Source organism: Microcoleus sp. PH2017_12_PCY_D_A, assembly GCF_020738565.1.
Classification (GTDB): domain Bacteria; phylum Cyanobacteriota; class Cyanobacteriia; order Cyanobacteriales; family Microcoleaceae; genus Microcoleus.
The window spans coordinates 1-50,785 of the sequence record NZ_JAEQCI010000028.1 but is presented as its reverse complement, the minus strand read 5'-3'; the positions used below and the strand labels follow the sequence as shown (position 1 = coordinate 50,785).

The window sequence follows — 50,785 nt, the reverse complement described above, 5'->3', positions numbered from 1 at the left end:
CACCCGCGCGTCAGTCTCAAAGAAACCGGGTTTTTGCCCAAATCTACGCATCACAACCAAGAATTCTCGAAAAAACCCGGTTTCTGGCCACCCGCGCGTTGATGCTAGAATAGACAACAGTAGCTAAAGGAAAAATGCCATGTCAGAGCAAGACATCGCTAAGATAATTACGATCGAACCGGGTAAGCGAGGTAGTAAACCTTGTATTCGAGGTATGAGAATTACCGTTTATGACGTGTTGGAATATCTCGCTTCTGGGATGACTTCTCAAGAAATCCTAGATGATTTTCCCTATCTCACGCAACAGGATATTTTAGCTTGCTTGAGTTTCGCAGCTAAACGAGAGCAGTTTATGTTAGTTGTTGGGTGATGAAACTACTGTTGTTTGACCAAAATCTCTCTCCCCGTCTCATCAATCTTCTTGCTGATATTTATCCAGATTCTGCTCATGTTGATGCAATTGGATTACCTACCGCACCCGATCGCGAAGTTTGGGATTATGCTCGTCAACATGACTATATTATCGTTACCAAGGATGCAGATTTTAGCGAATTGAGTCTATTGTTGGGGTTTCCTCCCAAGGTAATTTGGATACGGCGCGGAAATTGCTCGACGCGGGATATCGAGCGGCTACTAAGAGATAACTATGATGCGATCGCAGTTTTAAGTGATACTCCTAATAGCGGTATTATCACTCTGTTTTAATAAAAACGTTTAAAGAAACCGGGTTTTTGGCCGAATCTACGCATCACAACCAAGAATTATCGAAAAAACCCGGTTTCTGGGCTCATGCGCGCGTCAAAGAAACCGGGTTTTTTCCCGCATCCACGCATCAAAACGAGAATTATCGAAAAAACCCGGTTTCTGGGCCCATGCGCGCGTCCTCAAAGAAACCGGGTTTTTTCCCAAAATCTGCGAATCACAACGAGTCTTCTCGAAAAAACCCGGTTTCTGGCCACCCGCGCGTAAGTCCTAAATTTGCTCAGAAGGACTCAACCTCCCAGCTTACCTTCCCGGCGACGTACTATCAGATCGCACTTTCCGACGAATCAGGACACTCATCACCTGGCCAGCATTTGCCGCGCGTTGTACGGGACTCCAATCACCAACCTCAGCAAATCCCAATCGGTACAAAGTGAGAATCGTTTCCCGCACACCCTGGGGCGAACCCACAAGCGTTACCAGCAGCACATCCTGTTCCGATACCGCCGTTGAATCCGAATTTGGACAATCGGATAAGTTTTCGTCGGGCACGAATTCCTGTGACATATTATTTTTCTCCTGACTTTGGGTTTTCTAGAAAAACCCAAAAATCCAGCCGCCCCGCAATTCAACGCATAGCAGGGCGGCCACAGAGAATGTTAAGATACTCCGTTAGCCTCCACACTGCTTGTATCAGTTTGGCGGTTATGCTGTCCTTAGCTGTTAGCGCAGCTTTGGGCGGAGCGGAGCGGAGGGAGTGCAACTAGATTTTCGGGCGACGCGGGTTGCCTCCTGTGCAAGCAAAGCAACCTCTCAATTCACAGCGTAGCCGCATAGGGGGCCCGCCGTCAACCGATTTTAGATTTTAGATTTTGGATTTTAGATTTTGGATTTACTCGTTACCAGCGTCAGCCGCTGGAAACCAGTTAGTTGGGTCGAAATGCTAAATTAAAAGACGAGGCGGCGGTTGAAACCGCGCCTACAGAAACGATGTCCGCCTCCGCGGTAAAGAAAATAACGTAATTTCAACGATCGTGTTTTCTCATTACTCACAAGTTAAGCTAAATCAGACCGAGAAGATATTAGTCCTATTGAGATTCGTAGCATCTTAGCTGAGTTCGATGGGGATGAATAAAAACAATCTGTGTTAAAAAGCCTGCCGCTGAGCCTGCAACAATTCCTGAATTCCTGTTTCTGCCAAATCCAAAATTTGATTTAACTGACTGCGGCTAAAACTTCCCTCTTCCGCAGTTCCCTGAATTTCGATGATATCCAAATCTCCATTCATTACCACATTACAATCAATTTCAGCCGCCACATCTTCAAGATAATTCAAATCTAAAAACGGCTCTGCTTCCAAAAGTCCGACAGATACGGCTGCTACTTGACGAATAATGGGCGATCGCCCTAAATCACCTTTTTGCACCAACTTATTCAAAGCATCAGCCACAGCCACAAACGCGCCATTAATAGAAGTTGTGCGAGTTCCCGCGTCTGCTTGCAAAACATCCGCATCCACCAGAATTGTTCGTTCTCCCAACAGTTGCATATCCAAGCACGATCGCAAACTCCGCCCGATCAACCGCTGAATCTCTTGAGTCCGTCCCGATAATTTCATAAATTCCCGCTCTTGTCGCTGCGGCGTAGCTCCCGGTAACATTCGATACTCCGCCGTCAGCCAGCCTTGTCCGGTATTCTCCAGAAACCTCGGCACTCCCGGCTTGATTGTAACGCTGCAAAGTACCTGAGTATCGCCACTTTTGGCTAGCACGGAACCGCTAGCAAATTTGTTGAATTCGCGATCGAAACTAATCGGACGCAGTTGATTTGGTTGTCTGCCGTCGGGACGCTGGAAAGACATAATATTTAAGTAATGGGAATTGGGAATTGGGCATCGGGCATCGGGCATGGAGCATGGGGCAAAGAGGGAATTGGTCAAACAGGGAATTGGTCAAACAGGGAATTAATCTTCTTTCTAATGACTACTGACTAATGACTACTGACTAATGACTACTGACTAATGACTACTGACTACTAACTATTAGCTTCGATAATAGTGAGAATATCCTGCTGGACTTGTTCTGGGGATTGGTCGCCATTGATAGTTAACAGCTTGTTCCGATGTTCGTAATACTCTAAAATCGGAATAGTGCGTTCCTCATACAAATCGAGCCGGCGCTGCAAAATTTCGGGCTCATCGTCCGATCGATCGCGTTCGATCGATCGGCTCAGCAACACCGAAGTCGGCACCTTCAGCCAAACTGCCCAATCTAGCTCCTGCGCCAAATCCTCTAATAAAAAATCCAATTCCTCAGCTTGAAAAGCCGTTCGCGGATATCCCTCCAACACCCAGCCATTAAACACATCCCACAGCAACAGCCGGCGGCCGATAAATCGAATCAAAATTTCATCGGGAACTAACTCGCCTTTTTCCACATAAGACACGGCCAACTTGCCCAAGTCTGTCTCACCTGCAATTTGGGCACGCAGAATGTCCCCTACTGCAAGCAAAGGAATGCTCAAATTGTCGCACAATTGTTGTGCTTGAGTGCCCTTTCCCGCTCCTGGCCCTCCCAGAATCACCAATCTCACAGTGCCTGCTCCTAGTGCCACGACATTCAAATTCTATGCGATCTGTACGTTTTATTGACAATCCTGGAGCCACCAAGACTCTCATCGCACGGGTTTTTGGATCTATAACTTCATAACTGTCGGCTTCCCTGCTATATTTCGCTAAAAAAGCAGGCTTCTGCACAAGTGCTTGCTTGAGTTCAAAATCTAATTGACGGCTCCGAATGCTACTGCCGCTAGCTTTTGACAATTTGTATATCTAGCGTTCGATCGGATCTGCGATCGGCCAAGTACACTATATATTGTTAAGCAGGCTCCAGCCACGTGCAGCTCGGAGCAGCAGTCAAGACTTAGTTACTAATTAAATATTGCCCTATGGTTGCTCAGTTACAAACCCCTAAACTCAATTTGACCCACAGCTTGCCCTACACAGTTAAAGGGCTGGTGCAAGTTTTTACAGGCCCGCACCGCTGCTTTTTTACAAATGTTATGGCTCAGGCCCTGAGAATTGCAGGACAGGGATCTCCGGTGTTGGCAGTGCAGTTCCTCAAAGGGGGAATCAATCAAGGGCATCAACATCCCGTGCGACTCGGGCAAAATTTAGATTGGGTGCGGTGCGATTTGCCCCGCTGCATTGAGAATGCGGATTTAGATGAGATCGAAACGCGATCGATCGCACAATTGTGGCAGTACGTTCAAAATGCGGTACTCTCCGGCAGTTACGCCTTAGTTATTCTCGACGAGTTGAGTTTAGCGGTGAATTTAGGCTTGATTCCCGAAGCAGAAGTGCTGACATTGATTGGCAGCAAGCCGCACGATTTGGATATTATTTTGACTGGGCCTTCGATGCCGCCAGCAATTTTGGATGTTGCCGACCAAGTTACAGAAATTCGCCGCAGTTAAGGACAATGATTTTAGTTGCGATCGCCCGCGCGTGCGATCGCAATTTTTATGTAATATTTTCTGTAAATTCTCATGTAAAAAAAGAGGCGATCGCACAGTTCGGGCGATCGATCGCTTATCAATGTAGGAATGATAATTAAATAACTTACAATTTTTATTGTGATTGTGGGATGGGCGGGGGAGCCCGTCCTTTAGAGACGGGCTCCCCCGCCCATCCCACAAATATGTGTAAATTATTTAATTCACGATCCTTAGCAGCGACATTACGCTGGAACTACGGCATCGAACACAACATTCAACCGATCTGCCGGAACCATTCGCTTAAGAATTTGCAAGTCACCGTCTGCATCAGACCACAGGGCGAAACTGACCCACAACCACCTTTTCTACCTTCGGAAGCGATCGAACTACAGTCCACGGCTTGAGACGTTTTTCTTGCAACATAATAGAGAAATCTCCTTGATAAATTGCAGCCAAAGCCCGCCCTAATACTTTTCTAGGGATAAGGACTGGTCTGTAGCTTGGTAAACTTCCCCTTCACTCAAAACATATCACAAAAAAAATGGTTAGCAATTATATCTGATTTTCTGTTATTTTTCTACCTAATTTCTACAGAACATATCGCCAAACTGTAATCAGTAGCTACCTAGATCGAGCGCCTGTAGCTAAGTCCCGGGAAAAACGAAGGCGGCGAAAGAATTTGATGCTTTTGACCCATTGATTGAAATATGCAATTCCCATGGGGGACAGCTTATTGAAAAATGAACTAAAAATTTGTTAACTCTTTAAATAATTACCACCTTTGCCATTATTTCCCCTTTCTTCCCTTTCGGGCCTTCTTCCCTTCGGGACTTTCTTCCCCCGAACCTCAAAATCCATCCGTTAAATCCGTTAAATCCGTTATAAAATCCGTTGCCGAACTTCCTTCTTCCTACAAATCTCGCCGCGACAGCAGAAACCAGATCCCACCCAAGCCCAAAACACCGCACAAAACCCCACCTTCCCACCCAAAAACAGTCCCTCCCGGCAAATGTCCAGGCTTTGCCTTAGAAGTAAAATTCAGTTCAGAATAGTATACCCACTGACCGTCAACTCGCCAGCCCACTCGATCGCCAAACTTCTCCCAAACATCAGCATCATAAACACCAGCCTTTCCCCCCGACTTCACCCAAAAACCCTTTTGCACAGAAAAACCGAACCTGCGGTGACTGTACCGCACCCAAAGTTGGTCAATCGTCTGCAAATCCTTAGCCGGAAACTTCCTAATATCTTCCTCGCTCAAATAACCCCTGGAAACTTGCTGCATCACTTCCAGCATTTTCACAGAAGTTTCCTCATCAGCACCCCGCCAATTTTTAGCAGCCAGCAGCCTTTCCAACTGAGAATAATCAATCCCTTTTTCCGACTCTAAATTCACCGCAATTAGCGGATTTTCAGTCACAGGTTGAGTCGGCAAAGAAGGACTAAGAACAGTTGCTTGCGGCAACTTAGAATCGGGTGGGACAACAACAGCAGCCGGTTTTAAAATATCAAAAACTTCCAGAGCAGATTTGTAGCGGTCTTTGACATATTCCTGAATCAACTTATCCAAAATCTGACCTAAATCCTGGCTAATCTTTGTTCCTTTCGGCAAAGCCTCCCTCCAAAGCCAGCGACCTTCAAGCGGGTCGTAAAGGTCATCGTGAATGTCCCCGTAGATATCCAAATAAGGCATCACAGAAGTCAGCAAGCGAATGCAAGTCACCCCCAAACTGTAAAGGTCGCTAGCAGGAACAGCCCTACCGTGCCGCTGTTCTAGCGCCGCATAACCCGGAGTTCCCAACTTAGTGCCCGTTTTGGTCGGAGCATCAGTTACTACCTGTTTGGAAACCCCAAAATCTATCAGTACCAACTTGCGATCGCGATTGCGGCGGATCACATTCTCAGGCTTAATATCCCGGTGAATCACATTGCGCTCGTGAACAAAATTCAGCAAAGGCAACAAATCTAACAGCAGTTCCCTAATTTTAAGCTCGCTATAAGCACCGTACTTTTCTAACTCATCCTTTAAATTATTGCCATCAATAAACTCTTGCACCAAATACAATCTTCCATCTTCCTCAAAATAAGAAATTAGCTGAGGAATTTGTGGGTGTTTCAGTTCGTAAAGCCGCCTTGCCTCTTGTTCAAACAGTCGGACATACTTTTTAAAATGAGCTGGCTTACGCTGAAACTCCTGCGGCGGAGACAACTGTTTTATAACGCAAAGTTCCTCAAATTTTCCATGATTGACTGCTCTAAAAGTCCTGCCAAATCCTCCGTCGCGCAGCGGCTCAGTTGCTGCATAAAGGTCTTTTAACAGCAGCTTTGAACCACAATTAAGACAATACTTTGTGCCTGGTGGGTTCTGACGCTTGTCTTTTGGGCAATCGAGATTAAGGCAGTATGTCATATATAAAAAAAATGCGAACAAAATTATATTCAGGGTGTCATTTTATTCAAGAGTCCGATCGCGAGCTGGTTTTTGTTGAGGCGAGACCCCGAACCTTACGGAGGCGACAGCCACCCTCGCGCTCACTGGGTGCTCTCGCCTGACTGCCCCTGAGCAAGTATAACCCTCAAGACGGTTTGACCTCAAACTCGAAGTCAAATCTAACCTTAAACTGCGATCGGTGCAATACATTTGACTTAGCGGTCAGTCAATTTTAGATTTTAGATTGAATAATTTTAGATTTTAGATTCACTTGCAGCTCCGCGAATCACCCGATCCCGAACAAGAGTCTAAAACTTTGGGCTCTTCACAACGATTGTCGTTCACAAGTATCCATTTTTGGGCGGTCAAATAGCGAGCAGATTGAACATAAATAGTAATTTATTACCAGCCCAGTTGGCTCTGCAACGCCGAAAAAAAACTTAGGATTCCGCCTGAGATATAATTTTATTGACAGAGATAATCAGGCTGACGGGATCTGCGGCTGCCCTCAAGTAGGCGCGGCGAAGCTATCGTCCGCTGGCATCGACCTTCATATTTTACCAGTATAAAATTTTACCAAGCCCAGCAAAATCAACAATCCAAAACTCCCCAACTCTCCCCAGGTTAAAATAAATAATAGCTTGCTCGATCGCGATCGCGATCGCGACAATTAGCCAGTTTAAGCTGTTTCCTTTTTTCCAGCTATTACCAGTTACATTTATTTCGCTCCTTCTACTTAATTAGGAACTGCCAGTGACACCAAAACTACAGCCATCTCAAACTCAAAACTTCCGCAAAGAATCACCCAAAGTACCCTGGTTCGAGCGGTTCATTGCACTGGTCGCCCTAGGAAATTTCAGCCTAGTATTATTTGATATAACTTATGTTCCCGCCCGAGATTTCTACAAACGACAACTACCAGTCCTCACTCAAATATACGACCCATTTAAAGGAATTAAACCCCACCGAGACACCCAGAAATATCTAGAGACCTTAGAACAATTAAAAAATCAAGTAGTGCAAACAGGCTTGCCCTCTCCTCAAGTAGCAGCCAAATTGCAGGAAATAAACACTCTGAGCGCGAGAATGATCGACGAAGATCCGTTTCGAGTAGCATCAAAAAGTGGTTCCTTAGAAAAAATTAAAGACCGGATGCGCGATCGCGCCCCGAATCCGCAGCAATCAGCAAAACAATCATTCCAAACATTCTGGAGCCAAGAGTATTTAAACAAACAAGGCTGGCAACAAGAAATCAACTGGTTTGATGCCAAAATCAAGCCGTTAATCGCCACCAACTATTACCGCACGATCGAAGAAAACGGCGAATTTACCGACAACTTCTGGCAAATCGACCTGCCATTTATTGCCATATTCGCGATCGAATTTCTAGCCCGCACCTACTTCATCAGCCGCCGCCACCGCAGCGTCAGTTGGCGATCGGCCATGCTCTGGCGGTGGTACGACATCTTTCTGTTCCTTCCCTTCTGGCCCCTGTTGCGAGTATTGCCCGTCACAATTCGCATCCACCAAGCCAAAATGCCCGACCTCCAACCCATACGCACCCAAATCAGCCGGGGTTTCGTCGCCAACTTCGCCCAAGAATTGACCGAAGTAGTAGTAATTCAACTCATCAACCAGATGCAACAATCGATTACCACAGGCGAACTAGCCCGTCAACTATTTAAATCCCAAAAACAACGCTATCTAGACATCAACAATATCAATGAAATAGAAGCGATCGCCACCCATCTAGTCCAAATCACCGTCTACAAAGTCCTGCCCCAACTCCAGCCAGACTTAGAAGCCCTCCTGCGGTACAACATAGAATTATTTCTCAAACAATCCCCTCTCTATCAAGGATGGAAGCAAGTACCCGGACTGGGAAACCTGCCCGCACAGCTAGCAGAGCAATTAGTTGCAGAACTCTCCAAATTAGTCACCCTCGGCCCCCAGGACGCCTACGAAGCCTTTAAAATCGCCAGCGAAGACCCCGTAGGTACCAAACTCTCAAGCCAGCTAGTCCAGCATTTCGGGCAAGCTTTAGGAGCCGAACTGCAACAGCAGCAAACCTTGCAAGAAATACAACTGCTGCTGTGCGACTTCCTAGAAGAGTTCAAAATCAACTACATCCAGCGGTTGAGCGAAGAAGACTTCGAGAAAATTTTAGAACAAGCTAAAGAATTGCAACGCATAGCCCCGCGTTAGTTAGTTGACAGTTGACCTGTGACAGTTGACAGTTGGCGAACTAATACTCAATGCCTGATGCTCAATGCCTGATGCCCTATGCAGGCCGATGCCCCATGCCCCATGCCCCATGCCCTATGCAGGCTAATTCCCCGCTCCGCCAATGGGCTCGTTCCGAAGGCGATTTGTCACTGGGCGGGCGATCGAGCTAAACTGAGAAACGAGGCCTCCCTTCGATCGGAAGTAGCCCTCAAACTTCTTGGAAGAAACTGTTTCACCTAGGAGTGGGTCGAACCCACTTTTTTTGTTGCATGAGTCGCAGCCAAACGGCTTAGGGCTAGAAACTGTAACTTGATTCTTTAACAAACCCACCCATTGTTGCTCAATTGTGGGTAGGCTTTTCAAAGCAGGTTCTGCTTCTGTACGGTTTTCAGTAATTAATGGATTAAACAATTGCTATGCTACTCGGATTCAAAACCGAATTGAAACTAAATAACTCTCAGCGCGTAATGTTAGCTAAACACTGTGGAGTAGCACGTCATGCCTGGAACTGGGGATTGTGGCTGACCAAGAATATTCTAGATCGCAACAAAGCCAATCCAGACGAAAAACTCAAATTTCCCACTGCTATTGACCTCCATAAACTGTTAGTAGCCTTGGTAAAATCAGAAAATCAGTGGTACTATGAGTGTTCTAAATCTACACCACAGATCGCATTGATGGCATTGCGCGAAGCTTGGAAACGGTGTTTTAAAAAGACTGCTGGCGTACCTAAGTTCAAGAAAAAAGGGCGGCGAGATTCTTTCACCTTGGAAGGCACTGTCAAAATCTTGGGGAGTAACAAAATCCAAGTTCCTGTAATTGGTATTCTCAAAACTTACGAAAGACTCCCACAAGTATCAATCAAGTCTTGTACGATATCCCGTCAAGCCGACAGGTGGTTTATCAGTTTCAGATTTGATGTAGAACAGCAAGAGTTAGGCAATACAACTATTATAGGAGTTGACCTCGGCATTAAATCACTAGCCACTCTCTCAACAGGTTCCGTAGCTTTGGGTGCAAAATCCTACAAGAAATATGCAGCAAAACTGTCGAGACTGCAATGGCTAAATCGCCATAAGATTATGGGTTCAAGCAATGGGAATAAAGCACAAGTCAAGATAGCTAGACTGCATAGAAAAATAGCCAATATCCGTAAAGATACACTGCACAAGTTGACGACATTACTTGCCAAAAACCACGGTGTAATTGTCATAGAGGATTTGAATGTATCCGGGATGATGAAGAATCACAAACTGGCTGCATCTGTTGCTGATATGGGATTCTTTGAATTTCGCCGCCAGTTAACCTACAAATGCGAGTTGTACGGTTCAAAGTTAGTAGTAGTTGACCGTTGGTTCCCGTCCAGCAGGACTTGCTCTAATTGCTCAAGCAAAAAAGAAACACTCTCCTTGGGCGAGAGAGTGTTTGAATGCGGTAATTGCGGATTTGTTATTGACCGCGATTTAAACGCAGCAATTAATTTGTCAAAAACCGTCAGTTAGGCGGGGATAGTCTATGGACTGGTGAGTGCCGACACCGCCAGGTTGAAGTAGAAAGTAAACGAAGCTCAAAGTCCAATATTGTCAAATTTTGGGTGACTTTGGGTGGGATTTATGTAACGGTAAAACACTCATATCTAGCGGTCAAAAACCAGGTCAGTCGATTTGAGATTTGAGACTTCGGCATGAGGTTGAACTGTCGAAGGATTTTAGATTTGAGATTTACTTGCACCTCCGTGAATCTGGGAGCTCGAACTAGAGTCTAAAATTTTGGGCAGATCCCGAGGGCCCTGTCGGGGCTGGTCTCCGTTTTTTTGGCGGATCGAAGCAAAGCAATCTCAACACCTGATTTTTCCTTGCCGTGTCCGAGTTCAGGAGTTTTAGTTTAAGTATTCGATATGACTCATCCCCTAATCCCACAAATCATTGACTTAGCTACCCCCGTTGCAGAAACACTGGGATTGGAAGTAGTGGGAGCAGTGTTTCACACCAACCAAAATCCTCCCGTCTTGCGGGTAGACATCCGTAACCTTCAGCAAGACACCGGTTTAGCCGACTGCGAGCGGATGAGTACAGCCCTGGAAGTCGAGTTAGACGCATCCGACATCATCCCCGACGCTTACGTGCTAGAGATTTCCAGTCCCGGAATATCCCGATCGCTCACCAGCGATCGAGAATTCATTACTTTTAAAGGTTTCCCCGTCACAGTCACAGCCACCGAACCCGACTCGCGAATCAAAGAGTGGAAAGGACTACTTGTGGGCAGGGATGAAACAACCGTTTATCTCAATCAAAAAGGGCGACAGGTTAAAATTCCCCGCCCTCAGATTGTCAAAGTTGAACTAGACGAAGGTAAGGAGTAAAAAAGGGAAATTTTGACTTTTGAGTTGTAGGGGCCGTACCCCCGTGTCTGCCCGATTTGAGTTTTGAGATTGCCTCGCAGGAAGCTAAAAATGCTTCGCTGCGAGTTAATTTTTAAGAATCACATCTTTAGCCACAGGGTTGAAGTAGAACAACCAATAAATTGTTGCAGCACCCAGATGCCCTAATGCTATCTTTGTAACTCATCAATCATCAGTTATCACTTTTTTCAACAATTACCGACTGTCAATTACCAATCATCTATTTCCGATTACCAGTTACGTATTGCCACAGCAAAAAAAGGAGTGTTTTATATGTCAATGGTTCCCCTGCGCGGACTCAAAGAAATGATCGAAGGTATTAGCAAAGAGCGAAATTTACCCAAACACGCCGTCCAAGCAGCATTGCGAGAAGCCCTGCTTAAAGGATACGAACGCTACCGCCGCACCCAAAAACTCGACCACTTCAGCGAAGAATACTTCGACAATTTTGATGTAGAATTAGACGCAGAACAAGAAGGTTTTCGCGTTTTAGCTAACAAAACTATTGTCGAAGAAGTCGTCAATCCCGATCACGAAATAGCACTTTCTGAAGTACAAGAAGTAGCCACAGAAGCTCAGCCTGGGAGCATCGTACTCGTAGATGTAACACCAGATCAAAAAGAATTTGGTCGGATGGCAGCCATCCAGACCAAACAAGTCCTTGCTCAAAAACTGCGCGACCAACAGCGCAAAATGATTCAAGAAGAGTTTAAAGATTTAGAAGAAACTGTTCTTCAAGCAAGAGTGCTGAGGTTTGAGAGGCAGTCGGTAATTTTGGCAGTTACCAGCAGCTTCGGTCAGCCGGAAGTAGATGCCGAACTCCCCAAACGCGAACAGTTGCCCAACGACAATTACCGTGCGAACGCTACATTCAAGGTTTATCTCAAAAAAGTAGGCGAAGGTTCTACTAGAGGGCCGCAGTTACTTGTTTCTAGAGCAGACGCCGGTTTGGTGGTTTACCTGTTTGCTAACGAAGTACCAGAAATAGAAGATGGGGTGGTGAGGATTGTCGCCGTAGCTAGGGAGGCAAATCCGCCCTCCCGGCACGTCGGCCCCCGGACTAAAATAGCAGTAGATACTCTCGATCGCGATGTAGACCCGGTAGGAGCCTGCATCGGAGCGCGGGGATCGCGAATTCAGGTAGTAGTCAACGAATTGCGCGGGGAAAAAATAGACGTGATCCGCTGGTCTCCAGATCCTGCAACCTATATTGCTAACGCTCTGAGTCCAGCTAGAGTAGATGAAGTGCGTTTGGTTGCCCCAGAAGGCAGGCGCGCTCACATTTTGGTCGCGGAAGACCAACTGAGTCTTGCCATTGGTAAAGAAGGTCAGAACGTCCGCCTTGCAGCCCGCCTCACAGGTTGGAAAATCGATATCAAAGATATTGTTAAGTACGATCGCGAGGCCGAAGACATCAAGTTGGCTGCAGAAGCAAGCAGGCTCGAAGAGGAAGCATCCGGCTACGACGGCGACGAAGAGGAAGCATCCGGCTACGACGGCGACGAGGAAACGGCAGAATTTGAGGAAGACGAGCCAGCCACGGACGAAACCGCAGCCACAGTCTAAAAACTGCGACATTCACTTTTATGTTTCTGGTACGGGAGACAAGGAGGAAAATTCCCCTATTCCCCCCTCTCCCACTCTCCCAACTCTCCCCGAATCACTAGAAATGAAACCGAACTACCGGTGTTGTGCAAGTTGTCGAAAAGTAGCTCCTAAGGAAGCTTTTTGGCGAGTAGTCAGGCTCTATCCTTCTCATCAGGTACAATTAGATCGCGGCCTCGGTCGTTCCGCTTACCTTTGTCCGGCGAGCCAATGCCTCAAAGCAGCTCAGAAAAAAAATCGACTTGGGCGATCGCTCAAAGCGTCTGTGTCTGACGAACTGTACCAAACACTTTGGCAGCGTTTAGCCACATCTGACTGTACATCTGACTCGGAATCGATCGGGCACCAAACCGACAAGAGTTCGGCCTCGACTGTATAAACCCTCTTGGCAGCCCTACCAGTAATTACCGGTAGCGCCAGCTCTCAAACCCCAATCCGATCTGCCCACCAGTCTGGAAAGATTTGTGTCAGATTAGATAAGGGTAGGGTACTAGCAGAGGTATCCTCAAGGTGGAAAGACAAACTTTAAAGATTGATTTGTGGCAGTTGCCAAAATTCAGACTTGACAATTCTGGCTTTCCCAAAAATACTTGAGAATTCTCCAACCGCAGACTTCAGCGAATTGCATCTTTTAGATAAAATTGCTGAGCGAGTACCAAAACCCCGATTCTTGACACTGAATCAATCACAGCGAATGATGTCGTCATTAGAACAAAAAATCAAAATGTAAAAACTGGTTGGCACAAAAGAGGGCAGAGTGGATGAACAACGGCAAAGTAAGAATTTACGAATTATCACGGGAACTAAATTTGGATAATAAAGACATCTTGGCAGTTTGCGAGCGGCTCAATATTTCAGTAAAGAGCCACAGCAGCACAATTACAGAATCTGAAGCAGAGCGCATTCGCAAAACGGCGGAAAAATACGTAGCCAGCCACTCTTCCCCCGGCAAGCCAGCTCCCCCCGAAAGAGCAGCAGCGCCATCTAGAGAACCTGGCCCTCATCCTAACGACCAACAAAAAAAGCAGCAAATTTTAGAAATACGCAGTCCAAAAGTACGGCAGGCTGGTGCTTCGTCCCAGCCTGCGGGCAACGAGGAGCAAAAAAAACAGCCTGGGGCCACCGCGGCCACTCCTCCCAAAGCGCCCGCATCTCAACAACTCCAGCCTCCAGCTAAACCAAATATCAATCGACCTGTGCTGTCGAAGCCAAATGTCGCTGGATCGGCGGCTGCTTCAGAAACAAGCTCGGAAACTGTAGGTGCGATCGCCCCGGAAACAAGCTCCCAGGCTCAAGCACCTGCGGCACCTCAACCGCCGTCAGAAAAGGCTCCAGAACGCACACTCCGCCCGCCGGTCGCCCCTCCAGCGCCGCCCGGAGCAAAACTCACGTCGCCACCAGTCAGAGCGGCGTCCGAGTCGGCTAGCCGCAACCCACAAACTCTGGGAAACAAGCCAGTCCTGAAACTTGCCAGAACCGAGCAAGACCAATCAGAACAGGGAGAAACTCTGGAAGCGCCGGCGAAACCGAGCCGCCCCAGCAGACCTGCCCCAGGAGGTAGCGACGTTCAAAGACCTCGCCCAGGTGCTGGTGGGCCAGTGAAAACAGCACTTGCCGATCGACCCCAGCAGGGCGGCCCGCGCCGGAGCCTTGCCCCCGCAACGTCAGCCGCCGGGCTTCGCAGCCGGGGCGGTGACATCTCAGCCACCGGAGATGACGCAGACGATGACGGAGACGATACGTCGTTGTTGCTGGATACTCTTCTCCTTCCCAAGCCGACGCTGCCAAAGCCAGCCAAAAAGACACAGGTCATTTGGGAAGAAGATGATGACGAAAACTCAGATGCAGCCAAAGCAGCCAAAGCAGCCAAGGCCAAAAATCGTCGCCTCAAACCCATAGACGAGGATGACGATGACTTAGAAAATGGCTTGGATCTGCCAGCACCAGTCACCGTCAGCCTGTCTTTAGCCCGCCCAGCTAAGGCAAAGGGACAAGCAGCACCAAAGTCAACACCAGCTCCGGGCGCACCCGGCAGCAGCGGCAAAAATAAGAGACCGGGCCCCTCTCACGATAAAAGCTCTTCTGGTTCTTCCGGGGGACGCGGCAACCGCGGTAAAACAGCCGAAGCTAAGGTAGAACGTCCAGAAAAGCTGCTGCTGAGCAGACCGATGACCGTTCAAGAACTAGCAGTTACTTTGGCTGTTCCCGAAACCGAAATTATTAAGAGGCTGTTCTCTAAAGGCATTGCGGTCAACATTACCGAAACCCTGGACATTCCAGCGGTGAGAATGGTAGCCGAAGAAATGGGTGTAGAGGTAGAAACCCCAGAAAAAGTAGCTCCAGCCCTCAAAGTGATCGAGATGCTGGACGAAGCAGATTTGGAATACCTCGAACGCCGTCCGCCAGTGGTAACAATTATGGGTCACGTGGATCACGGCAAAACTACCTTGCTCGACTCGATCCGCAAAACAAAGGTGGCTCAGGGAGAAGCTGGAGGGATTACCCAGCATATCGGTGCTTACCACGTGGATGTGGTACACGAAGGCAACAGCCAACAGGTGGTATTTTTGGATACTCCAGGTCACGAAGCCTTTACAGCAATGCGGGCTCGTGGAACCCGGGTGACAGACATCGCCATCTTGGTGGTGGCGGCGGACGACGGCGTGCGTCCCCAGACAATTGAAGCTATCAGCCACGCGAAAGCTGCGAAAGTGCCAATTGTCGTGGCTATTAATAAAGTTGACAAGGAGGGCGCTCAGCCGGAACGGGTGAAGCAAGAGCTGACTGAGTACGGCTTGGTCGCAGATGACTGGGGCGGCGATATCACGATGGTTCCAGTCAGCGCTATCCGAGGCGAAAACCTCGATACGCTGTTGGAAATGATCCTGACAGTCGCGGAAATGGAAGACCTCAATGCCAACCCGAACCGACCTGCTAAGGGTACTGTGATTGAAGCTCACCTCGACAAGGCAAGGGGCCCTGTGGCAACTCTGTTGGTGCAAAACGGTACTCTGCGAGTGGGCGATATTGTGGTCGCAGGCTCGGCTCTGGGTAAGGTGCGGGCAATGATCGACGATCGCGGCGATCGCGTAGAACAAGCAACTCCATCCTTCGCGGTGGAAGTGCTGGGCTTGCGGGAAGTTCCTCGCGCTGGAGACGAGTTTGATGTCTTCGCAAACGAAAAAGAAGCAGCGGCGATCGCCAGCGGCAGAGCTACATCCCAACGAGATTCACGCCTGCTGCAAGGCGGCCGGATCAGCCTCAGCGGCTTCTCTCAACAAGCTAAGGAAGGCGTTCTCAAGGAACTCAACTTGATCTTGAAGGCAGATGTCCAAGGCTCCCTCGAAGCAATTGTCGGCGCTCTAACTCAACTTCCTCAAAAAGAAGTTCAACTCCGACTGCTGCTATCTGCTCCTGGGGAAATCACAGAAACTGATATTGACCTCGCCGCAGCCAGTAATGCTGTGATTATCGGGTTCAATACTACTCTCGCCAGCGGCGCTCGCCAAGCGGCAGACCAAGCGGGGGTAGACGTGCGGGAATACAGCATCATCTACAAACTCTTGGATGATATTCAAGGCGCGATGGAAGGCTTGCTGGAACCTGAATTGGTGGAAGAACCTCTGGGAAGCGTGGAAGTCCGTGCTGTGTTCGCGATCGGTCGCGGGGCTGTGGCTGGATGTTACGTCCTCGAAGGCAAGGTCATCCGCAACTGTAAGGTGCGGGTGCGCCGTGGCAACAGTGTCGTTTACGAAGGTGTCCTCGACTCCCTCAAACGGATGAAGGAAGATGCCAAGGAAGTCAATACTGGCTATGAATGCGGTATTTCCTTGAGCGGGTTTAGCGACTGGGCCGAAGGCGATATTATTGAAGCCTACCGGATGGTTACTAAGCGCCGCACGCTCTCTCAATAGTTTTGAGTTGTGAGTGTTGAGTTGGAAGAGAATTTTTGAGTGAAGGCAACTTGCATTGCCGATCGCTCTCAACTATTCTCTTCACTCAATACTCCCAAACTCATCTGACAGTTGACATTTGACCGAAGGAAGAAGGAAGAAGGAAGAAGGAAGAAGGAATTAATAACTTCCTAATCGTTTTTACCCTTGCTTAAAATTCAAAATTAGCTCGCTCAAATAAAAATTACCCAAATAAACCCGATTTCTGCTCGTAAGTCCTCGGTTTGACCCCTAAATATTTACTCATCGCATCGGTTTCAGAGTGAATAGTGCATCCCAAAATCTCAAAATTCCAAATTCAAAACTCATATAGCGGTTCTCAAGCATGGTGAGGTATGCTTGCGTGCCCTGTTTGCCCAATGCCCTATGCCCAATGCCCAATGCCCTATGCCCTATGCCCTATCCCCAGTCGTACCTCATCTATTTGAGACTCGGCTATAATTCATAACTAATAATTAATTAAAGTGCGTTCTTTTTGGTCAGATCCTTTCTTGTGGATTCACCTTTCTGGGGCGGCTGCACTGCCGATTTTCCTCGGACTGTGCTTGCTCGGACTCGCAGTGGGTTCTCCTATGCTCCCTGTCTGGTTAGAAGTGTTTTTAGTGGCTGTAGCAGGTATTGCTCCTGTGTTGTGGATGCAATGGTTCCGCCCTTTTTACATTTTTAGTATTTTAGTCGCGGCCGTGAAACCGCAGAATTTAACTTCTGTGCAGCAGCAGATGCTGACTCGGTTTAAAACTAAATTAAATCAAGGAATCGCTGTTTTTATCGCTGTTTTGCTGGCAGTAATTTTGTGGCAGCTATATCGATTTGCTCCCCTCGCGGCTTCGGTGGCTCCGTTTCCTCCTTCCAGGCGGTGGGCTGGATTGTTGTTGGCAGCTTCGGCTTTTTTAGCTAGCAATTTGTTTTTGCAGGTATCTGCTAGTGCGATCGCTGTTTTGCTGACGCCGGAATCAAAATTGGCAGCGACAAAGCCTTATGTTTTAGAAAAAATTAGGCAGGATTTTACGATCGCACCTTGGCCGTGCGATCGACTTTTGCCGACTTTTGCGGGCGAGACAACTGTCACTCCGGCTGCACCCGCAGAGTCAATGCCACCAGCAGAAGGCATCAAGAATACGTCATCCAGCAGTACAGTCAACTCAGAACCTGCGGACACCAAGGGCCCTACATCCCTACCCCAACAGTCGATCGAAAAGTAAAATAAAAAATTAAGAGCGACATAATTGTAGTTTAAGCTACTTTACTTTCGGCCGATGTATGCTGTAAAAAAAATAGGTAATGCTCCGGCTCAGATAGAGATTATTAATAGTATTAATATTTAATATTTAATCGCAAGTTGTGGATATTTTAGATTGGCTATTTGGAGAGAAGAATCTATAATAGAGAGAGTCAAGGTAAGCTTTCAATCTTTACAAGGGATTCCAACAGAGGTATAGCAATATGGCGAATTATCTACCGCTCGCACAAGAACCTCAAGCCGCAGAGCCGATCGATCTGTGCGAAGATTCTGAAATATGGGGCAGTCTCAAATCTGCGATCGGCGCAAGTTCAGGATTTCAACGCTGGCAGCTAGAACTCAATTTTGAGAATCAGCAGCAAAATGCCACCATCGACCAGCAGGTGCGCTCCTATCTGCGGGAAACTTTAGAAACTTTGGCTTACTGAGCCTAGCAAGACCAGAGATTGTCATGGTTTGTGAAATTCAACGTCAAATTCCGCCCCTATCCCCTCCAATATGCTGTTGGAGTTAACTCTCAACTTCGGAGTTCAAATTGCAGGGGACATTATTTTTGCTACATAAGATTTATCTCAAGCGAACCAGAGTAAAGGGTACGCGCCATGTTGTAGCAAAAGCCAGCGCAACCGGCGTGTCGCCTAATCAATGTAGGTTCACATTGCTTTGACATCACCGCCGGGGCTAGAAAATATTTATTTCATGTTCATTTTTTGCAGAATCTGCTCTTTGCGCCTAGCAGCAACTTTTGGCCAAGTCAACTCCAAAGCTCCCTGGCGGGCGGAGGCTCCCATCTTAGCCCGCAAATCAGGAGAACTAGATAATTTTCGCAATCCCTCCACCCAGGCGTCAGTATCGTAGGGTTCAAGAATTATGCCGTCAATGCCATCGCGCACAATACCGCCTCCTCCCATCGGCGAAGCAAGAATGGGCAAACCATGACCCATTGCCTCATAGATGACGAGTGCGCTACCTTCCTCAAGACTGGGAAAGGCAAAAAAGTCAGCTTCGCGATAGGCAGAACTGTAGTCCACAGCATAATCAAAGTGAACTACATCTGGACGTTTCAGCAAATCACTGCAACTTTGAGCGATCGCAGGCTCCATTGCGCCAAAAATTGTCAGCTTTCCCTTAATCCCGGCTAGCTCCCAGGCTCGCAACAGCAGATGAACTCCTTTGCGGACGCAGGCAAAACCCAAGAAAAGGACGTTAACTTCCTCCTGGGGCGGTTTGCGGGATTGATAATTGGGGAAACGCTCCGGCGACCAACCTTCTGTCGTTAAAAGTAGTTTCTCTTCAGGAACTCCGGCCTCTTGAAACGATTTTGCTACTATCGGACTAGGGCAAAATAGAAAATCAACTCCCTTGAGTTTTTCCTTTTCATCCTGAATACTTTTTGGGGTAATGGTGTGTTGAGGTTCCAGTCCCAAGCGAGAGTAAGCATCGTCAAGGATTCTCTTAGATGCGCCTTGATCGCTATTAACTGCCTCCATAAAAATCGGCTTGCTATGTTTGTGAACGTTCTTGACAATATCAACGGAGAGACCCGGCCACAAGTAGGCCACATCAAAATCCTTGAGATCTTTGAGAAAACGCTTCTCTGTTTTGATTATGGGAAGACTAGGACTGCGGTAATATAGTTTTCTCAAAAATGACGGAATTGCTTCAACTACATTGGGGCCACGACACTCGCGATCGCAACTCGGGACAACCATGCGAGCCTTCAGCTCAGGGCCTTGCCATTCTTTGCACACTGAAAAAAATACGCCGCTGATTCCTCGGTTGTTGGAATGTATGGGGAATAAGGCAGTCAATTTTAACATATAGCGGTTTTTGGGTTTCTGGAGGTATGTAATTAAGTCGTAAAAGCTTGAAAAAACAATGTCTTTGCCTCCCTCATGTTGTTGAGAAGGGCTATAACACAATACGGTTGGGTTAACGCTCTAAGACAAATTTAATCTCACGAATTTACGGGAGATACAGGCATTTTTTAGCAGCTAGATTGTTCCGTTCTGAACCGTATTTGGCTATAACATGAATCTTCTCTATTACTCAACGGCGTCAGGATAATTAAGTAGGTCAACCTAATTAAATGTAAAAAGCGATATCGCTGTTTTGTTCTCCTGATTGGGAGGTCGCAAGTCAGCCTCATTAAGATTCAAATCATTGCTGCATAAGGCTTTCAATTTATTCTTGGTGACAAAAATATCAGTAATACCAATTTTTTATGAGGCTGCTCCCGAATCCGATCCCCCCTAACCCCCCTGGTGGGAGGGGGGGACAAGATTCCGCTCTTTCGTCCCCCTACAACCAGGGGGATGCGAGGGGGATCGAGATAGGTGCAACGACCCATTAAATTGGTATAACCCCCCTTTTTTACCAAAAGTCCAGGAGAGTCCGCTGTCGGCTCTCCGACTTTTGTAAGTGCTGCGGGGTTCGGGGTATTGGGTTGTTTTAGGTAGGTTTAGATACTAATCACCAATTACCAAGAAAGCTAATCATTTCGATGCAACCTGATTTGAGATGAGGAGTGAAGAATCAGGAGTAGGATGATTAACTCTCAAGGATCGAAGCAATCATCCTATTTCTGGAATTTAGGCTGCTGTTGCCACTATACGATCCTGAGTTTTGCCGATCGCCAAACACTTTTTAACACCAGCAATTACATCTTCAACATCTGCATCGGTTAATTTTGCCGAAATTGGCAAGCTAATTGTTTGCATTCCGATGTTGTGAGCATTCGGATAGTCTTGTGGCTGCCATCCAAACATTTCTTGATACACAGGATGTTCGGCCAGACTCATGTAATGTACGCCGACACCGATATTTTCAGCATTAATAGCGTTGAGAAAATCGTCGCGGCTGATTCCTGCTTTGGCTTCATCTACCAGAATGGTGTACAGGTGATAACCGTGAATTGTATCTGGTTCGGGGTTGGCGGGCAAAGTAATCGGCAGATCCGCAAATGCTTCGTTGTAGCGCTGCCAAATTTGCTCCCGGCGCTGCCAATAGGGGGCGACTTGTTTGAGTTGATGAATGCCGATCGCAGCTTGCAGATCCATCATATTGTATTTAAAACCGACTTCCACCACTTGGTAGTGCTTGTAACCCGAGTCGCCAAAGCGCTTCCAAGCATCTTTGCTCATACCGTGCAGCGCTAAAATTTTCAGCCTGTCAGCGTCTTCTTGAGCGCGAGCCAGAATCATGCCTCCTTCGCCCGTAGTGATGTTTTTGGTGACATAAAAGCTGAAGCATCCGAAGTCGCCAAATGTGCCTGCTTTCTTTCCCTTGTACTCTGTTTCGATCGCGTGAGCGCAGTCTTCAATCAACTTCAAATTGTGACGGCTAGCAATCGAGCACAGGGCATCCATATCGCAGGGACGACCGGCAAAGTGAACCGGTAAAATTGCCTTAGTTCTGGGAGTTATTTTAGCTTCGACTTGAGCCGGGTCAATATTCATTGTCACCGGATCGACATCTGCCAGTACCGGTGTGGCTCCGGCGTGGACGATCGCATTAACTGTAGCGCAAAAAGTCATCGGAGTAGTAATAACTTCATCCCCGGGTTTTAACGAAGCAGCGAGGATGCTCAAGTGCAGTGCCGCCGTACAGGAGTTGACTGCGATCGCGTGCTGGGAACCTTTGTAAGCTTTGAAGTCATTTTCAAAAGTCATGACTTTCGGGCCTGTACCCAACCAACCTGTTTTCATGGTTGACACCACTTCTTGAATTTCAGCATCTTCGATCGCCGGAGAGCCGAAAACTAAGAAACGGTCTTTTGAACGAATAGGATTGTTGTTCATGTTTGTAGTGTTACCAACTAACTAAATAGAGTGAATGGATTGAAAATCAACTACGCTGAAACTTTCGATGACCCGGAAGATTTTGATCTTATTTGATTTGAGATGCTGTGAATTAATCCTGTTTCTTAACCTTGTGTTTTTTTAACTTTTTTAGTCAAGAGTTTTAGGGAATTCGTTGGCTAATAACACCTGTCATACCATGAGCTTAAAAGACGAGCTGTTTTTCTGTAAGCGCCTGACTTTGATAGGATTCCTCTATCTTAAGCTACCTAATCTCGAATGTCCACCCATTTATATTTCAGTTTGTGAAGGATGTAAAAGGTCTTGCCTGCATTTTTTTGCAAAAATTTTTATAAATAAGTATTTATACGGATTTTTTATTAATTTTTTTGTAAGCTATCGAACATTGATACTGGGACTTCTTTTAGAACTTAGCTCTACAGTTTTAAATGTGAGAAGTGGGAATGACTGATTCTCGTCTGGTTGGGAGCTGGTCAGCAGTTACATTGTTTTAGAGTCGGGTAAAAATCAGGCAAATTTTGCACAAATCAAATCTGACTGCGCTGTAATTTATGTAGCTTGAGAAACATTGTGCGATCGCACAAATCAACCCTCCTTGACAAAATGCGCTACAGTCTAGGCAGGCGAATTTTGTTCAAAATCTCTTGCAGCCGTTCTGAAGCGCCGCCAAATTGTTCAGACAAAGCTACAAGTTTGCCGTAAGCTTCAACTAAGCGATCGCCCTCAACATTAACCTCTGGAGCCGGATAATTCTTCATCGCTTCCAGCAGCGTAATCTCGCTATCATTACTTGCACACAGCACCAAAGCCTCGCGCAAAGCTTCTCGATTGGCTTTCCCAGAAGGAGTGCGAATTACCTGAGCCACTTCATCAAGAATTATTTCCCCAACTTTACTGTTGAGCGTCCGATCCAACAAGCTTTGACTTACTTTGACCGGTCTCATCAGACTGCGGCGAACCGCTTCCGGGTCTTTTTTTGCATTTCCCAGCAGCATTTCTAACCCGGGCGACATTTTCCCAGTTTCTGCAAAAATTTCTAATTCGCTGACTGGTAAAGTCATTCGGATCGCACTGTATTTGAGCACTACCTTTTCGGCAGCCACCGCAGCGCTGCTGTAAAATACAATTCCCGCACCTGCTGCTAAAAATAACGTCCACCGCCCTGTAATAAACGATCTGCTCATAGTAAAATATTCCAACTTTTTTGTCTAATTAGACTTTGACACATTTGGCAATCACCCGCTCATAGCAAAATACCCAGCGCCAGCTCTTCTATCAGTGAAGGCTGGCGCTGGGCTTAAATTTGTTTTATATATTTAGGGTCTTTATGAAAGCTGACCCCAATTGAACGAGTTAGAAGCGGTTTATGATTAGGGTCTTTAAATTTGCTGACCCCAATTGAACCCACCTTCATATAATGACAGGGATCGATCGCAAACCAGGGTTTCGTAATAATTTCTTTATAATTATAACTTTTCCTTGCCTCAGGTATCTTTTTGTGTAGATTTGTAAACCTTTGTTACTTCGACTTCGGCGATCGGGCTTCGGCGCGCTGCTCCAGGCGAAACAAGAACACCATCAGAGCCACGACTCCGACTTGAAGGGCAAAATTGGGTAAAGCAGAGCCAATTTCTCGCCCCGAGGCAATTTTAGCGAGGAAAACTACGCCGCCGATCAAGCCGGAAGCGCCACAAGCTACGTAGACCAACTGTCGCAGAGGCCGGTAGGGAGCGGCAATTTCTGCGGTTAAACGCTCGTATTGTTGGCGGCTGAGGTTGCGGGGGTTTTTTGGGGCGGTGCGATCGTCAGAATTTGGAAGTGGCATAGATTTAAGAAATAAGTAAATTAGATGGGACGGCGGTTGAAACCGCGTCTACACGAACGAATTCCGGATGGTGCGCGGAATGAAGAAAATAACGCAATAATCGTCCAGTATTCAATCTGCGTCGGCGGGTGAGTGTTTGTATAGATGCGGTTTCAACCGCCCGGTTTTCTTTGCCTATAACAAATATCTCATAACTGCCGCGATAAATCAACGCTGGAGCAAAAGCACAACTGTTTGCAAACAGCCGACTAAAACACCCAAAATGCCTCCTAAATTGACAATTCCCTGCAACTCGCTTTTGACAATTCCCTGAATTGCTAACTCTAAATCTTCGGGAGAAGTGCCTTTTACTCGATCGATAATTACCTGATCGATATTCAAAATCGGGATAGCCTGAGCTACAATATTTTCTAAATCTCGCTCCAGATAGCGATCTAACACCAAAGCGAGTTCTTTGCTAACAATTTCTAGCGAAGCGCTCATCACCGCTGAAGTTTGCAATCGATTGAGAATCAACCGCGAAATATTTTCCCAGTCAATAGATTTGCTCAACCCGTCAAGTACGTCCGTACCCCGCTCTTGAACGTAGCTGCGAACGCTGTCGCGCATTGTTTTTCGCAACTGTCTCACCGTCGAAACCGGTAAGTTTTGCATCGACAAATTTTGCAGCCATTCCTGAAGTCGCCCGCGAATTCCCAAAGAAACAGTTAATTCTGCTAACCGCTGATTTGTGACTTGTCTGTCATCCAGACAAAAAGTCCGCAGCCGAGTTAAAGTGTTACGCAAACCAAACAAATTTGCTACTACCCAATAGGTGCCGCTGGTTTTTTCTCGAAACCCTTCGTCGATGATTGAAATATTGCGATCGGTCAAAAAGTCAATCAAAGCCTGCCGCAGCACTTCCGGCGGTATTACTACCTGCAACAGCCAATCAGCCAACTGGCCCGCCTGAGCTTCATTTAACTGAATTTCCAGCAAAACTTGGTCAAAAATTTGATTTAGCTGAGCTTCTAAAAAATCTTCCCGGCGCGCCAAAACTTTGAGAATTCGCGGCACAGATTCCCCCAGTAAATCTCGCAGAATGTTAGCGAGAATTTTAGCAGTTCTTTGCTCTGTGTCTGCTTTTACCTGATCCAGTGCCAACTGCAACAGCCAGAGAATTATCGACTGCATCCGCTCGGTTTGGAGGAGGCGGCGCGCTAAGTTTTGCAGTTCCTGCGGCGTCAGCAGCGAGCCCATAATTGTGTCGGAAATTCGCTTAGCTAAGCGCTCTTGGTTGCGGGGGATCAAGCCGGGAGTGAAAGGCAACTTCCGCCCTTTGATATAAATAGCTCGATAGGGGCGGAACAGCATTTTGATGGCTATATCGTTGGTGAAATAGCCAATAATTCCTCCCACTACAGGTGGGGCCAACAAAAGCCAAATGTCAGACGGATTCATCAATTATTGGGGAATTGGGAATAGGGCATGGGGAATTGGGCATAGGGCATAGGGCAAATCGGCCAAACAGGCCAAACAGGGCATTGGGTAATGGGTAATGGGTAATAGTTAGTGGTTACTTGTTCAATACTTCGGACAGTTTTTTAACGGCCCTGTAAGCCTTACGTAGTAAGCCATGCCATTTTTTACGCATTTTCTGCAACGAGTGGGCCAAATTCAAACATTGAAAAAATAGTCCAGCATATAGCCAGCAAGGGTTTCGGAGACTCGATCGCATCTAAAACTGTCCGAAGTATTGTTGTTAATGATTTTTTTAATAACCAATGCCCTGTTTGGCCTGTTTGGCCAATTCCCCATGCCCTATTCCCAATTCCCCATGACTAATGACTAATGACTAATGACTAATGACTAATGACTAATGACTAATGACTAATGACTAATGACTAATGACTAATACTCCCATCATAGCTCCGGCAATGGGATAGTGGGTGGCGGTGGCAAATCCGGCTTGGCGGGCGAGATCGACTTGCTGCGGACCGATCGGGAATTTTTCTAAACTAGGATTAATGTAGGCATATTCTTGAGTCATGCCAAATTGCTGAGCAACGGGCACTACAAGAGTGTCTAGATAAAACTCTTGAAAGCTCCGCATCAGGGAATTGCTGGGGCGGTGGAGGTCGAGAATAGCGGCTTTTGCACCGGGTTTGAGGACGCGGTGCAATTCCTGAAGGCTGCGGGGGATGTCCGTCACGTTGCGGAGGCCGTAACCCATGGTGGCACAGTCGAAGTAATTGTCAGCAAAAGGCAAGTTTAGGGCGTCAGCTTCAACCCAGGAAATGGGACTAGAAGGAGTGAGAAAAGGTCGATCGCGCTTAGCAGCAACAGCCAATTGTTCGGCGGAAAAATCTACTCCAAATACGCAACCGGTAGGCCCTGCTTGTTTGGCCAGCAGCAATGCTAGATCCCCGCTGCCGCAGCACAAGTCTAAACAAGTATTTCCCGGGCCCGCACCGCTCCATTTCACCGCCATTTGCTTCCAAATCCGGTGCTGCCCAAAGCTCAACCAGTCGTTCAATTGGTTGTAAACTGGTGCAATTCGATTAAATATAGTTTTAATTTCTTCTGAGTTATTAGTCATTTGTTATTTGTTATTTGTTATTTGTTATTTGTTATTTGTGATTGGCGATTAGTAATTAGTAATTGGTGGTTGGTAATTTGTCATTGGTAATTGAGAGCCGTAAAATCTAATTAATCCGTCCATTCATGTCATGCTGTCGCCAGCCATTAATCCTTTTTTTATTGTTTGCTATCGGCGCTGCTTTGTCTTGAATCATTGGTTGGCGATCATTTTATACTCAAAACATAGAGCAGACTAATGACTAATGACTGATGACTGATGACTAATGACCGATGACTAATGACTGATGACTGATGACTAATCACCCTAAAAACTCGTCAAGACCAAAGCAACTTGTTGAGCTGCGAGGTGAACTGTTGTGAGTTCGTCGGGGCGCAGGGAACAAGGTTGTTTCCACTGGAGGGATATCAGGGCGATCGATCGACCTTTGTGAATCACCGGAACGCTCAGGTGAGCTTGAATGCCCGATTTTTGATAGTGCGGCAGACTCGCTAGGGCTGCGTCGCCGGCAATATTCACAGCACCCTGAATAGCTCCAGAGGCGATCGCCTCTAGAACCAGAGGGTCATCTGCCAGCCAATTTTCCACAGTTTTACCGCTGGTGTGAGTGCCTTGAGCCGGCATTAAAGCAGTTCCTTCGACCAGTTGCAAAATGCAAGCGTCCGCCAAAAAATTATCGCTCACAGCAGTAGCAATTGGGTCTAAAGTTGCTTCCAAACTCGGATAATCCACAGCCGTTTGCATGATCGTTGCTAACAGTTGTATTTGATTTTGGGCGCGATGCAATTCCTCAGTCCGCTGCTTGAGAACTTCATAGGTCTCGGCCGCCTTTTGCACCACCATTTTCAATTCGTTCGGGTCCCAAGGCTTGGTGATATACTTATAAACCTGTCCCGAGTTAATCGCATCCACCAAGTCTTCAATATCCGTAAAACCAGTCAAGATAATTCTGACCGTATTCGGAAACTGGGGCACAGTTTTGCTGAGAAACTCCGTTCCCTTCATTTCTGGCATCCGCTGGTCGGAAATGATGACGGCGACTTCGCCCTCTATGCCGAGGACTTCTAAGGCGCGAATCCCGCTCTCAGCTTTGAGCACGTTAAAATCTCGTCGGAAAGTGCGGTAGAGTAAATCCAGATTGTCTGGTTCATCGTCTACTACCAGCATTTTTGGTTTTTTCGGTCGGTGTAGGGTCATGAGCTGGCGTTTAATTTGATCTAGCTCTGGAATGGCATTATCCATAACAATACGATAAACTCCCCTTTGTAAATTTAGGCGAGCAACTATTCTGTAACAATAGTCTCATAACTCCCTTACTATCAATCTATCGCTCTGCGGCGACAGGAGCATTGCTGGTATCCAATTACACATAACTCAACGCTGGTTTTTGATTCAATTATGACTGATACACCGCAAGATTCTTCCCCTTCTACACCTGCACCCTCGCCTAATGCTGTGGATGTCGAACAGTTAATTCGATCGCTCCGCCGCAAGGAAGGCACCTGGGTAGAGTGGGGACAAGCCTGCACGGCGCTGCTGCAAGCGGGCTGCAATTCTCAGCAGATTTTTGAACAAACTGGTTTTGAGCCAATTCAGCAAAATCAAGTCAGCGTCGCAGCCCAAGTTTACACCAGCATGGTCAACGCTGGCGCTGCGGAAGAAGTTCGATCGCACTTTCTGCGGAAAGGAAGTGATATTTTATACGAATTTCGGATTCTCTCGCAAGCAGAGCGAGCCGGAGCGGCAGCTTTGATGTTGGCCCACAATTTGGATGTTGACGATTCCCGCCAAGTTGCTAAAGCGATTAAGGAGTTTTCGCACTTCGGGAGTCTGCCGCAGGGGTTCACAGACGCTCCCGGGGATGCTGTAGCTTACCAGTGCTGGCAGTTGGCGAGACAGAAAAGCGATTTGCAAGAGCGATCGCGCTTAATTGCTCGCGGTTTAAAATTAGCTAGCAGCCAAACCGCTAGAGCGCAAATCGAGCAGTTGCTGGTCGATTTTACAGTAGTTGCAAGGCGGGAAGCGCCCCGCTTGCCGGTTTACAGGCTCGATACCGAGGAACAATTGCCTCGGATTGTCCCGGTTGTAGGCAAATTGCCGCTTTCTACGTCAGATTTGCTGGCAGTGCCTTTGCCGGAGGAAATCGGGCCGTTCCGCATGGTAAAATTTTCCGGAGCTGGAGCTTGGGTGGCGATTCCCGGATGGCAGGTAATTTTGAACGCGGAAGATCCGGTGGCGGTTTTGGAAATGAGCGATCGACTGCCGGTACCGCTGCAAGGTAAAGTTGAAGAAGTTTTGATTATTGCCGATCGCGCCCAAAGACAGTGGGAAGCTGACAGTTATTTCCTCGCCGATAATGCGGGCAATTTAGAATTGCAGTGGTTTGAAACAGCGCCGCAGTTGTCGATTTTGGGGCGAGTTGTTTTGGTGATGCGTCCGAAGAAGATTGTGGATGAAGATTATACCAAAGATGGATGGCAAATTGATGATTAGTCAGTTGGCAGTTGACTGTTGACAGTTGGCAGTTGACAGTTGGCAGTTGACAGACGCACCTTGTACCATTAGCGATTCTGAATTTGGGCAGGAATTGCGCAACTGTTACATTAAATCAAAAAAGTACGTAGTTGCGCTTCAGCGCTCTTTCTTGATATATAGGAAAAGAGCGCTGAAGCGCAACTACGTACCTAAAGATTAAATCCCATAAAAGTACCTGTTGCGTCCAGAAGTATTGGAAATCATATCAAGTGCGATCGCAATATTTCGGCGTTTGGTGCCTCGCTACCTAATGACTAATGACTACTGACTACTGACTACTGACTACTGACTAATAACTAATTAGGCGGTTTCGGTTCTTGAACTTTCGGAACAGAATGCTGTTTCTTAAATCGAATTATACCATAAGTCGCCGCCCCAATTACTAGGAAATAAGGGCTATAAGCCAAAAGCCAAATGCCCAAAGCAAACAAACCTAAAGTTAATTCGCCCACAGAATGAGTCGCTTGTCCCCAAGTTTCCTGCACCCGCAAGCCGAGAGAAGGTTGGGGCTCTTGCTGGGCAGAGACTGCTGCTTCTAGAGTTAAACTAATAGTCGAATAGGCTACTTGATTTCGCAAACTTTTTAACTGAGCGTCAATTCGCTCGATCGACTCCCGAATCGTACTCAACTGTTGAGAAGCTTTCAGAACATCGCCAACAGAGCCGGATCGCTCCATAATTTTTAACACAACTTCCTCGGATTTGCGGAGATTCCGCAGTCTAGCCTCGCTGTCAACTAATTGATCGCTAACATCCTCCGCCGTAAGCCCTCGGTTTTCGACACTTCCGAGTTTTGCTAAAGCATTTAAAGTAGTTTCTAACTTTTCTTGAGGTACCCGAATCTGCATAGTTGCGGTTTGGCGCACGCTAGAATCCGGTGGCTTTTGGTTTTGGAAAGCCAAGATATCGCCTCGCTGTTTTTTCACAATCTCGGTGACAGATTTAGTGCTGGTGTCAATAGATTTGACAACTACACTGAGTTCGGCTTTTTTAATCAGTTGGGGAGCAGTTGCTGGATTTTCTGTGGCTGGTTTGTTTGCGGTGTCAGCAGCAACTTTTGACGCTGCGCCTCCGGGTGCGCTTCCGGCTGCGGGTGCGGATTGGGGAGCAGATGCGACAATTTGCTTTTCAGGGCTGCGGGATGAAGCAAAGCCGTTTGCTGAGCCGGTGGGGGAGGAAGTTGCACAGCTTGGTAAAGCAATGGCTGAGGATAAAGTTAAGAATGCTACAACTGCAAATCGAGTTGCGCTGTTGTTGGTTGGGTTTAACTGGTGTGGCGCGGAATTGGTTTTGAGGTGGGTTTTCATGGGGGGTTTTTCCTGTAAAAAGGTTTGGGTATTGAATTTTATGCTGGTTTTAATTTAAGCTCGGATAGATTGTGTTAGTTTAGCTGATACTAAAATTGAAACGGTAGAGGTTGAAGATTTTTTTATGTTTAACCGCAGATGAACGCGGATGTAATGCCAGTGCAATCATGCTTAAGGGTTGGGACTTTCGCGCGAAATTCAGTAACTCGGTTTTTGATACCGCTTGAAACGGCCGATCGCGACTAATATTTTTCCGATCTAAAATCTAAAATCTAAAATCTAAAATCGCATGACTGATGAATTTGATACTGATTTTAGCCGATCGACTGCCGAGATCGATCGCCCGAACAGCACTTTCTCCGAGTTAGATCCAGCAGCTCTTTTGGCGGCTGCTTGCGGTAAAATTCGCGACAGCTTGCGTGCGGGCCAGCACGAGATGGCGGATTGGGCGGGCGGCCCCCTTGCGGTTTCGGCGGTTCCAGGGGCCGGGAAGTCTACGGGAATGGCTGCTGCGTCTGCAATTGCGATCGCCCGCAACCGACTTTACAACCGCCGCCAGTTAATTGTCGTGACATTTACGCGATCGGCTGCTGCTAATATTAAAGCTAAAATTCGGGAAAGATTGGCACAATTGTCTTTATACCAAGGTGGTTTTGCCGTACATACTTTGCACGGTTTAGCTTTAAATATTGCGATGCGCCATCCCGATTTGTCGGGTTTAAATCTCGAAAATTCGACGTTAGTCACTCCAACTCAAAGTCACCGCTTAATTCGCACTTGTGTAGAACTTTGGATTGCCGAAAATCCCCGCCGATATCAAGTTTTGTTGGAAGGACAACAATTTGATGGAGAAGAAACGGAGAGATTGCGGCGACAATCGGTTTTGCGGACAGAGATTTTGCCGCAGTTAGCTAAAACTGTGATTCACGAGGCAAAATCTTCGGGTTTATCGCCGGAAGAGTTATTAAAAATGGGCGATATTGATTCTGGCGATGGCTATGAAATTTTAGCCGTAGCCGGCGGTTTATATCAAAAATATCAGGCTTTGTTGAGAAGCCGGGAATTCATCGATTATGACGAGATGATTTTAGCAGCTTTGCGGGTGTTGGAAAATCCGGGCGCCAGGGCGATCGAGCAAAAGCAAGTATTTGCCGTGTTCGAGGACGAAGCCCAGGATTCCACACCTTTGCAGACTGAGCTTTTGAAAACATTGGCGATCGATCCCGACAGTCCTAATTCACCTCCTAATTTTATCAGAGTTGGCGACCCAAATCAAGCAATTAATTCTACCTTTACTCCCGCAGATCCAATTTATTTTAACCAATTCTGTGACGAATGCGAAGTTGAAAATAAGTTAGCGACAATGGACGGTGCAGGCCGCAGCAGCCAGATAATTATCGATGCAGCTAATTTTATGTTGCAATGGGTAAATAGCTCGGAATTAGCGGGAACCGAACAGCCTTTTAGAAGCCAAACTATCAAACCAGTTCCCAGCGATGACCCCCAACAAAATGCTAATCCTGCCCCCATAGGTCGAGGCTTAGAATTGCATACTCCCCGCGATATTTACCAGACAGTTGAGTTAATTGGCAAGCGGGTAATTGAGTTAGTAGAGGAATTTTTACCTGCGGATTTTGCCTGGGAAAGTCACGAGCAAAATATTCAATCTGGCAGTGAATCGAGGGATGAAGAAAATCGCCCCAAATTGCCAGTAGAAAATCTAAAGTCAATGGCTATTTTGGTGCGGGAAAACAAACAAGGCAAGTTTATCAAAGAAGTCCTAGAAAATCCGCAAAAACACGGATTGAGCTGCGATTTACGCAAATACGGGATTAAAATTGAGGATGTCGGGGAACGAGACAGACATTCTCAAGTACCTTGGGAAATATTAACATTGCTGCAATTTCTCGATCGCCCGCACTCACCAGACTACCTGAAAGCAGCCTTAAAGATTTTGAGCGATCGGCAACTCATCCCCAAACAAGACTACAATACCTTTGCCACCAGCCCCGAACAATTCCTCTACCCAGGCCCCCTAGACCCAAAGCAGTCAGACCCAGTTCGCAAATGCCGTTATTTTTGCTGCGGTTTGCTGCAAGCACGCTTAGAGTTACCACCCTACCAAATCATCTCATTTTTAGCCTTAGCGCTGCAATACGACCAAACAGAATTAGCAACCGCCGACAAATTAGCAGAACGAGTAGCAATCCAAACAGCCGGCAACAATTCAACGAGCAATATTTTGGGAGTGCTGAGCGAAATTGTCAGTTCCGAAAGATTTGAACCAGTAGATGCAGATGACAAAATAGAAGAACGCTACACCAGCAAAGGTCAACTCACAATAATTACCATGCACAAAGCTAAAGGATTAGATTGGGATTGTGTATTTTTACCATTTCTGCACGACCAAACAATCCCCGGAAGTTTGCGAGTTTTGCCACAAACCCGATTTTTAGGAGATTTCACTTTAGCCGAGGTAGCCAGAGCGCAAATTCGAGCAAGTTTGCACGAAAAAAATCCTTTACCAAATCTCGGCGAAGCGTGGGAACAAGCAGGTTATTTGAAAACAGCAGAAGAGTTTAGATTGCTGTATGTGGCGATGACGCGAGCCAAAAGTTTGCTGTGGATGGCGGCGGCGAACAAAGGGCCTTTTACTTGGAACAAACCCGAGAATTTGCAAGAGCAAAAACCTTGTCCGGTGATGCCTGTTTTGAAACAGCAATTTCCCGGAAATGTGATGTTGTAAAAAAACATTTACAAATGATATCATGTCCGATCGATAGACCGCAATAAGTAAGGTTCGTAGTGCGGACTTCAGTCCGCAGCTTTTTGCGGACTGAAGTCCGCACTACGAACCGTTTTTGTTATGGTAATCGAGCAGGCATGATATGAAATATAATTGTACTAAAACTCATTATGCCTAACCCAGAAATTCGCACAGCTAACGTCACAGTTCCCAACGGAGATTTGCAAATCGCCACTTACTTGGCCCAACCCGCCGCCGCAGGACAATTTCCCGCAGTTATCGTGATTCAAGAAATTTTTGGCGTTAACTCGCACATCCGCGATGTTACAGAAAGAATAGCAAAGGAAGGATATGTGGCGATCGCCCCAGCCATTTATCAGCGTCAAGCCCCCGGCTTTGAAACCGGCTACGCGCCCGAAGATATCAAAATCGGCAGACAATACAAAGAACAAACTACCGCATCCCAACTGCTGAGCGACATCCAAGCCGCCATCGATTACCTCAAAACCTTACCGTCCGTCAAAAAACAAGGTTTTGGCTGCATCGGTTTCTGCTTTGGCGGACACGTCGCCTACCTCGCCGCTACTTTGCCCGAAATCAAGGCTACAGCGTCGTTCTACGGCGCCGGTATCGCTACTCTAACCCCCGGGGGCGGAACTCCGACGATCGCCCGTACAGCGGACATTCAAGGCACTCTCTACGGCTTTTACGGCACTCAAGACGCCAGCATTCCCAAAGAACAAGTTGACCAAATTGCAGCAGAATTGCAAAAACACAGAATTCCTCACCGAATTTTCCGCTACAATGCCGATCATGGCTTCTTCTGCGACCATCGCGGCAGTTACAACGCTACCGCAGCAGCCGAATCGTGGGTGCAGGTAAAGCAGCTATTTCAACAGGAACTTCAACCAGCTTAGAGAGTTGGAGATGAGAGATAGAGGGGGAGAGGGGGAGAGTGGGAGAGTGGGGGACCATTGGCGTCAACTTAAGCTGCAACCCCCAGTCCGGCAGGGACTGAAGTCCCTGCCTCAAAGCTGAAGTCCTCGCTCAGAGGACTGATGAGTTCTTCAGTCCTCTGAGCGAGGACTTTCGCTATTAGCCAGGGAATTAATTCCCTGGCGGTCTTTCGGGCTAAGTTGACACCAATGTGGGGGAACATCTTCCTTCTTCCTTCAACAGACGACAACTGATAACTAACAACTGACAACTGACATGAATTCCAAATCTACAGGTTCTCAAAGCGCAAAAGCATCTTTTTCAATGGATGATTTTGCTAAAGCCCTCGAACAGCACAATTACGAGTTCCAAAAGGGACAAGTAGTGCGCGGCAAAGTGTTCGAGTATGACTCCAATGGCGCGTATGTTGATATCGGCGGTAAGTCTTCGGCTTTTTTGCCGATCGAAGAGGCTGCTTTGAGAACGGTAACGGATTTGTCGGAAGTGGTTCCCCTCGACGAGGAAAGGGAATTTTTGATTATCCGCGAACAAGATGCAGACGGTCAAGTTACTCTGTCTCTGAAACAGTTACTAATTCAGCAAGCTTGGGAAGATTTGGTTGCTTTGCAGGAAACTGGTAAGGTGCTTCAGGTACGAGTTTCTGGGGCGAATAAGGGCGGCGTGACGGTGGATGTTGAGGGAATGCGCGGTTTTATTCCCCGATCGCACTTGGCACAACGCGATAACATAGAATCGCTAATTGGTCAATCTTTGACCGTGAATTTCTTGGAGGTCGATCGCGAACGCGAAAAACTGGTACTTTCCCAGCGGATGGCGACTCAATCGAATGCCTTAAATCAGTTGCAAATCGGTCAGTTAGTGGAAGGAACAGTCAGCAGCATCAAGCCTTTTGGCGTGTTTGTGGATTTGGAAGGAGTTAGCGGTTTGCTGCACATCAAGCAAGTCAGCCAAAAATATATTGAGAACCTCGGACAAGTTTTTGCCCCCGGCCAACCCCTGAAAGCTGTGGTGGTTGACCTCGATCAAAGTCGCGGGCGAATTTCGCTTTCTACTCGGGTACTCGAAAATTATCCCGGGGAAATGGTGGATAAAATGGCGGATGTTATGGATACCGCAGAAGAGCGATCGGAACGCGCTAGAAAAACTCTTTCTTAAGTCTTGACAAATTTACCCGTTTACTCGTTTTCAGACCCAATCTGGAAACGAGTAAACGATGGGAAAATTAGGGGAATTTGCGGGAATTGGGGGAATGTGCGATCGGGCAAGGTATGTAGTTGCGCTTCAGCGCTCTTTATATATATATTTATCAAGAGCGCTGAAGCGCAACTACGTACCTAATTTGTCTGATGACAATAAAACCACGCTGCATTTGTACGGCTTAACAGCGGATGATTTTAAGCAGATTTTAAACATAGTTTCTGACTAGGCTAAATAGTCAGTATTAGAACAAATTAAAATAGAAAGGACAAGTAATGAAAATTCGTGAGGTACTCAAGCGATTAGAAGCGGATGGATGGTATGAAGCAAGAATGCGAGGAAGTCATCGAGTCCTGAAGCACCCTGAAAAATCCGGTATCGTAGTTGTACCTGGTAGTTTTTCTGATGAAGTCGCCATTGGAACTCTCAAAAGTATTTGGAAGCAAGCACAACTGGAGGACGAATAATGAAAGAATATGTTGTAATCTTTGAATTGGCCGGCGCTAACTATTCAGCTTATGTTCCAGATTTGCCTGGTTGTATTTCTACAGGTAAGACACTTGAAGAAACAGAGAACAATATTAAAGAAGCTATAGAGCTTTATATTGACACGCTCCGGGAGGATGGTCAATCCATCCCAGAACCATCCCTTAAAACTAAGACAATTTCTGTTGCAGCTTAATTAGCATGAATTTCAATCTTCATTTTCCATTAAACAGTTTTAGCCGCAGTCGAACTTGTTTCAGTCTCAGCCTGTGCTTCCACCGTCCAAGCATTTTCCATATCTAGTGATTGTTTATGCTGATAAACTGGTAAGTCAAACCAGAAAGTAGTACCCACATTCACTTCGCTAACTAAATTAATTTTAGTGTGGTGCTTGTCAATAATGTTTCTGACAATCGAAAGACCTAATCCCGTTCCTTCTAGAGTGTGGACTCGGTTTTCTACTCGGAAAAAGCGATCGAAGATTGCCTGCTGATCTTCGGGATCTATGCCAATCCCAGTATCAGAAATTTCGATCCGCACTACCGGAAAATGGCTGGTATTCGGTGATAATGTGTGGGTTCCTGATGCGCCGTCTTTGCGTGCGGGAGCCTCGGAATCTAGCAAATAGGCTCGAATTGCCACCTTGCCCCCGGACTCGGTAAATTTTAAGGCATTTCCTACTAAATTTGCAAATACTTGGAGCAGCAAATCGTAATGGCCTAAAGCTGGCGGCAAACAGGGGTCAACTTCTTGCTCTAATTCGATGCCTTTATCCTTGGCATTTAACTGATAAGTCCGCAGGGTTTGTTCGACTGCTTGCGGGAGGTCAACCGCGTCTAATTGATAAATTCGGCAGGATTCCAGTCGCGACAAGTCTAACACGTCGTTGACTAAACGGGTGAGGCGATCGGTTTCTCGATTGGCAATTTCTAGGAATTCCCGGCGTTCGCTTTCTAGAAGGTCTTCTCCGTACTCGTGGAGAGTCTCGATAAAAGATTTGATATTAAATAAAGGCGTTCTCAGTTCGTGAGAAACATTGCTGATAAAATTGCTTTTAGCCTCATTTAGTTCGACTTCGCGAGTGATGTCCTGCACTGTCATTGCAATGCCTTTGAGACTTTCTCGGTACTGTCCGGAACCTTGATGCTTGGAGGTTTGCTCGTAGAATGTACACTCGATCGCGATCGGGCGCTGCGACTCGGTACAGGTATTTTCCTCCTCGCGCACGCAGCTTTTGCACAGCGGTTCGGTACCCGGGGCTTTGTGCAGAATTACGGTGGTTAGCAGAATCCGAATTGTGCGGTTGACTGGTTCGCTCAGAGTAATCCGAAATTCGCCGCCTTCGCGATCGCCCGCAGCGATTTCGTGCAGGGGTCTTGCCAACTCGCGCTGCACTTCCGCAGGTAAAATATTGACGACGTTAATGCCGATCGCATTTTTACCTTCCCATCCAAAAATCCGTATCCCAGTTGGATTGACTAAAATCACCTGCAAATTTGCATCCAGCAACAGCGCCCCATCAGCAATAGTTGAAACCAAAGTTTCTAACTTCGCTTTTTGGGCTGTCAACTCTTCAATATTTTGTTCTTCATAACTTTCTAATTTCTCGGCCATCTCGTTAAAACTGCCGATCAACTCGCCCAATTCTCCCCCCAAAGGCAGGTCAACGCGCTGCTTAAAATTCCCGCTGGCGATGTTTTTGACTCCGAAAACTAATTGTTTGATCGGGTGAGTAATTGTCAGCGCATTAAATACTGCGCCCAAAATCACCATCACCCAAATCGTGACAAATACTGCTAAAGTGACATCCCTGGTTAGATTTGAAGAGATAACTGCTGCGGGATTGGGGTTAATGCCGATCGCCAAAACGCCTAAATACTTGTCCTCGTGAATTAGCGGCACAAATACGTCAGTCACTTCTCCGTCAGGCGTCAAATGCTGCCGCACCAAAGGTAAAGAAGTTAAATTTCTCGCCTCAATGTCGGCGAGAAAATTATCTGGGAGTTTAATTTGGCGGCGCAGTGTCAGGGAAGTACGCACCTCCGATTCCGAGAAGGGTATCCCCAGGAAAATATCTCCTGCTTCGTCGCCGTACAGCATATAGCGGACGCTGGAGGTGCTGCTGTAAAATTGGCGGGAAAAACGGGCTACTTCGGAGCGATCGTTTTTCGCAATCAACGGCGCCACATTTGCCGCCAACAGCAGCCCGAGATCGCGGCCGTAGCGAGTATCGTTAAGTCTGGCGTCCTGCTGAATAGTATTCACGGCCCAAAAAGTCAGGCCGCTCATAATTAACGAAACTACGAGGGTAGCACCGGCCATCAGGCGAGTCTGGAGGGTAAAATCCGACCACCAGCGGGCAATAATTTCTCCGATTTTGTTTAGTATGGCCAGCATTTGAGCAGTTCACCAGTTCAATATTAAAAGCAAGATTAAGTTATTGGTCATTGGGCATTGGTCATTGGGCATTGGTCATTGGGCATTGGTCATTGGGCATTGGTCATTGGGAAGAAGGCCTTCCCAAGTCAAACAGGTCAAACAGGTCAAACAGGTCAAACAGGTCATTTATCATCAGGAAGAAGGGCCGAATATATACACAGCAATCTTTTTAGCGCTCCGTATTTTAAGTTTAATTAAGTTTTACTTAATTGAGTTTTTGGTCGATCGATTTTTCTGCCACGACTTGTCCGCTACGGCCACCGCAGATGTGCCAAACTTTATTGTGGCACTTCTACCTTGAAATTGCTCTGCTTTTGGGCGGCTAAAACCTTTATGCTCCGGGGTTTAAATTCTATCTTCTGCCTGGGGGAGTTCTAGTATCCCCAGCGTGTCCAGCTTTCAGATAACAGCGGCCAGCGGGCCGCAATTCCTAATTTCGATCGACACTGGACTCGACACTTGGTTCGACACTGGGTTCGACACTTGGTTCGACACTGGGCCCGACACCGGACTCGACAATGGACTCGACACTAGGCTCGACACCAGGCTCAACACTTGGCTCAACACTTGGCTCGACATTTTGAGGGGCCAGCGCCCGAAAGCCGATATCCCGGCGGCAGTAAACCCCTTCAAATTGGATGCAATCAACTGCTGCATAAGCTTTAGAGATAGCTTGTTCCAAAGTTTCTGCCACCGCCGTGACGCCCAAAACGCGGCCGCCCTCGCTCACCAACTGCTGCTGCTTCAACTGAGTGCCGGCGTGAAACACTTCTGCACCTTTGGCTTCGGCTTCCTCGATACCTGTAATAACTTTGCCTTTTTGATAATTTCCGGGATAGCCGCCAGAAGCCAAAACTACGCAAACAGAAGCCCCCGACTTCCAGCGAATGTTGGAATATTCACCGAGACGCTGCTGACAACAAGCAAACACCAAATCTTCCAGGGGAGTTTCCAACAGCGACAAAACCGCTTGAGTTTCGGGATCTCCAAAACGACAGTTGAATTCTAAGACATTAAGTTCTCTTTTCGGTGTAATCATTAAACCTGCGTAGAGGACGCCCCGGTAATCGATGTTGCGTTTTTGGAGTGCAGCGAGGGTAGGTTCAAGAATTTCTGCTTGAATCCTGTCCATAAGTTTGGGCGTGACAATTGGCGCTGGGGCGTAGGCTCCCATACCGCCGGTATTGGCTCCCTTGTCGCCTTCGCCAATGGCTTTGTGGTCTTGAGCAGCCAGCAGCGGTTCTACTGTGATACCGTCGGTGAGGGCGAGAATCGAGACTTCTTGACCCGTTACATATTCTTCGACGACGACTCGGAGGTTTTCGGTACCGAATTCGCCTCTAAAAATGGTGTTGATGGCGCTGTGAGCCATTTTGACGGTGGTGGCAACGGTGACTCCTTTGCCTGATGCGAGTCCGTCTGCTTTGATGACTATGGGTACTCCTTGTTCCACAACATATGCTTTGGCTGCTTCTGCACCTGTAAATACGGCAGCCTTGGGTGTTGGGATGCCTGCTTCCAGCATCAATTCTTTGGCCCAGGATTTGCTGGATTCAATTTGGGCGCCGGCTTTGTTGGGGCCGAAAATCATCAGTTTTCGCTGTTGGAAGTAGTCAACAATGCCTAGCGATAGGGGCAATTCGGGGCCGACGATGACGAGTCCGATGTTGTTCACCATCACAAAGCGTTCGATGCCTTGGAAGTCGTCGATGTTGAGCGACAGATTTTGACAGCCTTTGGTGGTAGCTGTGCCGCCGTTGCCCGGTACGCAGAATACTTGTTTAACCCGCGTAGATTCTAGCAGTTTTTTTGCGATCGCGTGTTCGCGACCTCCGTTCCCCACAACCAAAACTTTCACAGCATCCTCACCTATAAATTTTGTTGTCTGAATGTTTGATTTTCAGTGTTTGCACCTGTCTATCTGCTTTTTGCAGTGCCCTCAATTATGCCATGGTTGGCGAATCGTGAATTGCTAGATGTGGCACTTTTCTGGAGGAGTGGGGAGCGATCGTTGTTTGGTAATGGGTCAACCAGTGCCACGATCGAAGACTTTCCCAGCTCCAGGATGCTGCGGTTATTCTTTGATTCAATATTTTTACTTAAGACGTAGATTGCGATTTACTGTTGGGGCGGGCGGGTTTATTGAGATTGTTGGTACTTGTTATATATTGTTTGTGAACCCGCCCCAACAGGATATTCATTGCGGTACTTTTTGCTATAAAATAGTCTGGTTAACATAATGAAAATTACTCAGATGAAATTCACCGAAGCCACTGCGAGTTCGCCTGCCAAATTTAAGCGGGTGGGCGTTGTCGGCGGCGGCCAGCTAGCTTCGATGATGGGGGATGCTGCTAGGGCGCTGGGTATTGAATTGGTCGTGCAAACTCCCGATGCTGCTGACCCGGCAGTTTCTGTTGCTGCTGGTGCTGTTTTGGCGGCTGTTGATGATGTTTTGGCTACGGCTCATTTGGCCGATGGCTGCGATGTTATTACTTTTGAAAATGAGTTTGTGGATTTGGATGGTTTGCGTATTCTCGAACACCAAGGTGTGTTATTTAGACCGAGTTTGTCGTCGCTTTCTCCTTTGTTGGATAAGTACGTGCAGCGCTGTTATTTGCAAGGGTTGGGTTTGCCAACTCCCAAGTTTTGGGCGTGGGATTGCAGCCAGGATTTGCACCTCGACTTTCCCTTTGTCGTCAAAGTTCGCCGCCACGGTTACGACGGCCAAGGTACTTTTATTGTTAAGGATCGCGAGAGTTTTGAGTCAATTTGCGATAAAGTTAAAGGCCAGTCTTTGCTGGTAGAAGAGTTTGTGCCGTTCGATCGCGAGTTGGCTGTAATTGCAGCTCGATCGGCAACTGGGGAAATGGCGATTTACCCGATCGTCGAAACCCAACAGCAAAATCAGGTTTGCCGCGTGGTAATTGCCCCCGCCGATATTAGTTTAGAGGTGCAAACCGAAGCTTGTGCGATCGCCCGCACTCTCCTCAATAGCTTAGAAGCTGTCGGCGTATTCGGCATTGAATTATTTTTAACCGCCGACAATAAGCTGTTAGTCAATGAAATTGCCCCCCGCACCCACAACTCGGGACACTTTACCATCAATGCTTGCAAAACTTCACAATTTGAACAGCATTTGCGCGCAGTTTGTCAACTGCCTTTAGGTAATTGCGATCTGAAATGTTCAAGTGCTGTCATGGTAAATTTGCTCGGCTACGAGTCTGCGGAGTCAGATTATTTAGCAAAACGAAAACAACTGGCACAAATTAGCGGCGCTTTTGTACATTGGTATGGTAAGAAAGTATCGCGCCCGGGCAGAAAACTGGGTCACGTTACTGTCCTGTTCGACGCGGGCTTGGGGGAGAATGAAGGAAAATCGGCTAGTGCGATCGCTCAAACCATTGAATCCATCTGGTATGCAACTTAACTTGCTTCAAGCTTGCCAAAATCTGGTTAGTTGCTGTATATTAAATAAAGGTTCTACTGCGACGTTGGTGACTGCCAATAATGTTTTTTTGATCTATAACTCTTAACTCTAGGGAATCAAGATGTTTGGACAGCAGTAAACTGGGCTTGTACCCAGAAACTTTAAGTCCGAGCCAACGGTGCCCACCTGGTATGATACCAGGTCAAAAGCTGAGGTAAGACGGCGTTGTGGGGAGCCATTAAAATATTGATTGAGATAGGCGCTGTGAAATATGGCTAGCCTATTTTTTTTTGAGATTAAACGTAAAAATTTCGACTTTTGGTGTAGATAGCCGTCGCAGAGAGCGATCGTATTGGTTTGTAGTGAGGACTTTAGTCCTTTGATGATGCGGACTAAAGTCCTCACTACGAACCAATTTGACTGTGGGTGTTGCAATTCACAAGTAACTCTGCTATTCTCTAAAAAAGACCTATCGGTCTGTCGGTATCGCTCAAAATGTCAAAAGCCCAAGAAACCAGAGAAAAAATTCTCAGGGAAGCCGCAGCACTGTTCAATCAGTACGGCTACTCGGGTTCTTCTATGTCTGACATCATGCGCGTTACAGGCTTGCAAAAAGGAGGAATTTACAACCACTTCCAGAGCAAAGACGAACTAGCCTTGCAAGCCTTTGACTTTGCCACCGAATGTATGCGGAAACAATATATCGGGGCTTTGAAAGGAAACAAAAATGCGATCGATCGCCTAAAAGCTATGGTATCAATATTTAATAAATTAGCCGAAAATCCTCCCATACCTGGCGGCTGTCCCCTGTTAAATACCGCAGTTGAAAGCGATGACGCTCATCCAGCCTTGCGCCAGCGGGCGCAAATAGCAATGGACAGTTGGCGTGCCTTGATTTGCAAAATAATTGACAAAGGAATTGCCAAAGGTGAGGTGCGAGAAAATGTCGAAGCTGATGCAGTCGCAACTATTGTGATTTCAACGTTGGAGGGAGCGATAATGATGAGCAAACTTTACGGAGATGCGATTCACATCAAAAGAGCAATTGCTCACTTGCACGCCTATCTCGACAATCAACTTTAGAGTCTGATATTTTTTTTTCAACAAAACAGACCGTTCGGTCTTAAATCTGTACCCTCTCAATTCATCTCAGGGAAAGCTAGAAGAAACTTATGTCAAAATCGGTGAATAAATCTTTAGCGATAGCCTGTTATTCAGGAAGTTTCAAAGGAGCATTCATACACGGTGTATTGAGCGCATTTGAAATAGCTGGACTTCGAGCAAATGCTTACGCGGCTGCATCTTCATCCGTTATTCCCTGTAGTATGGCAGCCATTGGCAGAGTAATAGATGTGGGTGCGAACTATTGGCAAAAATTAGCGCAACTACTCAAACAGGATAACATCGGCATGAGTCAAATAGTTATCCAGAGCATTGCTGATTTTGCTCCTGTAATTTGCGAGCAACTATTCCAAACAGAATCACCCGAACTGTTTATTGCTACCAGTGCTGTAATTACAGCAGAAGCGACGGCAGAAACTCAAAGTACAAAAGCCAAGAGACTAGGGCGACAACTGCTCGTATCTACTGCCAAAAAAGACAAGAGTTGGATCGATAAAAATTTGCGTCTAGCTTTATTTGGTAGTGCTAATTATAGCAGCAGATTTCACATGAATGCCTCTAACTTTAAGGAAGTTGCCTATGCTTCAACACGAATGCTCCATGGTTGGGATATTCCCGCTTGGATTGCCGACAAACCTTATGTCGATGCTTCCTACACCTGCTTGTGTCCAGCATTAGAAATGGTTGATATTGGATACAAGGAAGTGATTGCCATTGCTAACGAACCAGGTTTACTCTATCGAGATATCTGTCAAATAGAACCACTTCCTAATGTTTGGAAAAATACGTCTATTCGTACTATTCAGCCAGATTTAGATCCCAAAATATTGGGTGTGGATTTCACAAGCGCAACAGCAGAAGGACTTATGTCACTCTATCGCCACGGAGAGGAAAAAGGACGAGAATTTTTAAATAACAGTAAGAGAGCTTCATAACTTGACATTGGAGGAGACAACAAAAATGAACGTTGAAAATAAACCGCAACAGACTTGGCTGCTAATTGGACTCACAATCAATCTAGTTGCTACCATCCTTCATTACACAGACAATTTCATCTTTTTTACCAACTACCCTGCACCTGCCGGGATGCACCCCCAGCACGTCTGGATTGCTTGGCTGATATTAGTACCATTTGCTGTAATTGGTTACATTCAATATGCAAAGGGTAATTTCTGGGTGGCATATTCCTGCTTGTGTGTTTGGGCGCTAACGAGTGTAGGGGGAATTGCACATTACTTTTTTGAATCTATGTCGGCTTTTTCACTGAAAATGCACATCTTTATTTGGTTTGAAGAATTGACGGGATGTTTGCTGCTAGGTTTTATATTTTGGTCGTGCTTAATTCTTCAAGAATGGCGTAAGGAAAAGTTTGTAGATTGAAATTTTCAGGACTTACGCAACATTTCACAACGTCAATTCTCGCAAATTTTTACTAGCTTTATGAATTACTCAACAGTTGCCGATTCCGATCGCCTTCGCCTGATTACTATTCCGATCAGCCACTACTGCGAAAAAGTTCGCTGGGCGCTAGACTTGCTAAAAATTCCCTACATTGAAGAAAAACACGTACCTGCTTTTCACCGCTCGGCTACCCGCAAATACGGAGGTACCAGCGTTCCAGTTTTAGTTACAAAATCTGGCAATTTTACCGATTCAACAGATATTTTGCATTATTTCGATACCATAAGTTCATCAGGTTTTCGCTTGTATCCAGAAGCACCAGAATTGCGCCGAGAAGTGGAAGAATTGGAAGAGTTGTTTGATACGAGATTGGGGGTAGATATTCGTACTTGGGCATATTTTTATCGCTTGAACGATCGCAAAACGATGCGAAAAGCTTGGTGCAAGGGGGCGCCCCTGTTTGAGCGAGTGGGATTTGAAATAGCTTTTCCGTTTATTAGCGCCAAAGTGCGGCAACTCTACAGCATAACAGCAGAGTCAGCAGCTTTTTCGCTGCAAGGGATTCGGGAAGTTTTCGAGATAGTGAATCAAAGATTAGCAGACGATCGCCCTTATTTAGCTGGCGATAATTTATCGGCGGCAGACTTGACTTTTGCCGCCTTAGCTGCTCCTGTGTTGCAGCCCCTCGAACATCCGGTTTTGGTGGCTAAAATTGAGGAATTGCCGATCGATATGGCATCAGTAATTAGAGAATTGCAGGCTACTGCTGCCGGAAATCACGCACTCCGCTTGTACCGAGAGCAACGGCACATTAAATAACAACAAAATGAGTCATTTTCTTGCTGTCTGCATGATGAAAGAGATAGGTTAATCCAGTGCCGTTGATTGGTAATTAATTAATTAGGCTTTCAATCTGCTGAGAGATTGTTTAAGATTGTGTTCATGGCATTGTTGATTGCAGCGAAATCTCTCTCTCTTAGCAACATTTCCTCTGGTTTCTGAATATACTTGCCCTCAACCAATTCATCTGCACAGTTTTGAATAATTTGCTGCACGGTGTCTTTGGTTGATTCGAGGTGAAACTGTAAACCTAATACTTTTTCGTTATATACAAACGCCTGGTTCTGACACCCTGCGCTGTATGCTAGGCGAATCGCACCTTTTGGTAAGTCAAATGTATCGCCGTGCCAATGAAAGACTGTAAGCTGCTTTGGCAGTGAATTAAAAACCGCAGAATTTTCAGCCTCATCGGTCATTTTAATCGGAAACCAACCAATTTCTTTCTGCGGCCCCGCATAAACTTTTGTACCTAAAACATCGGCAATTAATTGCGCTCCCAGGCAGATGCCAATGACTGTTTTATCCTGTTGAATGGCTTGCTCAATAAACTGTTTCTCCTCCGTCAGCCAAGGGTATTTATCGTCTTCATAAATATTCATCGGCCCGCCCATGACAATCAGCCAATCAATATCTTTAACTGAAGGCAAAGGCTCGTTATTATAGAATCTGGTGGCTGACAATGAGTGATTTTGAGCGATCGCCCACGGTTCAATTCTGCCTAGCCCTTCAAAAGCAACGTGCTGTAGATAATGAATCTTCATCCGACCACTCCTGCAAAATCATAAAGCTAATATTACATCTTGTATGTAGGTTGTATCCGTAGCGCCGTGTTAAGTAATATCAAGCCCGTTAAATCGAAAAATCGTCAAATTCTCTCCGCACCGACGCCTCTCGCCAACTCCCCAAATCGCAACCCGCAAATCCCTCTTGCAGAAAGTACCACAAACGTGATAATGTTGAAGCTTGTGTCCAAATAACACCAGTCCATGCCAAAACTCAAAACTCGCAAAGCAGCCGCAAAGCGCTTTAGAGCGACCGGCACCGGTAAAATTGTGCGCCGCAAAGCTTACAAAAGCCACTTGCTTTCACACAAAAGTTCAGCTCGCAAAAGCCGTCTCTCTAAGCTGGTCGTCATCGACGAAACCAATGATGATAACGTGCGGTTAATGCTTCCATACTTGTAAAGTTTAACGGAAATTAAAGATGACACGGGTAAAACGCGGTAATGTCGCCAGAGCGCGCCGCAAAAAAATTCTCAAGTTAGCCAAGGGTTTCCGCGGCGCACAGTCCAAACAGTTCCGCACAGCTAACCAGCGGGTGATGCAGGCCCTGCGTAACGGTTATCGCGATCGCAAAAAACGCAAACGCGATTTCCGGCGCCTGTGGATTGCTCGGATCAATGCTGCATCCCGCCAACACGGCACGAGCTACAGCAGGCTGATCGGCAACATGAAGAAGGCCAACATCGAAATCAACCGCAAAATGCTGGCACAAATGGCGATCGTTGACCCCGCAACATTCGGTAAAGTCGTGGAAATGGCCAATCGAGCCGGTTCGTGAAAGCTTGAATAGTTTTCCGACAGAAGAAAGCAGAAGTAGGAAAGATTTAGCTATCTGCCAGAGAAGGAAAACTCCTGATAAATTTAGGAGGTTGAGACTCATTTTCCTTCTTTGTTCTTACTTCTGGATTCTTGATTTTTCAGAAATTGCGATCGTCCCGGTCGATCGCCCATTTCGTGTTTTTTATATAGTTGCCAAGGCAAACTTCACAGATTGCTAGCGGATTAAAATAAATAAAACCTTCCACCAACCTACCTAATAAAAAAAACATGGATAGTAATTTGCTGATTGTTTACCTGTCAGTTTTGCTGGCTATACTCGGCAGCACTTCCTGGTTTGTTGTGCGCCAGATTTTCAAAACTCGGAAGCTGGAAATGTCTTTGGAACGCTTAGAAAATAAGCTGACCACAGAAAAAGGAACAGCACAGGAATACTACGAGTTAGGCAGTATCTATGTAGATAAGAAACTTTACTCCCAGGCGATCGTACTGTTTCAAAAAGCCCTGAAAACCAAAGACTTAGAAGGCGAAGAAGATCTAGCCTTTCTTTACAACGCCCTAGGTTTTGCCCACTTCGGCCAAGAACAGTACGACATCGCGATCCGCCAGTACAAAGAAGCCCTGAAGTTGCAGCCCGACTACGTTACATCTCTCAACAATCTCGGTCACGCCTACGAGCGCAAGAAATTAACCGCTCAAGCCTTGGAAATGTACGAACAAGCTCTCACCTGCGATCCAGACAATGCCACTGCTAAAAAGCGAGTAGAGTCCCTCAGGAAGCGTTTGGTAATCTATAATTGAGGGCCGGTGTCAAGAGCAATACAGATCCCGCAAACCTGGTTTCATTCAGAAACCGGGTTTTTTCTTCCCACAATCAAAGAGACTCGACTATCGAACACCTTAATGAGTTAGTTTTTAAGAACAGGAATTCACGCACTGCGAGCGATCGCACGCGATCCCAACAGTTTAAACTACTGTCTAGATCGAAGCAGTGCCTGCAACGCCGGTCAGTCCTAAACAATTGAAGGAGGAGAACGTAGTGACATCAATTCTCGTTGTCGAAGATTCGTGGTTGACTCGCAGGGTAATCTGCAAAATCCTGCGAGCAGAAGGATACGAGACTTGGGAAGCATCGAGCGGCCCGGAAGCTCTGGAACTGCTGGCTGCTAAGACCCCAAACTGTATGCTCTTAGATTTGCTGATGCCGGAAATGGAAGGTCGGGAAGTCCTGCAAGCCATGCGCTCACGAGGATATAAAATTCCAGTCATCGTCATTACCGCAGATATTCAAGCAACCACCAAATCCGAGTGCATGGAACTCGGAGCCCTGGCAGTCATTCACAAAATGCCCAACTCAGACGAACTGATCGGGTGGATCAAAAAAGCTCTCAGTGCCAGCGAGGAGAGCGCCCCATGAAATTAAGTGCTCGACAGCTCGATGCTTTGCAGGAACTCGTCAACATCGGGATCGGTCAAGCAGCAGGGATTTTGAACGACATGATCGAATCTCCCATTCGCTTGCAAATCCCCTACCTCCAAATCCTATCTCCCGCCGACGTGCAAGCACAATTAGAGCAGCACCTCAACGGCGAACAAATCGCCGCCGTCCAGCTCAAATTTACTGGTTCCTTTGGCGGTATAGCCCAGCTAGTCTTTCCCACCAACAGCGCGGCCATGCTGGTGACGATGCTGACAGGGGAAGAAGTCGGAACTCACGACCTAGATTCAGTGAAAATTGGTACGCTGAGTGAAGTGGGAAATATTGTAATCAATGGGGTCATGGGTGCCATCAGCAACGTACTTCAGCAGCGCCTGAACTACTCCATTCCTAATTACACCGAAGGGACGATCGCTACTTTGCTGACATCTGGCGGTTTGGCTGCTGATACAGTTGTTTTATTAGCCCAGACCCGTTTCATTATTGAAAAGCTTCACATTCAAGGAGATATCATCCTCATTTTCAATGTCAGTTCTTTTGACACCTTGTTGGCTGCGATCAATCAACTTGCCGGGGGTCTATGATCCAAGAGAGCAAAACTATTGAGGAAAAGTTTGGAGTTCTCGACAGCGTACCAGTCGGCGCCTGCCTGCTGCGAGATGATTTTGTGGTGCTGTTTTGGAATACCTGTCTCGAAGACTGGACGAAAATTCCCCGCGACCAAATGTTGGGAACCAAGATCACAACTCATTTTCCTCACCTGAGCCAGCTCAAGTACGCAAACCGCTTCCAGCAAATCTTTGCAGGAGGCCCGCCAACAATTTTTTCTTCTCAAATTCACAAGCACCTGATTCCGGCAACTTGGCAAGACGGCCAGCAGCGCATCCAGCAAACTACTGTGACGGCTGTCCCTGCACTCTCACCGGGCGTTGCCGAACTGGATATTGCCGGCTTGGTTCGATCGACTGTGGAGTTGGAACCCGAAGGTATAGTGGGACAAGGAGAAGCTGTTGGTGCCGCATCGCCCTCAAACTTTAAGACTTCAATTTCGCCTTACGGCTTTGTGGCATCAAACTGCCAATCGTTTTACGCCCTGTTGGTGATTCAAGACGTAACCGACCTCACCCACCGCATCCAAGCTTACCGCACGATGCGAGATCAAGCTTTGGAAGAAGTGGAAGTGCGCCAGCGGGTGGAAGCAGAATTGCGCGAGAGCCAGCATTTCATCCAGCAGATTGCCGATGCGGCGCCTTATTTGCTCTACATTTACGACTTGACCGAACAGCGCAACGTCTACGTCAACGGTCAAGCTTCTAAGCTGCTAGGCTACACTCCCCAAGAAATTTTACAGATGCAAACAGCTTTGTACTCGAGTTTGGTGTATCCAGAAGATTTGCCGAGGCTCGGAGCCCACCTGCAAAAATTTCCCTCAGCCGCAGACGGGCATATTTTGGAGTTGGACTATCGGCTCCAACACCGATCGGGCGAATGGCGCCACTTTCGCTGCCGCGATCAAGTGTTCGCCCGCACAGCAGAGGGCGAGCCCAAACAAATTTTCGGCACTGCTCAAGATATTACCGAGTACAAGCAGGCAGAAGAGGCGCTGCGACAGCAAAACGAACGGGAACTGCTGATGGCGACGATTACTCAGCACATCCGCCAGTCTCTGGATTTGGGCGAAGTGCTCAGCACGACAGTGACAGAAGTGCGCCAGTTCCTGATTGCCGATCGAGTGATGATCGTCCGCTTTAACCCCTGTACGGGCAGTCACTGCGCTGCACCCGCCACGGGGGCGGTAACGGTGGAATCTGTAGCACTCAACTGTCGGCCGATGCTGGGAGAAACCCTGGAAAATTTCTGTTTTGACGAGTTCTATCTTGAAGCCTACCAACATCGGGCGATCCGGCCGATCGCCGATATCTCGGCCGCGGATTTACCGCAATATCAAATTGACTTGCTGGCGCAATTTGAGGTGAGAGCTTATTTGGTAGTGCCTTTAGTGCAAGGGGAGGAATTGTGGGGACTGCTGATGGCCCACCAGTGCAGTCCCCGACAGTGGATGCAGTTGGAAGTCGAGTTACTGTCGAATCTGGCCGCTCAGTTGGCGATCGCGATCAAACAAGCAGAACTCTACCAGCAGTTGCAAGCAGCCAACCTCAAGTTAGAGCGTTTAGCAACTTTAGATGAACTCACGCAGTTAGCAAACCGCCGCCGGTTCGATCAGTATTTAGACAGGGAGTGGCGCCGACAAGCGCGGGAACAAACTCCTCTGTCCCTAATTTTGTGCGATATAGATTCTTTTAAAAGTTACAACGATACCTACGGACACCCAAAGGGAGACGAGTGTTTGTGGCAAGTCGCCCAGGCGATCGGGCAAGCAATTAATCGCCCTGCCGATTTAGTAGCTCGCTACGGAGGCGAAGAATTTGCAGTTATTTTGCCGAATACGGCGAGTGAAGGGGCCGAGCTGGTAGCCGAACACATACAGCTCAAAATCGCAGCTTTACAGATTCCTCACGCTGGTTCTCAGGTGAGCAACTACGTCACTGTCAGTCTGGGGATAGCGACTATGGTTCCTGTCTCTGAATCCGAAGCCTCTATGGCGATCGACGCAGCCGACGCAGCACCGAGTACGGTTCCTGCATCTAAATCCCCAGCCTCGATATTGATTGACGCAGCCGACGCAGCGCTGTACCAAGCCAAAGACGCAGGGCGCGATCGCATCCAAGTGTACCAGGCAGACCCTCCCACAGCCAAGACCAACGGCACAGCCCCTCCCGTGCGCCCGGTTGACTTTTCCCTACCCAATACTAATTTCCCCTCACCCACAAGCGCTTGACTTCTGCCAATATTTGTGAATTCGGAATAGACACTAACCCGAATCCGGCACTAATACCATTAAATATTTTAGATTTTAGATTTTAGATTTTAGATTTTAGATTTTAGATTTTAGATTTTATAACCCACATTCCGCAGATGTGGGTCGGATTTTTTTATCAGTTGTGAAAACTTGGAAGCCAAACGCTTTTGGGCTGAAATTATGCAGTGTTAGCC

46 protein-coding genes and 1 other RNA gene are annotated in these 50,785 nt (G+C 47.0%); 31 read left to right on the top strand and 16 right to left on the bottom strand.

The genetic code is table 11. The features are described 5' to 3' along the window. Positions 1–139 precede the first annotated feature (139 nt). Entirely contained in the window at positions 140–370 is a 231-nt protein-coding gene (locus JGK39_RS08235) for a DUF433 domain-containing protein (protein ID WP_293246032.1), read from the top strand. Beyond that, entirely contained in the window at positions 370–705 is a 336-nt protein-coding gene (locus JGK39_RS08230) for a DUF5615 family PIN-like protein (protein ID WP_293246029.1), read from the top strand. Before JGK39_RS08235 ends, JGK39_RS08230 begins: the two co-directional genes overlap by 1 nt. Positions 706–1,005: 300 nt before the next feature. Here JGK39_RS08230 and JGK39_RS08225 read toward each other — a convergent pair whose 3' ends face one another. From JGK39_RS08225 to JGK39_RS08215, 3 genes are all read right to left on the bottom strand, one after another. Next, positions 1,006–1,269, bottom strand: a complete 264-nt coding sequence (locus tag JGK39_RS08225) for a hypothetical protein (protein WP_293246026.1) — start codon at positions 1,267–1,269, stop codon at positions 1,006–1,008. Positions 1,270–1,849: 580 nt separating this feature from the next. After that, on the bottom strand, positions 1,850–2,563 hold the full coding sequence (gene rph / locus JGK39_RS08220; protein WP_293246050.1) for a ribonuclease PH: 714 nt from the start codon (positions 2,561–2,563) through the stop codon (positions 1,850–1,852). Positions 2,564–2,736: 173 nt separating this feature from the next. Next, positions 2,737–3,294: a nucleoside monophosphate kinase gene (locus tag JGK39_RS08215; protein WP_293246047.1), complete on the bottom strand. Its 558-nt coding sequence runs from the start codon at positions 3,292–3,294 to the stop codon at positions 2,737–2,739. A 354-nt stretch (positions 3,295–3,648) separates the two neighbouring features. On the opposite strand from JGK39_RS08215, the gene JGK39_RS08210 reads away from it, so the two are divergent. Beyond that, positions 3,649–4,176 carry a P-loop NTPase family protein gene (locus tag JGK39_RS08210; protein ID WP_293246023.1) on the top strand — a complete coding sequence of 176 codons (528 nt, stop codon included), beginning with the start codon at positions 3,649–3,651 and terminating at the stop codon, positions 4,174–4,176. A 5-nt stretch (positions 4,177–4,181) separates the two neighbouring features. Beyond that, positions 4,182–4,316, top strand: coding sequence for a hypothetical protein (locus JGK39_RS08205; protein ID WP_293246020.1), 135 nt, complete (start codon positions 4,182–4,184; stop codon positions 4,314–4,316). A gap of 791 nt (positions 4,317–5,107) precedes the next feature. On the opposite strand, the gene JGK39_RS08200 is transcribed toward JGK39_RS08205, so the two are convergent. Beyond that, positions 5,108–6,607 carry a GUN4 domain-containing protein gene (locus tag JGK39_RS08200; RefSeq protein ID WP_293246017.1) on the bottom strand — a complete coding sequence of 500 codons (1,500 nt, stop codon included), beginning with the start codon at positions 6,605–6,607 and terminating at the stop codon, positions 5,108–5,110. Between the two features lie 774 nt (positions 6,608–7,381). On the opposite strand from JGK39_RS08200, the gene JGK39_RS08195 reads away from it, so the two are divergent. After that, positions 7,382–8,833 (top strand): hypothetical protein, encoded by a 1,452-nt coding sequence (locus JGK39_RS08195; protein WP_366048846.1) that lies wholly within the window; start codon positions 7,382–7,384, stop codon positions 8,831–8,833. Between the two features lie 123 nt (positions 8,834–8,956). Here the strand turns inward: JGK39_RS08195 and JGK39_RS08190 are convergent, their stop codons facing one another. Then, positions 8,957–9,265 carry a hypothetical protein gene (locus JGK39_RS08190; protein WP_293246014.1) on the bottom strand — a complete coding sequence of 103 codons (309 nt, stop codon included), beginning with the start codon at positions 9,263–9,265 and terminating at the stop codon, positions 8,957–8,959. A 5-nt stretch (positions 9,266–9,270) separates the two neighbouring features. Here JGK39_RS08190 and JGK39_RS08185 point away from each other — a divergent pair, with 5 nt between their 5' ends. From JGK39_RS08185 to JGK39_RS08155, 7 genes are all read left to right on the top strand, one after another. Then, complete coding sequence (locus JGK39_RS08185; protein WP_293246011.1) at positions 9,271–10,356, top strand: RNA-guided endonuclease TnpB family protein; 1,086 nt, start codon at positions 9,271–9,273, stop codon at positions 10,354–10,356. A gap of 395 nt (positions 10,357–10,751) precedes the next feature. Then, a complete protein-coding gene (gene rimP, locus JGK39_RS08180; RefSeq protein WP_293246008.1) occupies positions 10,752–11,216 on the top strand; it encodes a ribosome maturation factor RimP in 465 nt (154 codons plus the stop codon). A 312-nt stretch (positions 11,217–11,528) separates the two neighbouring features. Next, on the top strand, positions 11,529–12,821 hold the full coding sequence (nusA, locus tag JGK39_RS08175; protein WP_293246041.1) for a transcription termination factor NusA: 1,293 nt from the start codon (positions 11,529–11,531) through the stop codon (positions 12,819–12,821). A gap of 103 nt (positions 12,822–12,924) precedes the next feature. Continuing rightward, the gene (locus JGK39_RS08170) at positions 12,925–13,239 is read left to right on the top strand and encodes a YlxR family protein (RefSeq protein WP_293246005.1); all 315 of its coding nucleotides are present in this window, start codon (positions 12,925–12,927) and stop codon (positions 13,237–13,239) included. Between the two features lie 382 nt (positions 13,240–13,621). Then, a complete protein-coding gene (gene infB, locus JGK39_RS08165; RefSeq protein ID WP_293246002.1) occupies positions 13,622–16,774 on the top strand; it encodes a translation initiation factor IF-2 in 3,153 nt (1,050 codons plus the stop codon). A gap of 530 nt (positions 16,775–17,304) precedes the next feature. After that, positions 17,305–18,015, top strand: a complete 711-nt coding sequence (locus JGK39_RS08160; protein ID WP_293245999.1) for a low-complexity tail membrane protein — start codon at positions 17,305–17,307, stop codon at positions 18,013–18,015. 241 nt (positions 18,016–18,256) lie between these two features. Then, the gene (locus JGK39_RS08155; protein WP_293245996.1) at positions 18,257–18,481 is read left to right on the top strand and encodes a hypothetical protein; all 225 of its coding nucleotides are present in this window, start codon (positions 18,257–18,259) and stop codon (positions 18,479–18,481) included. A gap of 264 nt (positions 18,482–18,745) precedes the next feature. Here JGK39_RS08155 and JGK39_RS08150 read toward each other — a convergent pair whose 3' ends face one another. The 7 genes from JGK39_RS08150 to JGK39_RS08120 form a co-directional block, all read right to left on the bottom strand. Beyond that, entirely contained in the window at positions 18,746–19,873 is a 1,128-nt protein-coding gene (locus tag JGK39_RS08150; protein WP_293245993.1) for a glycosyltransferase family 4 protein, read from the bottom strand. A gap of 771 nt (positions 19,874–20,644) precedes the next feature. Further along, a complete protein-coding gene (locus tag JGK39_RS08145; protein WP_293245990.1) occupies positions 20,645–21,853 on the bottom strand; it encodes a DegT/DnrJ/EryC1/StrS family aminotransferase in 1,209 nt (402 codons plus the stop codon). A gap of 629 nt (positions 21,854–22,482) precedes the next feature. Next, the gene (locus JGK39_RS08140; protein ID WP_293245987.1) at positions 22,483–23,058 is read right to left on the bottom strand and encodes an alpha/beta hydrolase; all 576 of its coding nucleotides are present in this window, start codon (positions 23,056–23,058) and stop codon (positions 22,483–22,485) included. 335 nt (positions 23,059–23,393) lie between these two features. Then, a complete protein-coding gene (locus JGK39_RS08135) occupies positions 23,394–23,699 on the bottom strand; it encodes a DUF3493 domain-containing protein (RefSeq protein ID WP_293245984.1) in 306 nt (101 codons plus the stop codon). A gap of 207 nt (positions 23,700–23,906) precedes the next feature. Beyond that, entirely contained in the window at positions 23,907–25,139 is a 1,233-nt protein-coding gene (locus JGK39_RS08130) for a DUF445 family protein (protein WP_293245981.1), read from the bottom strand. Between the two features lie 436 nt (positions 25,140–25,575). Next, positions 25,576–26,277 (bottom strand): bifunctional demethylmenaquinone methyltransferase/2-methoxy-6-polyprenyl-1,4-benzoquinol methylase UbiE, encoded by a 702-nt coding sequence (ubiE, locus tag JGK39_RS08125; RefSeq protein WP_293245970.1) that lies wholly within the window; start codon positions 26,275–26,277, stop codon positions 25,576–25,578. Between the two features lie 306 nt (positions 26,278–26,583). Next, a complete protein-coding gene (locus JGK39_RS08120) occupies positions 26,584–27,519 on the bottom strand; it encodes a response regulator (RefSeq protein WP_293245967.1) in 936 nt (311 codons plus the stop codon). A gap of 156 nt (positions 27,520–27,675) precedes the next feature. Here JGK39_RS08120 and JGK39_RS08115 point away from each other — a divergent pair, with 156 nt between their 5' ends. Then, entirely contained in the window at positions 27,676–28,770 is a 1,095-nt protein-coding gene (locus tag JGK39_RS08115) for a RuBisCO accumulation factor 1 (protein WP_293245964.1), read from the top strand. Between the two features lie 338 nt (positions 28,771–29,108). Here the strand turns inward: JGK39_RS08115 and JGK39_RS08110 are convergent, their stop codons facing one another. Next, positions 29,109–30,119 (bottom strand): DUF4349 domain-containing protein, encoded by a 1,011-nt coding sequence (locus JGK39_RS08110; RefSeq protein WP_293245961.1) that lies wholly within the window; start codon positions 30,117–30,119, stop codon positions 29,109–29,111. A gap of 289 nt (positions 30,120–30,408) precedes the next feature. Here JGK39_RS08110 and JGK39_RS08105 point away from each other — a divergent pair, with 289 nt between their 5' ends. From JGK39_RS08105 to JGK39_RS08080, 6 genes are all read left to right on the top strand, one after another. Further along, positions 30,409–32,865, top strand: coding sequence for an ATP-dependent helicase (locus tag JGK39_RS08105; protein ID WP_293245958.1), 2,457 nt, complete (start codon positions 30,409–30,411; stop codon positions 32,863–32,865). Between the two features lie 170 nt (positions 32,866–33,035). After that, the gene (locus tag JGK39_RS08100) at positions 33,036–33,782 is read left to right on the top strand and encodes a dienelactone hydrolase family protein (RefSeq protein ID WP_293245955.1); all 747 of its coding nucleotides are present in this window, start codon (positions 33,036–33,038) and stop codon (positions 33,780–33,782) included. 295 nt (positions 33,783–34,077) lie between these two features. Beyond that, a complete protein-coding gene (locus JGK39_RS08095; RefSeq protein ID WP_293245952.1) occupies positions 34,078–34,977 on the top strand; it encodes a S1 RNA-binding domain-containing protein in 900 nt (299 codons plus the stop codon). Between the two features lie 58 nt (positions 34,978–35,035). Continuing rightward, positions 35,036–35,248 carry a hypothetical protein gene (locus JGK39_RS08090; RefSeq protein WP_293245949.1) on the top strand — a complete coding sequence of 71 codons (213 nt, stop codon included), beginning with the start codon at positions 35,036–35,038 and terminating at the stop codon, positions 35,246–35,248. Between the two features lie 46 nt (positions 35,249–35,294). Continuing rightward, the gene (locus JGK39_RS08085; RefSeq protein WP_293245946.1) at positions 35,295–35,486 is read left to right on the top strand and encodes a type II toxin-antitoxin system HicA family toxin; all 192 of its coding nucleotides are present in this window, start codon (positions 35,295–35,297) and stop codon (positions 35,484–35,486) included. Then, on the top strand, positions 35,486–35,701 hold the full coding sequence (locus JGK39_RS08080) for a type II toxin-antitoxin system HicB family antitoxin (protein WP_293245943.1): 216 nt from the start codon (positions 35,486–35,488) through the stop codon (positions 35,699–35,701). The genes JGK39_RS08085 and JGK39_RS08080 overlap by 1 nt, the downstream gene beginning before the upstream one ends. A 29-nt stretch (positions 35,702–35,730) precedes the next feature. On the opposite strand, the gene JGK39_RS08075 is transcribed toward JGK39_RS08080, so the two are convergent. Beyond that, positions 35,731–37,902 carry a HAMP domain-containing sensor histidine kinase gene (locus JGK39_RS08075; protein ID WP_293245940.1) on the bottom strand — a complete coding sequence of 724 codons (2,172 nt, stop codon included), beginning with the start codon at positions 37,900–37,902 and terminating at the stop codon, positions 35,731–35,733. A 472-nt stretch (positions 37,903–38,374) separates the two neighbouring features. Continuing rightward, complete coding sequence (gene purD / locus JGK39_RS08070) at positions 38,375–39,802, bottom strand: phosphoribosylamine--glycine ligase (protein ID WP_293245937.1); 1,428 nt, start codon at positions 39,800–39,802, stop codon at positions 38,375–38,377. 396 nt (positions 39,803–40,198) lie between these two features. On the opposite strand from purD, the gene JGK39_RS08065 reads away from it, so the two are divergent. The 6 genes from JGK39_RS08065 to JGK39_RS08040 all read left to right on the top strand — a co-directional run bounded on the left by JGK39_RS08065 (position 40,199) and on the right by JGK39_RS08040 (position 44,713). Next, positions 40,199–41,371 (top strand): 5-(carboxyamino)imidazole ribonucleotide synthase, encoded by a 1,173-nt coding sequence (locus tag JGK39_RS08065; RefSeq protein ID WP_293296000.1) that lies wholly within the window; start codon positions 40,199–40,201, stop codon positions 41,369–41,371. A 50-nt stretch (positions 41,372–41,421) separates the two neighbouring features. Then, a non-coding RNA gene (ssrS, locus tag JGK39_RS08060) (6S RNA) lies at positions 41,422–41,608 on the top strand. 258 nt (positions 41,609–41,866) lie between these two features. Continuing rightward, on the top strand, positions 41,867–42,454 hold the full coding sequence (locus JGK39_RS08055) for a TetR/AcrR family transcriptional regulator (protein WP_293245931.1): 588 nt from the start codon (positions 41,867–41,869) through the stop codon (positions 42,452–42,454). An 89-nt stretch (positions 42,455–42,543) separates the two neighbouring features. Further along, the gene (locus JGK39_RS08050) at positions 42,544–43,428 is read left to right on the top strand and encodes a hypothetical protein (RefSeq protein ID WP_293245928.1); all 885 of its coding nucleotides are present in this window, start codon (positions 42,544–42,546) and stop codon (positions 43,426–43,428) included. 25 nt (positions 43,429–43,453) lie between these two features. Beyond that, entirely contained in the window at positions 43,454–43,873 is a 420-nt protein-coding gene (locus JGK39_RS08045) for a hypothetical protein (RefSeq protein WP_293245925.1), read from the top strand. A gap of 60 nt (positions 43,874–43,933) precedes the next feature. Next, positions 43,934–44,713: a glutathione S-transferase family protein gene (locus tag JGK39_RS08040; RefSeq protein ID WP_293245922.1), complete on the top strand. Its 780-nt coding sequence runs from the start codon at positions 43,934–43,936 to the stop codon at positions 44,711–44,713. Between the two features lie 89 nt (positions 44,714–44,802). On the opposite strand, the gene JGK39_RS08035 is transcribed toward JGK39_RS08040, so the two are convergent. After that, positions 44,803–45,495, bottom strand: coding sequence for a type 1 glutamine amidotransferase (locus tag JGK39_RS08035; RefSeq protein ID WP_293245919.1), 693 nt, complete (start codon positions 45,493–45,495; stop codon positions 44,803–44,805). A gap of 225 nt (positions 45,496–45,720) precedes the next feature. Here JGK39_RS08035 and rpmI point away from each other — a divergent pair, with 225 nt between their 5' ends. The 6 genes from rpmI to JGK39_RS08005 all read left to right on the top strand — a co-directional run bounded on the left by rpmI (position 45,721) and on the right by JGK39_RS08005 (position 50,570). Next, positions 45,721–45,918, top strand: a complete 198-nt coding sequence (gene rpmI, locus JGK39_RS08030; RefSeq protein WP_293245916.1) for a 50S ribosomal protein L35 — start codon at positions 45,721–45,723, stop codon at positions 45,916–45,918. Positions 45,919–45,937: 19 nt separating this feature from the next. Continuing rightward, positions 45,938–46,294, top strand: a complete 357-nt coding sequence (gene rplT, locus JGK39_RS08025; RefSeq protein WP_293245911.1) for a 50S ribosomal protein L20 — start codon at positions 45,938–45,940, stop codon at positions 46,292–46,294. Positions 46,295–46,563: 269 nt separating this feature from the next. Then, entirely contained in the window at positions 46,564–47,094 is a 531-nt protein-coding gene (locus JGK39_RS08020; protein ID WP_293245908.1) for a tetratricopeptide repeat protein, read from the top strand. 238 nt (positions 47,095–47,332) lie between these two features. Further along, the gene (locus JGK39_RS08015) at positions 47,333–47,710 is read left to right on the top strand and encodes a response regulator (RefSeq protein WP_293245905.1); all 378 of its coding nucleotides are present in this window, start codon (positions 47,333–47,335) and stop codon (positions 47,708–47,710) included. After that, a complete protein-coding gene (locus JGK39_RS08010; protein ID WP_293245902.1) occupies positions 47,707–48,315 on the top strand; it encodes a chemotaxis protein CheC in 609 nt (202 codons plus the stop codon). The genes JGK39_RS08015 and JGK39_RS08010 overlap by 4 nt, the downstream gene beginning before the upstream one ends. Beyond that, the gene (locus JGK39_RS08005) at positions 48,312–50,570 is read left to right on the top strand and encodes a diguanylate cyclase (protein ID WP_293245896.1); all 2,259 of its coding nucleotides are present in this window, start codon (positions 48,312–48,314) and stop codon (positions 50,568–50,570) included. The genes JGK39_RS08010 and JGK39_RS08005 overlap by 4 nt, the downstream gene beginning before the upstream one ends. The last annotated feature ends 215 nt before the right edge of the window (positions 50,571–50,785 follow it).

Bases quoted from the DNA above. Each gene is read 5' to 3' on its own strand.
- JGK39_RS08120 (WP_293245967.1), bottom strand. From the start codon at position 27,519: ATGGATAATGCCATTCCAGAGCTAGATCAAATTAAACGCCAGCTCATG.
- JGK39_RS08225 (WP_293246026.1), bottom strand. From the start codon at position 1,269: ATGTCACAGGAATTCGTGCCCGACGAAAACTTATCCGATTGTCCAAAT.
- JGK39_RS08005 (WP_293245896.1), top strand. From the start codon at position 48,312: ATGATCCAAGAGAGCAAAACTATTGAGGAAAAGTTTGGAGTTCTCGAC.
- rplT (WP_293245911.1), top strand. From the start codon at position 45,938: ATGACACGGGTAAAACGCGGTAATGTCGCCAGAGCGCGCCGCAAAAAA.
- JGK39_RS08065 (WP_293296000.1), top strand. From the start codon at position 40,199: ATGAAATTCACCGAAGCCACTGCGAGTTCGCCTGCCAAATTTAAGCGG.
- JGK39_RS08170 (WP_293246005.1), top strand. From the start codon at position 12,925: ATGAAACCGAACTACCGGTGTTGTGCAAGTTGTCGAAAAGTAGCTCCT.
- JGK39_RS08100 (WP_293245955.1), top strand. From the start codon at position 33,036: ATGCCTAACCCAGAAATTCGCACAGCTAACGTCACAGTTCCCAACGGA.
- JGK39_RS08095 (WP_293245952.1), top strand. From the start codon at position 34,078: ATGAATTCCAAATCTACAGGTTCTCAAAGCGCAAAAGCATCTTTTTCA.
- JGK39_RS08185 (WP_293246011.1), top strand. From the start codon at position 9,271: ATGCTACTCGGATTCAAAACCGAATTGAAACTAAATAACTCTCAGCGC.
- JGK39_RS08235 (WP_293246032.1), top strand. From the start codon at position 140: ATGTCAGAGCAAGACATCGCTAAGATAATTACGATCGAACCGGGTAAG.
- JGK39_RS08050 (WP_293245928.1), top strand. From the start codon at position 42,544: ATGTCAAAATCGGTGAATAAATCTTTAGCGATAGCCTGTTATTCAGGA.
- JGK39_RS08210 (WP_293246023.1), top strand. From the start codon at position 3,649: ATGGTTGCTCAGTTACAAACCCCTAAACTCAATTTGACCCACAGCTTG.
- rimP (WP_293246008.1), top strand. From the start codon at position 10,752: ATGACTCATCCCCTAATCCCACAAATCATTGACTTAGCTACCCCCGTT.
- JGK39_RS08205 (WP_293246020.1), top strand. From the start codon at position 4,182: ATGATTTTAGTTGCGATCGCCCGCGCGTGCGATCGCAATTTTTATGTA.
- JGK39_RS08035 (WP_293245919.1), bottom strand. From the start codon at position 45,495: ATGAAGATTCATTATCTACAGCACGTTGCTTTTGAAGGGCTAGGCAGA.
- rpmI (WP_293245916.1), top strand. From the start codon at position 45,721: ATGCCAAAACTCAAAACTCGCAAAGCAGCCGCAAAGCGCTTTAGAGCG.
- nusA (WP_293246041.1), top strand. From the start codon at position 11,529: ATGTCAATGGTTCCCCTGCGCGGACTCAAAGAAATGATCGAAGGTATT.
- JGK39_RS08230 (WP_293246029.1), top strand. From the start codon at position 370: ATGAAACTACTGTTGTTTGACCAAAATCTCTCTCCCCGTCTCATCAAT.
- JGK39_RS08090 (WP_293245949.1), top strand. From the start codon at position 35,036: ATGGGAAAATTAGGGGAATTTGCGGGAATTGGGGGAATGTGCGATCGG.
- JGK39_RS08075 (WP_293245940.1), bottom strand. From the start codon at position 37,902: ATGCTGGCCATACTAAACAAAATCGGAGAAATTATTGCCCGCTGGTGG.
- JGK39_RS08045 (WP_293245925.1), top strand. From the start codon at position 43,454: ATGAACGTTGAAAATAAACCGCAACAGACTTGGCTGCTAATTGGACTC.
- JGK39_RS08140 (WP_293245987.1), bottom strand. From the start codon at position 23,058: ATGAGCAGATCGTTTATTACAGGGCGGTGGACGTTATTTTTAGCAGCA.
- JGK39_RS08150 (WP_293245993.1), bottom strand. From the start codon at position 19,873: ATGTTAAAATTGACTGCCTTATTCCCCATACATTCCAACAACCGAGGA.
- ubiE (WP_293245970.1), bottom strand. From the start codon at position 26,277: ATGACTAATAACTCAGAAGAAATTAAAACTATATTTAATCGAATTGCA.
- JGK39_RS08020 (WP_293245908.1), top strand. From the start codon at position 46,564: ATGGATAGTAATTTGCTGATTGTTTACCTGTCAGTTTTGCTGGCTATA.
- JGK39_RS08115 (WP_293245964.1), top strand. From the start codon at position 27,676: ATGACTGATACACCGCAAGATTCTTCCCCTTCTACACCTGCACCCTCG.
- JGK39_RS08155 (WP_293245996.1), top strand. From the start codon at position 18,257: ATGGCGAATTATCTACCGCTCGCACAAGAACCTCAAGCCGCAGAGCCG.
- JGK39_RS08135 (WP_293245984.1), bottom strand. From the start codon at position 23,699: ATGCCACTTCCAAATTCTGACGATCGCACCGCCCCAAAAAACCCCCGC.
- JGK39_RS08200 (WP_293246017.1), bottom strand. From the start codon at position 6,607: ATGACATACTGCCTTAATCTCGATTGCCCAAAAGACAAGCGTCAGAAC.
- JGK39_RS08085 (WP_293245946.1), top strand. From the start codon at position 35,295: ATGAAAATTCGTGAGGTACTCAAGCGATTAGAAGCGGATGGATGGTAT.
- JGK39_RS08080 (WP_293245943.1), top strand. From the start codon at position 35,486: ATGAAAGAATATGTTGTAATCTTTGAATTGGCCGGCGCTAACTATTCA.
- JGK39_RS08105 (WP_293245958.1), top strand. From the start codon at position 30,409: ATGACTGATGAATTTGATACTGATTTTAGCCGATCGACTGCCGAGATC.
- JGK39_RS08055 (WP_293245931.1), top strand. From the start codon at position 41,867: ATGTCAAAAGCCCAAGAAACCAGAGAAAAAATTCTCAGGGAAGCCGCA.
- JGK39_RS08040 (WP_293245922.1), top strand. From the start codon at position 43,934: ATGAATTACTCAACAGTTGCCGATTCCGATCGCCTTCGCCTGATTACT.
- infB (WP_293246002.1), top strand. From the start codon at position 13,622: ATGAACAACGGCAAAGTAAGAATTTACGAATTATCACGGGAACTAAAT.
- JGK39_RS08130 (WP_293245981.1), bottom strand. From the start codon at position 25,139: ATGAATCCGTCTGACATTTGGCTTTTGTTGGCCCCACCTGTAGTGGGA.
- JGK39_RS08110 (WP_293245961.1), bottom strand. From the start codon at position 30,119: ATGAAAACCCACCTCAAAACCAATTCCGCGCCACACCAGTTAAACCCA.
- JGK39_RS08145 (WP_293245990.1), bottom strand. From the start codon at position 21,853: ATGAACAACAATCCTATTCGTTCAAAAGACCGTTTCTTAGTTTTCGGC.
- rph (WP_293246050.1), bottom strand. From the start codon at position 2,563: ATGTCTTTCCAGCGTCCCGACGGCAGACAACCAAATCAACTGCGTCCG.
- JGK39_RS08010 (WP_293245902.1), top strand. From the start codon at position 47,707: ATGAAATTAAGTGCTCGACAGCTCGATGCTTTGCAGGAACTCGTCAAC.